Origin of the sequence: Vibrio sp. 2-Bac 85 (assembly GCF_037546705.1) — a bacterium.
Lineage (GTDB): Bacteria > Pseudomonadota > Gammaproteobacteria > Enterobacterales > Psychromonadaceae > Psychromonas.
The window spans coordinates 173015-230685 of record NZ_JALAAB010000001.1 but is presented as its reverse complement, the minus strand read 5'-3'; the positions used below and the strand labels follow the sequence as shown (position 1 = coordinate 230685).

45 protein-coding genes (2 of these 45 running past the window's edge) are annotated in these 57671 nt (G+C 36.5%); 19 read left to right on the top strand and 26 right to left on the bottom strand.

Going from position 1 to position 57671, the window contains the following annotated elements; translation table 11 throughout:
- The 3 genes from MT390_RS01025 to MT390_RS01015 form a co-directional block, all read right to left on the bottom strand.
- On the bottom strand, positions 1–847 hold the 5' portion of the coding sequence (locus tag MT390_RS01025; protein ID WP_166368338.1) for a two-component system response regulator. The gene continues 845 nt to the left of window position 1, outside the view; 847 of the gene's 1692 nt are visible here — the first part of the coding sequence; it begins with the start codon at positions 845–847; the stop codon falls past the left edge of the window.
- Between the two features lie 58 nt (positions 848–905).
- Positions 906–1328, bottom strand: coding sequence for a response regulator (locus MT390_RS01020; protein WP_499439097.1), 423 nt, complete (start codon positions 1326–1328; stop codon positions 906–908).
- 102 nt (positions 1329–1430) lie between these two features.
- Complete coding sequence (locus MT390_RS01015; protein WP_499439095.1) at positions 1431–3290, bottom strand: CHASE domain-containing protein; 1860 nt, start codon at positions 3288–3290, stop codon at positions 1431–1433.
- A 655-nt stretch (positions 3291–3945) separates the two neighbouring features.
- Between MT390_RS01015 and MT390_RS01010 the strand changes: the two genes are divergently transcribed.
- Both MT390_RS01010 and MT390_RS01005 read left to right on the top strand, forming a co-directional pair.
- Positions 3946–4374 (top strand): hypothetical protein, encoded by a 429-nt coding sequence (locus MT390_RS01010; RefSeq protein ID WP_299662787.1) that lies wholly within the window; start codon positions 3946–3948, stop codon positions 4372–4374.
- A 408-nt stretch (positions 4375–4782) separates the two neighbouring features.
- Positions 4783–7890 carry a beta-galactosidase gene (locus MT390_RS01005; RefSeq protein ID WP_499439094.1) on the top strand — a complete coding sequence of 1036 codons (3108 nt, stop codon included), beginning with the start codon at positions 4783–4785 and terminating at the stop codon, positions 7888–7890.
- Between the two features lie 73 nt (positions 7891–7963).
- On the opposite strand, the gene MT390_RS01000 is transcribed toward MT390_RS01005, so the two are convergent.
- From MT390_RS01000 to MT390_RS00980, 5 genes are all read right to left on the bottom strand, one after another.
- Positions 7964–8419, bottom strand: coding sequence for a hypothetical protein (locus MT390_RS01000; RefSeq protein WP_499439092.1), 456 nt, complete (start codon positions 8417–8419; stop codon positions 7964–7966).
- A gap of 46 nt (positions 8420–8465) precedes the next feature.
- Complete coding sequence (gene mglC / locus MT390_RS00995) at positions 8466–9476, bottom strand: galactose/methyl galactoside ABC transporter permease MglC (RefSeq protein WP_166368326.1); 1011 nt, start codon at positions 9474–9476, stop codon at positions 8466–8468.
- 12 nt (positions 9477–9488) lie between these two features.
- Positions 9489–11000 (bottom strand): galactose/methyl galactoside ABC transporter ATP-binding protein MglA, encoded by a 1512-nt coding sequence (gene mglA, locus MT390_RS00990; protein ID WP_166368324.1) that lies wholly within the window; start codon positions 10998–11000, stop codon positions 9489–9491.
- A gap of 63 nt (positions 11001–11063) precedes the next feature.
- Positions 11064–12041: a galactose/glucose ABC transporter substrate-binding protein MglB gene (gene mglB / locus MT390_RS00985; protein WP_166368322.1), complete on the bottom strand. Its 978-nt coding sequence runs from the start codon at positions 12039–12041 to the stop codon at positions 11064–11066.
- Between the two features lie 713 nt (positions 12042–12754).
- The gene (locus tag MT390_RS00980; RefSeq protein ID WP_499439089.1) at positions 12755–13759 is read right to left on the bottom strand and encodes a substrate-binding domain-containing protein; all 1005 of its coding nucleotides are present in this window, start codon (positions 13757–13759) and stop codon (positions 12755–12757) included.
- 421 nt (positions 13760–14180) lie between these two features.
- Here MT390_RS00980 and MT390_RS00975 point away from each other — a divergent pair, with 421 nt between their 5' ends.
- Positions 14181–14909 carry an SDR family oxidoreductase gene (locus tag MT390_RS00975; RefSeq protein ID WP_499439088.1) on the top strand — a complete coding sequence of 243 codons (729 nt, stop codon included), beginning with the start codon at positions 14181–14183 and terminating at the stop codon, positions 14907–14909.
- 138 nt (positions 14910–15047) lie between these two features.
- Entirely contained in the window at positions 15048–16580 is a 1533-nt protein-coding gene (locus tag MT390_RS00970) for a carbon-nitrogen hydrolase family protein (protein ID WP_499439086.1), read from the top strand.
- Between the two features lie 198 nt (positions 16581–16778).
- Here MT390_RS00970 and MT390_RS00965 read toward each other — a convergent pair whose 3' ends face one another.
- On the bottom strand, positions 16779–18227 hold the full coding sequence (locus MT390_RS00965) for a sensor domain-containing diguanylate cyclase (protein WP_499439084.1): 1449 nt from the start codon (positions 18225–18227) through the stop codon (positions 16779–16781).
- Between the two features lie 680 nt (positions 18228–18907).
- On the opposite strand from MT390_RS00965, the gene MT390_RS00960 reads away from it, so the two are divergent.
- The 3 genes from MT390_RS00960 to MT390_RS00950 all read left to right on the top strand — a co-directional run bounded on the left by MT390_RS00960 (position 18908) and on the right by MT390_RS00950 (position 22913).
- Complete coding sequence (locus MT390_RS00960) at positions 18908–19972, top strand: OmpA family protein (protein WP_499439082.1); 1065 nt, start codon at positions 18908–18910, stop codon at positions 19970–19972.
- 450 nt (positions 19973–20422) lie between these two features.
- Complete coding sequence (locus MT390_RS00955; protein ID WP_166368310.1) at positions 20423–22354, top strand: CHASE domain-containing protein; 1932 nt, start codon at positions 20423–20425, stop codon at positions 22352–22354.
- Positions 22355–22487: 133 nt separating this feature from the next.
- Complete coding sequence (locus MT390_RS00950; RefSeq protein WP_499439080.1) at positions 22488–22913, top strand: response regulator; 426 nt, start codon at positions 22488–22490, stop codon at positions 22911–22913.
- Positions 22914–22999: 86 nt separating this feature from the next.
- On the opposite strand, the gene MT390_RS00945 is transcribed toward MT390_RS00950, so the two are convergent.
- Both MT390_RS00945 and MT390_RS00940 read right to left on the bottom strand, forming a co-directional pair.
- Positions 23000–24826: a putative bifunctional diguanylate cyclase/phosphodiesterase gene (locus MT390_RS00945; RefSeq protein WP_499439078.1), complete on the bottom strand. Its 1827-nt coding sequence runs from the start codon at positions 24824–24826 to the stop codon at positions 23000–23002.
- Positions 24827–24842: 16 nt separating this feature from the next.
- A complete protein-coding gene (locus MT390_RS00940) occupies positions 24843–25958 on the bottom strand; it encodes an FIST signal transduction protein (RefSeq protein ID WP_166368304.1) in 1116 nt (371 codons plus the stop codon).
- A 521-nt stretch (positions 25959–26479) separates the two neighbouring features.
- Here MT390_RS00940 and MT390_RS00935 point away from each other — a divergent pair.
- Positions 26480–27673, top strand: a complete 1194-nt coding sequence (locus tag MT390_RS00935; RefSeq protein WP_499439076.1) for a potassium/proton antiporter — start codon at positions 26480–26482, stop codon at positions 27671–27673.
- A gap of 89 nt (positions 27674–27762) precedes the next feature.
- Here the strand turns inward: MT390_RS00935 and MT390_RS00930 are convergent, their stop codons facing one another.
- From MT390_RS00930 to MT390_RS00915, 4 genes are all read right to left on the bottom strand, one after another.
- Positions 27763–29190, bottom strand: a complete 1428-nt coding sequence (locus tag MT390_RS00930; protein ID WP_166368300.1) for a sensor histidine kinase — start codon at positions 29188–29190, stop codon at positions 27763–27765.
- Positions 29187–29864, bottom strand: a complete 678-nt coding sequence (locus MT390_RS00925; RefSeq protein ID WP_166368298.1) for a response regulator transcription factor — start codon at positions 29862–29864, stop codon at positions 29187–29189. Before MT390_RS00925 ends, MT390_RS00930 begins: the two co-directional genes overlap by 4 nt.
- Before the next feature lie 57 nt (positions 29865–29921).
- On the bottom strand, positions 29922–31565 hold the full coding sequence (locus MT390_RS00920; RefSeq protein WP_499439073.1) for a phosphoethanolamine transferase: 1644 nt from the start codon (positions 31563–31565) through the stop codon (positions 29922–29924).
- 535 nt (positions 31566–32100) lie between these two features.
- Positions 32101–32628 carry a hypothetical protein gene (locus tag MT390_RS00915; protein WP_499439070.1) on the bottom strand — a complete coding sequence of 176 codons (528 nt, stop codon included), beginning with the start codon at positions 32626–32628 and terminating at the stop codon, positions 32101–32103.
- Between the two features lie 255 nt (positions 32629–32883).
- Here MT390_RS00915 and MT390_RS00910 point away from each other — a divergent pair, with 255 nt between their 5' ends.
- The 5 genes from MT390_RS00910 to MT390_RS00890 all read left to right on the top strand — a co-directional run bounded on the left by MT390_RS00910 (position 32884) and on the right by MT390_RS00890 (position 40079).
- The gene (locus MT390_RS00910) at positions 32884–33231 is read left to right on the top strand and encodes a hypothetical protein (RefSeq protein WP_166368294.1); all 348 of its coding nucleotides are present in this window, start codon (positions 32884–32886) and stop codon (positions 33229–33231) included.
- 94 nt (positions 33232–33325) lie between these two features.
- Positions 33326–34585 carry a TolC family protein gene (locus MT390_RS00905; protein WP_499439067.1) on the top strand — a complete coding sequence of 420 codons (1260 nt, stop codon included), beginning with the start codon at positions 33326–33328 and terminating at the stop codon, positions 34583–34585.
- Between the two features lie 7 nt (positions 34586–34592).
- Positions 34593–36221 (top strand): efflux RND transporter periplasmic adaptor subunit, encoded by a 1629-nt coding sequence (locus MT390_RS00900; RefSeq protein WP_499439065.1) that lies wholly within the window; start codon positions 34593–34595, stop codon positions 36219–36221.
- Positions 36218–39355 carry an efflux RND transporter permease subunit gene (locus MT390_RS00895; protein WP_499439064.1) on the top strand — a complete coding sequence of 1046 codons (3138 nt, stop codon included), beginning with the start codon at positions 36218–36220 and terminating at the stop codon, positions 39353–39355. Before MT390_RS00900 ends, MT390_RS00895 begins: the two co-directional genes overlap by 4 nt.
- A 160-nt stretch (positions 39356–39515) precedes the next feature.
- Positions 39516–40079: a hypothetical protein gene (locus tag MT390_RS00890; protein WP_499439063.1), complete on the top strand. Its 564-nt coding sequence runs from the start codon at positions 39516–39518 to the stop codon at positions 40077–40079.
- 211 nt (positions 40080–40290) lie between these two features.
- Here the strand turns inward: MT390_RS00890 and MT390_RS00885 are convergent, their stop codons facing one another.
- The 4 genes from MT390_RS00885 to rimK form a co-directional block, all read right to left on the bottom strand.
- The gene (locus MT390_RS00885) at positions 40291–41223 is read right to left on the bottom strand and encodes a GGDEF domain-containing protein (protein ID WP_499439061.1); all 933 of its coding nucleotides are present in this window, start codon (positions 41221–41223) and stop codon (positions 40291–40293) included.
- Positions 41224–41450: 227 nt separating this feature from the next.
- On the bottom strand, positions 41451–41891 hold the full coding sequence (locus MT390_RS00880; protein WP_166368282.1) for an ATP-dependent zinc protease family protein: 441 nt from the start codon (positions 41889–41891) through the stop codon (positions 41451–41453).
- A gap of 12 nt (positions 41892–41903) precedes the next feature.
- Positions 41904–42950, bottom strand: coding sequence for a succinylglutamate desuccinylase/aspartoacylase family protein (locus tag MT390_RS00875; RefSeq protein WP_499439059.1), 1047 nt, complete (start codon positions 42948–42950; stop codon positions 41904–41906).
- Positions 42951–42953: 3 nt separating this feature from the next.
- Positions 42954–43859, bottom strand: coding sequence for a 30S ribosomal protein S6--L-glutamate ligase (gene rimK, locus MT390_RS00870; protein WP_166368278.1), 906 nt, complete (start codon positions 43857–43859; stop codon positions 42954–42956).
- 238 nt (positions 43860–44097) lie between these two features.
- On the opposite strand from rimK, the gene MT390_RS00865 reads away from it, so the two are divergent.
- Positions 44098–44946 (top strand): LysR family transcriptional regulator, encoded by an 849-nt coding sequence (locus tag MT390_RS00865; protein WP_166368276.1) that lies wholly within the window; start codon positions 44098–44100, stop codon positions 44944–44946.
- Positions 44947–45161: 215 nt separating this feature from the next.
- Here MT390_RS00865 and MT390_RS00860 read toward each other — a convergent pair whose 3' ends face one another.
- The 4 genes from MT390_RS00860 to MT390_RS00845 form a co-directional block, all read right to left on the bottom strand.
- Entirely contained in the window at positions 45162–46508 is a 1347-nt protein-coding gene (locus MT390_RS00860) for a magnesium transporter (protein WP_499439056.1), read from the bottom strand.
- 102 nt (positions 46509–46610) lie between these two features.
- Positions 46611–47471 (bottom strand): mechanosensitive ion channel family protein, encoded by an 861-nt coding sequence (locus tag MT390_RS00855; RefSeq protein ID WP_499439054.1) that lies wholly within the window; start codon positions 47469–47471, stop codon positions 46611–46613.
- A 224-nt stretch (positions 47472–47695) separates the two neighbouring features.
- Positions 47696–48574 (bottom strand): mechanosensitive ion channel family protein, encoded by an 879-nt coding sequence (locus MT390_RS00850; RefSeq protein WP_499439052.1) that lies wholly within the window; start codon positions 48572–48574, stop codon positions 47696–47698.
- Positions 48575–48712: 138 nt separating this feature from the next.
- Entirely contained in the window at positions 48713–49768 is a 1056-nt protein-coding gene (locus MT390_RS00845) for a DUF21 domain-containing protein (protein ID WP_499439050.1), read from the bottom strand.
- Positions 49769–50268: 500 nt separating this feature from the next.
- Between MT390_RS00845 and MT390_RS00840 the strand changes: the two genes are divergently transcribed.
- The 3 genes from MT390_RS00840 (at position 50269) to MT390_RS00830 (ending at position 52676) form a co-directional block, all read left to right on the top strand.
- The gene (locus MT390_RS00840) at positions 50269–51237 is read left to right on the top strand and encodes a magnesium transporter CorA family protein (protein WP_499439049.1); all 969 of its coding nucleotides are present in this window, start codon (positions 50269–50271) and stop codon (positions 51235–51237) included.
- Positions 51228–51680 (top strand): hypothetical protein, encoded by a 453-nt coding sequence (locus MT390_RS00835; protein WP_499439048.1) that lies wholly within the window; start codon positions 51228–51230, stop codon positions 51678–51680. Before MT390_RS00840 ends, MT390_RS00835 begins: the two co-directional genes overlap by 10 nt.
- Before the next feature lie 141 nt (positions 51681–51821).
- Positions 51822–52676: a universal stress protein gene (locus tag MT390_RS00830; RefSeq protein ID WP_499439046.1), complete on the top strand. Its 855-nt coding sequence runs from the start codon at positions 51822–51824 to the stop codon at positions 52674–52676.
- A 16-nt stretch (positions 52677–52692) separates the two neighbouring features.
- On the opposite strand, the gene MT390_RS00825 is transcribed toward MT390_RS00830, so the two are convergent.
- Together MT390_RS00825 and kdgR are read right to left on the bottom strand one after the other, a co-directional pair.
- A complete protein-coding gene (locus MT390_RS00825) occupies positions 52693–53025 on the bottom strand; it encodes a hypothetical protein (protein ID WP_499439044.1) in 333 nt (110 codons plus the stop codon).
- Positions 53022–53807: a DNA-binding transcriptional regulator KdgR gene (gene kdgR, locus MT390_RS00820; protein ID WP_299662861.1), complete on the bottom strand. Its 786-nt coding sequence runs from the start codon at positions 53805–53807 to the stop codon at positions 53022–53024. The genes MT390_RS00825 and kdgR overlap by 4 nt, the downstream gene beginning before the upstream one ends.
- A 252-nt stretch (positions 53808–54059) precedes the next feature.
- Here kdgR and kduD point away from each other — a divergent pair, with 252 nt between their 5' ends.
- Complete coding sequence (kduD, locus tag MT390_RS00815; protein WP_166368256.1) at positions 54060–54821, top strand: 2-dehydro-3-deoxy-D-gluconate 5-dehydrogenase KduD; 762 nt, start codon at positions 54060–54062, stop codon at positions 54819–54821.
- Between the two features lie 298 nt (positions 54822–55119).
- Here the strand turns inward: kduD and pdxR are convergent, their stop codons facing one another.
- Positions 55120–56625, bottom strand: coding sequence for a MocR-like pyridoxine biosynthesis transcription factor PdxR (pdxR, locus tag MT390_RS00810; RefSeq protein ID WP_499439043.1), 1506 nt, complete (start codon positions 56623–56625; stop codon positions 55120–55122).
- Positions 56626–56931: 306 nt separating this feature from the next.
- Here pdxR and tauA point away from each other — a divergent pair, with 306 nt between their 5' ends.
- A protein-coding gene (tauA, locus tag MT390_RS00805) for a taurine ABC transporter substrate-binding protein (protein ID WP_499439042.1) crosses the window boundary here: on the top strand, positions 56932–57671 show its 5' portion. 268 nt of this gene lie beyond the right edge of the window; only the first 740 of its 1008 coding nucleotides appear in the window; it begins with the start codon at positions 56932–56934; its stop codon lies beyond the right edge, outside the window.

Sequence of the window (57671 nt, the reverse complement as noted above, 5' to 3'; positions counted from 1 at the left end):
ATTTAAATAGCTCCTTTACCTCACCGCTGTCACCAGGGCAAAGTGCAATGCCAATACTTGCACCGGAAGTGATCACATGAGAGCCTATTTCGAAAGGCTGCTGTAATGCTTCTATAATGCGTTTTGCTACAGTACTAGCTCCATACACTGACTCTAAATTAGTTAATGTAATAGCAAACTCATCGCCACCTAAACGTGCAAATAACTCACTCCCGCGCAAGCAAGCAGTGATGCGTTTAGTTACTGAAATTAATAATTGGTCACCTACATCATGCCCATAATTATCATTAACATATTTGAAATGATCTAAATCGATTAATAAAAGCGCGAGTGTACTTTTATCTCTTTGTTGTTTTTTTATTTCATAACTTAATGATTCGTCAAAATAGTAACGATTAGCTAAGCCGGTTAGATTGTCGCGTTCTGCAAGCTCTTTTGTACGTTGATGACTTAGTAATAGCTCTTTTTCTAAGGAAGCGCGTACTTGTGCATTAGCAATGGCTCTTTGAAGCCTAAAGGCATCGATCTCTGTTTTAACTAAGAAGTCCTGTGCACCGGCATTAATGCTATTAACGGCTAAGTCATCCTCTCTGGATGTACTGGTCATGATCACTACTGCTTTTTGTTTCGCAGGCATGTCTTTTAATTCAATTAATAGCTCGATCCCCTTACGTTGTGGTAAGTTGTAATCTAATAATACGACATCAAATGCAGTGTGAGCTAATATTTCAAGGGCTTGATCGACCATTTCGACTTGGGTGATATTACATAGAATATCGCTGCGCTTTAATGCTCTTATGATCATCTCTCTATCGATCATATCGTCATCAACAATAAGTATGTTCATATCGCTATCATATCCTTAAGTCCTATCTTTGAAATAATGACCATTTTAATTTTAGATTTTATTCTTCGGTTAAATGAACAATTTCAAAATAATTTTCTAGCATGCTAACTAAGCCAGAGAATCTATCTCCGGTCTGACCTTTCACAAAGTATCCAGCAATATGCTCGCCATAACTGGATATGATGTCTGACTTTGCTTTTGAAGTGGTCAAAACAAAAACCACTAAATTCGATAACTGCGGATCAGCTCGTAATGCTTTTAAAAATTCAATGCCGCCCATTCTTGGCATTTGTAAGTCGAGAATAATCACCAATGGTGGAGCGACTTCGCCTTTTTTTAATAATGTTAACGCTTCGAGGCCATCGTAAACCCTTACTATCGGATTAGTAATATTTTGTTTTTTGAAGCTACGTTGAATGGTCATCGCGTCGATGTCGTCATCTTCAACTAGTAACAATGTTATTTCATTTGTATTTTCCAATATTATTTAACCTTTTTGATGGATATTTTTATTTCTAAGCGCTTTTATTTTGTCACAAATATTGGCAATGCTGTCAATTTTTTGTCATTGTTTGGGCTTGTTCTATGTTTCTTCATTCAACGGCCATAAAATATTTATGGTGGTACCGCGCTTTCCATCAGACACAATATTCATCCTGCCACGGTAATGTTCAACAATGCGTTTAATCATAGCAAGCCCCATGCCACTTCCTTCTACTTTATCTCGTGACTGTAAAGTTTGAAACATCTCCATGGCTTTATTATGAAACTCTTCGGGGATGCCTGGGCCATCATCGTATAACGATATTTCATGGAAATTATCTTTTTCAGTATAAGAAAGGATGATCTGACCGGTTGCTTTGTCGTGATGTTTTATCGAGTTAGAAATTAAATTTCTTAATACTATTTCAAAGGGGGCCTGTGGAATATTGATATCAATATTCGGTGCAATACAAGTAAAGTTATCGTTGGTTTCCAGCAATGATAATATGTCTTGTGCTTTTTCAGCTAAATTGACCTTATTATTGGTAATGGTAGCTAGATTTAGACGAGAATAAGTTAATAGATCATCGAGCAGTTTAAGCATACGTTTACTGCGCTGACGTAATAAAACTAAATGTTTTTTAGAGTCATCGGGCAGTAGCTCTTCACAGTCTTCTTCTATCCAGCTTGCTAATTGCTCGATGGCATTGAGAGGAGATTTAAGGTCGTGTGAGGCAACATAGGAAAACTGCTCTAAGTCACTATTAGATTTTTCTAAATCCTTATTTGATTTTTCCAAGTCTGCAATAGATTGTGCTAAATCCCCATTCGATTTTTCTAAATGTTTGGTTTGATCTTTTAACTCTGCTGTCATTTGATCCGCATATTTTAATGCTTGTCTGTTAGCCTTGGTTAAAAATAAAAATAACATCAGTAGTAAGGCATCAATGACTAAGCCGCCCACTAGAATGACTGAAGACTGATTTAAGCTTGTGTCTTGTCTAAAGCTAATATTTGACTGGATTAAAAATGTCCAAGTACGACCATATAAGGATGTATCGATTTTATTAGAAAAAAGTGGATCAGGATCTGCTTCTGCGGTGTTGCCATTAGAATGATCATCAAATAATAGGTTTTCTCCATCCCATATCTGAATACTCACATGGCGGTTTTTTTCAGCCAGTGTTCCTTTCATTAGTTTTTCCATAATAAAAGGAGCATAGGTGACACCTGCAATCAATTCTCGGCGTTGCTTTATATTGTCAGGTTTAAGCCCATTTTGGTAAAATGGCGTATAAAAAAGGAAACCTGGTGTTTGCCTATCATCTTGCACTAGAGTGATCGGTGCTGTTAGTAATGCCTTTCCAGAATCTCTTGCTTTTTTTATTGATGAGTAACGATTATCTTCAAAGGCAACATCAAGTCCAACCGCTTGTTTGTTTGTCTCAACCGGCTCAACATAGGTGATCGGCCAATATTCAGGATTATCATGAGTTGGGTGTACTTTATAGTCTGGTCTTTGCATGCGTTGTGCTTGTAAGTACTCATCGAAATGCTTAGGTTGTACATTGTAAATAATACCAAAACCATTGATGCCAGGATAATTAGTATCTATTTTCAAGCTGTTTGAATAGGCAGACCATTGTTGATGAGTGATACTTGAATGCGCCACATCACTTGGATTAATAACATTATCTGAATTCACAGCGTCGATATAAGCAACACCGCCCCATAATACATTCTCATAAAGTGTCATTCGCTCTTTTACTGAATTAACGACTTTCTCTGCTTCACGTTTAAATTGAATCTCAAGTTTTTGTGCTTGTTGAAACTGCGAATAATACCAGGCACTAAAAGTTAGTATCACCGAAAGTAATACAATCAACCAATGTACCGCATGCATTTTACCTGCGCGAAGGAGCTTTTTTCTTTTTTCGCTTTTTTCTAATGCATGGTCCATTAATCGTCTCCAGAGGGATTTTATTGATAGCGATAAATTTAAATTAAGTTGTTTAGTAGGTAATACTTATTTCATGAGATGAAATAAAATAAAATATTGTTGCTGGTTTATTGCTTAAAAAAAATTATTTAATTATTGAAATTGCGACTATTTACAATTTTATTGTAAGCATGGCACGCTGTATTTTTTATATTTAATTTAATTACTTTTATTGATAGTAGATTAAAAGCTTTAAAGTTCAGCAGCCTTTTAGTACCTAACCTTATGAGCTTGAATGTTAGTTTAATAGTGCGATTATAACCACCTATAATGAGTTATTAAACACTGTTTTTTTGATTAATAGTTGTTTAAATTTATTTTTTTGTGGTTTAGAAGTGTTTTTAATTAAAACTTGTATGTTGGGGCAAGTATATCTAAATGATATGTAAGTGGATAAATACAGTAATCTAAATACAGTAACTTAAATACATAAACCTAGGGATTGTTGATGGAATGGTTAACTTGTCGAAATGGTTGTAAGTTATGAATGTTATTACTTATTTTTTTAAAGCGTTTGCTAACAAAATTTAAAGCATCTTGTGGTATCTATACCTTAACAAGATAAGCTCACACTTTATTAATCGAGTATCAATCAGTTTATTTTAGGAAGTCAGTTTTGGAAAAAGAAAATATTCAAAAAAATGCCGTTTTTAATCATGTAATGACCCTCTGTGCATGGATAGCTTTTTTTCTTATCTTGTTGGTGCTAGTAAAAGGTGATGAAATCTTGCAATCAGTGGCGATTATTTATCCTGACTTTGCATTACCTGCCTTTTTTATTCCTTGGTTTTTATTGGTCATTACTAGCGTACAAAAGCTACGAGAAAGTCTATCAAAAGCGCCGCTGCAAAGTTGGATTTTAAAAACGACAGTCCCTATTTTTATATTTGTATTACCTTTTTTTAGTACCTGGCTAACAAGCTCGCTTGCAAGTAATCATGAGACTATTGGCTTTGAAGGGTATTGTGTTTATTTGGCTATCTTGGTTTTGTTTATGGTGCATTTTTTACCTATTTTTAATGCCAAACAGACATTGGCAAAATAGATGATAGGGTGACCCTGATGACGTACGTTGCAATTTTTGTAGTCACGTTCGTCTCCATTTACGTCCTCATTTATGCCTCCATTTTCACTATTTTTAGCATCTTATCTCTACCTTGAATTCAAGTGCTAAGTGTAACCTTCACTATATAATCATAAGCTAGATCTAATAATTGAAATTAACCCTTAGATGAAAAATTGTAATCGTTTACACTTTTATTTTGCAGTGTACAATTTAAGAATTATATTGCTGTTTAGCTGCTCCCTTTGATGTTTATTATGTATTGTTTGTGTCGATTATATTGATTATCAGCTGTACATGTTACGCAGAAAAGTAAGTGATTTTAATCAGCAAGATAGATCCAGCAATTATTATCATTGAGCAAATGAGCCTATTTGAGAGAGGAATAAAATGAGAGCATTTTCGGAAATAATCAAAGCACGTGATTGGGAAAACCAGCATGTAACAGCACAAAATGTAATGCCTGCCCATGCACCTCTTCATGCATTTCACTCTTCAGAAGCGGCTCGTCACAAACAAGATTCTGAATTTCAGCATTTATTAAACGGACAATGGGCATTTCAATTATTCTCTCAGCCAGAATTAGTGCCAAGTGATTGTATTGATGTTGCCTTTGATGATAGTCATTGGCCTGAAATTACAGTACCTAGTAATTGGCAATTACAAGGGTACGATAAACCCATTTATACCAATCTTAAATATCCCTTTGAAGATAAACCTCCTTTTGTGCCTGCAGATAATCCAACCGGAGTTTACCGTGTGAATTTTGAACTACCTAAAGCATGGGTAGGGCGCCAGCAACGTATCAATTTTGATGGTGTAAACTCGGCTTTTCATCTTTGGTGTAATGGTATTTGGGTGGGTTACTCACAGGATAGTCGTTTAGCCAGTGAGTTCGACCTTTCGGAACATTTACGTGAAGGTAATAATCAATTAACGGTAATGGTGTTGCGCTGGTCTGACGGTTCTTACTTAGAAGACCAAGATATGTGGTGGTTAAGCGGTATTTTTCGTGATGTGTGTTTGCTCAGTAAACCCGTTGTAGCAATACAAGATGTGACTATCACAACCGATTTAGATGCATGTTTTAATCATGGCACACTACATGTATCAACCCAGTTAAGCAGCTTCAAAAATACACAAACTGCAAACTGTTATGTGCAAACTCAGCTTTTTGATGCTGACTTAAATGCAGTTACTGAGCCTATTGTAGCTAACTTTGGCGAACGGATAATCGATGAAAAAGGAGGCTTTAACAACCTCGCTGAACATCATATCAATGTTCCGTGCCCGCACAAATGGAGTGCTGAATCCCCATACTTATATCGTGTGGTTGTATGTTTGCTTAGTGAGAATGGTGAAGTCCTTGACTCTGAAGCTTATCAAGTGGGCTTCAGAGTGATTGAAATCGATCAAGGGCAGCTTAAATTAAATGGTAAAGCGTTGTTAATACGTGGGGTTAATCGTCATGAGCATCACCCTGAAAAAGGCCACGCTGTTTCTTACCAAGATATGTTGCTCGATATTAAGTTATTAAAACAAAATAATTTTAATGCGGTGCGCACCGCTCATTACCCTAATCACCCTATGTGGTATGAACTCTGTGACCAGTATGGTTTATATGTAGTAGATGAGGCCAATATTGAAACGCATGGTCAGTTTCCTATGTCGCGTTTGTCTAACGATTTGAGTTGGTTGAATGCTTATATGCGTCGCATGACACGTATGGTTGAAAGAGATAAAAATCATCCCTCTATTATCATTTGGTCATTAGGTAATGAGTCTGGTATTGGTCATAACCATCATGCTATGTATCAGTGGACTAAACTGAAAGATCCAACGCGTCCTGTGCAATATGAAGGTGGTGGAGCAAATACTGCGGCTACGGATATTATTGTGCCCATGTATGCACGAGTAGATGAAGATGTATTGCTGCCTAATGCAGCACAGGTAGTGCCTAAACATAGCATTAAAAAATGGTTATCACTGCCTAATGAACAACGCCCGTTGATTCTTTGTGAATATGCCCACGCGATGGGTAATAGTTTAGGTAGCTTCGATAAATATTGGCAGGCATTTCGAGAGTATCCACGTTTACAGGGCGGATTCATCTGGGATTGGGTAGACCAAGGTTTAACCAAAACAGATCCAAATGGTGTCGACTTCTGGGCCTATGGCGGTGATTTTGGTGATCAAATTAATGATCGACAATTTTGTATTAATGGATTGATGTTTCCCGATAGAACACCTCACCCTGGTTTACTTGATGTTAAGAAAGCGCAACAGTTTTATCAATTTGAGTTAATAAATGGTGAAAAAATCAGTATTAAGGTGAACAGCGAAAACCTTTTTATTGATACTGATAATGAAACCATACACTGGACGATCACTGAAGACGGAGAAGTGATTGCTAGTGGCGATGTACCTCTTCAAGTAAGGGCTGAAAGTGAGCAAGTGCTTACTTTGCTTGATGTTTATCCGCCGCAACGAGCTGGTTGTGATTATTTTCTTAATATTGAGGTGTTGTTAAGTGATGATACCGCCTGGGCTGAAAAAGGTTTTGTGGTTGCCACTGAACAGATGCCATTAAAAGCGGCTCTAGGATTAACAGACATTGCTATCGAAAAAGGAAAAGCGCCTGAATTAGTTGAAACAGACCAAACGATTATGATTAACGGTATTGGATTTCAGGTTGAAATAGATAAACAACAAGGTTTGATTAGCAAATGGGTCGTTGATGGTGTTAATAAGCTATTACATGGGCCGACGGATAATTTTTACCGAGCACCATTAGACAATGATATCGGTACTAGCGAAGCCAACTGTGTTGATCCTAATGCTTGGACTACTCGTTGGCAGAATGCAGGTTTAACAAATTTGTCTGTGCAGTGTATAGCAATAGAAGCGGTTACATTTGTACATGAGGTTATTGTGAAGGTGCAATTTGGTTATTATTTTAATAATAACCTGTTGATCACTAGCCAGTGGCAATATGCCTTCAATAACCAAGGTCGCGCATTAATTAATGTCAATGTGCAAGCCGCTAAATCATTGCCTCCTCTGCCGCGAATCGGGATGCAATTAGTGGTTGAAGATATCAATGAAGAAGTTAAATGGTTTGGCCGAGGCCCACAGGAAAATTATCCTGATCGTATTTTATCTGCGCACATTGGTCGTTATGCAAGTTCAATTGAAGCGATGCATACAGGGTATATATTCCCGTCTGAAAATGGTTTGCGTTGCGACGTTAAAGAAGCTTCAATTGGTAATTTACTGATTGCTGGTGATTTTCACTTTAGTGTTAGTCGTCATAGCCAGGCAAATTTAGCGGCGGCTAAGCATACAAATGAACTGGTGGCTGAACAGAAACTTTATGTGTGTTTAGATGGTTTTCATATGGGCGTTGGTGGCGACGATTCTTGGAGTCCAAGTGTGCATAAGGAGTTTCTACTAGATAAAGCACATTACCATTATCAACTATCACTGTGCTTTAATTAGCATTAGTTTTTAATAGTTTAAAAATGAAACCAAACGTTATCATTTCCGCTTGGTTTCATCAGATCTAGGCTATTTATTTTACTTTAAAATGCTCAACTACTTTCACTAATTGTGTTTTGTTATTTTTAATTTCATTGCTGTTGTTGAGCGTTTCTGCATCATTTTTCGCAAGCCCTATAACCCTACTTTGAATCATAGTCATATTGTGTGATATTTCATTGCTGGTGACACTTTGTTGCTCAACTGCGGCTGCTATTTGCATATTAAGCGCGTTTATTTCCACAATTGTTGTCATTGAATCTAATGACGTCGTGCTTTCTTGTGTGGCCTTAGCGGAAGCCTGACAACCCGCTTTGGTGCTTTTTACTGCATTCACCGCCGAAGAGGTGGCTGCCTGTAATTTTACTCGTTGGCATTGGGGTAAAAGGTGAAAATGGTGAAGTTGGAGAGGATAAGAATAAAAATTAAGACTGAAAAATTTTACCTTTAAAAGATATGTAACGATTTCTTTTAAAATAGCTAAGGGCAAAGGTATTTCCTTTGCCCTTATAAGGTCAATAGACCCAAGCTAATTTTTATTTTTGGTTAGCATATTTCATTGAATCTAAGGCAACCGCAAAGATGATGATGCTACCTTTGATAATGTATTGCCAATATGGACTAACACCAATATAGGTCATACCGTAGTTGATAATGGTAAAGATAAGTACACCAGTAACCACACCAAGTACGCGACCAACACCACCTGCAAATGAAACCCCACCTACAACACAGGCGGCAATTGCATCAAGCTCATACATAAAGCCTAAGTTATTAGTTGCACTACCGATACGACCGGCTTCTAACATGCCCCCAAAAGCATAAAAGATACCTGATAATGCGTAGATTTTAAGTAATGTAACAGGCACATTTACGCCCGATACTTTAGCAGCTTCTGGATTACCACCAATGGCAAAGATATTTTTACCAAAAACAGTTTTATTCCAAATTATCCAGACAATGAAAATAGCGATAGCGGCATAGAAGGTTAAATAGGAGAGTTTAAAGTCACCTAAGCGAATGAAGCCCTGCGCAAAGTTAGAAAAACGATCGTCAAAACCTGCAATCGGTGATGCACCTACCGTATCAAAGTATAAAGAGTTAACACCATAAACGATGATCATGGTGCCTAAGGTTGCGATAAAGGGAGTTACCTTTAAATAGGCGACAATAATACCATTGATAAGTCCAATTAACGCGCCCACCGCACAAACTGCAATAATTACGGCAACAATTGGAATATCACCTAGGTCTGGAAATACTTTATTAACGTTGTCCGCAGCCTGTAATAAAGTGGCCGATAATACTGCCGCTAAACCCACTTGGCGACCCGCTGATAAATCGGTGCCCTGGGTGACGATTAAGCCTGCTACACCTAATGCAATAATAATACGTACAGAAGATTGAGTTAAAATATTACTTAAGTTTCGTAAACTTAAAAATGAGGGCTCTTGAATAACAATAATTGCTAACAAAATAAATAAAACCGCGTAGATACCACCTTCTTTGAGGTATCGCATCCCGCCGAGTTTCTTCAGTGTGTCCATGGTTAAATCCTTTTATAAATAGAGTGCTGCGAGCGCTAAAATTTCACTTTGAGTGGTTTCTTTGGTATTCACAATGCCAGCAACGCGGCCATTACTCATTACCAATATTCTGTCTGTGATACCCAATAGTTCAGGCATTTCAGATGAAATTATCATGATGCCTTTGTCTTTATTAGCGAGGCTGAGTATCAACTGGTAAATTTCAAACTTTGCGCCTACATCAATCCCACGTGTAGGTTCATCTAGCATTAAAATTTCGGGGTTAGTTAATAACCATCGGCCAATGATTACTTTCTGCTGATTACCACCAGAAAGTGAACCAATATTAGTTTCGTGCGTTGGTGTTTTAACGCTCATTGAATCAATTACCCACTGTGTATCGCTTTTCATTTTTTTGTTGCTGAGCAAACCACTTTTTGTTTTATATTGCTCGACATTCGCGACCAAAGCGTTAAATGTTATGTCTAAATTGCTATAAATTCCGGTTGCTCGGCGCTCTTCTGTTACTAGTGCAAAGCCATTATTAATTGCAGCATGCGCATCTTTATTAGCAACGGATTTACCATGTAAAATGATTTCGCCTGAGCTACGTTCGCGGATACCAAATAAGGTTTCTACTATATCGGTTCGTTTTGCACCCACTAATCCAGCAACGCCTAATATTTCACCTTTATGTAGATTAAAATTGACATGATTAATGGAAGGTTGGTTGGTGGCAGTGAGATCTTTTACTTCTAAAATAACTTCTTTAACCACGTTGGTTTTTTCTGGGAATCGATGTGTTAAGTCACGGCCAACCATTTTATTAATGATCTGATCCATATCTAGGCCCGCTAAAGGACGAGTTTCAATCCAGACACCATCTCGTAAAATGGTTATTTCATCGCATATTTCAAAGATTTCTTCCATCTTGTGTGAAATATAAACAATGCCGCATCCTCTATCTTTTAACTTATTAATTATTTTGAATAAATGTCTGACTTCTTTTTCGCTGAGCGAAGAAGTTGGCTCATCCATGATCACTATTTTAGCGTCATATGAAAAGGCTTTGGCAATTTCTAACATTTGCATTTGAGAAACAGATAATGTCGCGACTTTAACTTTTGGGTCGATATCAATATCTAATTCTTCAAAGATTTTCTTGGTGTCGGTGTACATTTTATTATGATCAACGAAGAAACCTTTTAATGGGTATCGACCTAACCAGATATTATCCATTACCGAACGTTGTAATACTTGATTTAGCTCTTGATGAACCATGGATACGCCGGATTCTAGCGCTTGTTTTGATGATTCAAAGTTAATTTCTTTTCCAAGAAAAACAATTTTTCCTTCATTCTTCTCATAAATGCCAAAGAGACATTTTAATAAAGTCGATTTACCCGCTCCATTCTCACCCATTAGTGCATGGATAGAGTGCGGACGAACTTTTAAATTCACTTTATCGAGTGCTTTCACACCGGGGAATTGTTTGCTGATCCCTGTCATTTCTAAGAGGAATTCATTTTCTATATTTGTGGTCATAATAGTGCTTCCCGTAGGATTAAATGGTGGAAAAGTTAACTTTTCCACCACAGTCAACAAAGGTTATTTCATTGTACTTTTATCTACGCCCACATAAGGTACTCGAACTACTTTATTCACTAAATTCCATTCCGTGCCTTCTGCAGCTGGTTTGCCTTCAGCTAAGTTACGTGTTAATTCGTAAGTCGCTTTTGCTTGGTTAGGTGCATCGTTTAGTACTGTACCTGCCATTTGGCCAGACTTAACCATTGCTAGTGCTTCATTTAATGCATCCACACCAAACACAGGTAAATCAGCTTTACCATTTGCTTTTAGTGACTCAACGGCTCCCATTGCCATGCCATCATTATTAGCGATAACGACTTCTATGTTATTTCCATTTGGACCAGAAACCCATGCATCCATTTTGTCTTTTGCCATTGCGGTATCCCACATAGCAGTATCAAGATGTAGTTGCTCTGTTTTGTAACCTTTATCATTTAAAGTGCTTACTACATATTCAGAACGCGCTTCTGCATCTGGGTGTCCTGGCTCACCTTTTAATAATACAAACTGGATAACGCCATCACCGTTACGATCCCATTGTGGGTGTTCAGCCCATTGTTTCGCGATTAATTCACCTTGAATGATGCCAGCATCTTTAGAAACGGTACCAACAAAGTAGGCTTTATCGTAAGAGGCTAGATCTTTAGCTGAAGGTTCTTTGTTATAAAATACAATCGGTACGTTATCTTCTTTCGCTTTTCTGATAATCACTGGTGCAGCTGCTGGGTCAACTAAGTTAACAGCAAGTGCTTTGACACCACGTGAAAGTAAAATATCAATTTGGTCGTTTTGCATAGATTGGCTATTTTGAGAATCATTCATTAATAATTCAATATCAGCATCTTTCTCTGCTTCTTTTTCAATTGCTTGGCGTACAACAGACATGAAGTTGTCATCGTATTTGTAGACAGTAAAACCTAATTTTGTATCCGCCATCGCTGCATGACCAAAAGTCATTGAAGCACATAGAGTTGCTAACATAGTTAATTTTTTCATGATAAATCCTTTCTCAATTATTAATATTAATTACCTAAGACCTAAAAATGGTAAGAGTATTTCGAACACTCTTTAACCACCGAAGCGAGTCTAGATTAATAAATGTAAAGTAAATGTGACCACCTCTGCAAAAGCATGTAAGCGTTTACATTGTTTCCTTTTTTGGGAGCTAATGAGGATTGTTACGCTTTATTACAAAGCGTTTTTGCTAAAATATTTTTATTTAGATATTTTAAAAATAGAATAGAGAGGTGAAACTAAATTGAAAAAATCAGTTTGTTTTTTTGATTTTATTTATTCTGTAAATTTTATTTTTGTTTTTAAGTTAATGATTATTAAATGTTAGTTTTTTATTTTTGATGATCTTAAATAAGGGGGAAGTTTATTTTTTATTTGAAAAAAGGCAGGTTGAGTTTGTTAGCTATAGGATTGTTTTAAGTAAAAACAAATTATAGGCCTCTATTTTTATGTATTTTACTAGTGGGCTGGATCACTTTTTAACAAAACAATAAAAAGCAAATTAAAACATTTCTAGATTCGCATAATAATATCTATTTTTATTGATTGTTAATAAATTGTTGACGGGTTATTAGTTTGTCGAATTTGATAATAAAAACATAAGAGTGAAGTTGAAAATAGTCCGTTAGGGGACTGGTTAAAATGTTTTTTAATTAAGTTGCCAGTACCTGAAAGAGTTTTTATCCTGAATTAAGCTAAGCCTTGATCTTTGTTACTGAGTTTCTGATCACGAGAGAGGGGGTAAAATGAAGGTGCTCAGGTTCAATATTGAGGCCATTGGCTAGTTTTAGTGCCAATAGTGCCGCTTTTTCTGCCATTAGTGCGATAGGGTAATGCACTGTCGTTAATGCTGGGTACAGGTAGTGAGCAAGTAAACCATCATCAAAGCCAATAATAGACAGTGCTTCCGGAATTGCGATACCTTTGTCATGAATCACTGCTAGTGCACCCGCCGCCATGTAATCGTTATAGGCAACAATGGCCGTTATATTAATGGGCAATGTTAATAAATTTTTTGTCGCAGCCATGCCGCCATCGGCATCGGGATCGTTATAAGCGATATAATCATTTGATAAGCTAATACCGTTATCTTTCAAAGCCGCTAAATAACCTTTTTTTCTGTCTTTAGCATCTTCAATAGTATGGTTCGATGCAATACAAGCAATTTGTTTATGACCCTGTTGAATCAAGTAATCGGTGGCGAGGTAAGCACCGGTATAGTTATCAAGTGAGATACATCGGTCAGCGATTGCTTCGATATAACGGTTGATCACAACTAATCCCTTTATCTCTTGTGCATAGTCGATTAACTCTTGATCTGATAACCTTTTAGAATGAATAATTAAAGCGTCACAGCGATTTTTAATTAATAACTCTATCGCATCACGCTCTTTTTCTGGGTGGTGATAGCCATTTCCAATAAGTGTATGTTTACCATGCTCATGGGCGATTTTATCGACTGTTTTGATCAGTAAACCAAAAAAGGGATCAGAAACATCGCCCACTAACACACCTATGGTATTAGTCTTTTGACTCACTAAAGCTCTTGCGGATTCATTCGGGCGGTAGCCTAGTTTCTGCATTGCTTGAGTCACGGCTTCAATGGCAGATTTACTGGTCTTAGAGGATTTGTTTACAACTCGAGATACGGTGGCAATTGATACGCCGGCTTCCTTAGCTACGTCTTTTATTGTAGACATTACTTACCTTATAAAAATAAATATTAAATGGTTTTAACCCATTCTTATGTGATTTTAGTTATGTAGTTTTAGCGATGTAATTTTAACTATATGATTTTACTTATGTAGCTTTGGCTATGTAACTTTAAACTCAGCGTGCTCTTATTCGTCAACATAACCATGATAAGTCATATATACACTGAAATTATATTTAATGTTGAAAATAATAGCGTTTTATCAGTCTATTAACCCTATATTGGCGTGTGATAGTTCACTTTTATTAACCACATCGCAAACTTATCAATTGACGACTCATAAGGTGCTAATGCTTTAAAGATTGGATGTTGAAGATGTTATTGTTTATTTCATTTAATCATTTTTAATCGAAGCTTGAATTTAAGGAATAATATGATCCTATTGATACCGCTTCAGGGAGCGTTTAATGTCAGTCACGTTAAAACATAAAAATATTTTGGTAACCGGTGCAACATCTGGTATTGGTCGTTTGCTCACTGAGCGATTATCTGAACTGGAATGTAATCTCGCTTTCTGTGGTCGCTCTAGTGAAAAGATGCAACAAGTTGTATCGAGTGTTACAAATTTGAACTGCGCGGCAAGCAAACACTATCATCAAGCTTTCGACATCAGTGATTACAGTGCTATTGAACATTTTGTTAGCAATGCAACTTCGCATTTAGGTGACATCGATATTCTGATTAATTGTGCGGGAGCAAACACTTCTAGGGACTCAGTGGCAAACATTGATATTGAAGCGTTAGAGTGGATGCTGAAGGTTAACATGCTGGCACCTTGCGTATTCATGCAACAGGTTTATAAACAGTCTATGAAAGAGCAGCAAAAGGGCATGATTATTAATGTGATGTCAACGGTGTGTTCTTTTTCAAATGAAGGGATCGCCGGTTATACCGCTGCTAAATCTGGATTTGATGCGTTAACTAAAGTATTTAGAAAAGAAGTCAGAGAAGAGGGGATTAAGGTTTGTGCTATTTACCCTGGAGGTGTCGACACACCATTTCGAGATAGCGAACGACCTGAGTATCTTGAGCCTAATAGTGTTGTTGATGCGATCATCTATATGGCCAGTCAATCAAATAATGTCTGTGTTGATGAGTTGGTGGTGCGCCCTTTGATTGAGAAAAATTATTCATAAACAATCATTTATGTCTATAAAATTAGAACGTGTTATGCAAGTACAGAAGTTGGTTATGGTTTATATCTATATTTTCTATAAACATAACAAAAACTCAAATATACTCAATACATCTATATAGTCACCTAGGGTTGTTCAATGCAAAACATAGAAAATGTAGAATTATCGATATTAAGTCTTGATGATTATCAGGAACTTAAAACGACCATGATTGAGGCTTACACCAATGTTTCTCTTGCGAGTGCTTATTGGGAAGAGCAGCATATTCAATCGTTAATTAGTAAATTCCCCGAAGGTCAGATAGTCATTAAAGTAAATAATCAGTTAGCTGGCTGTGCACTTTCTATACGCATTAATGATGCTGATTTTAATGATGCACATACCTATGATGATATTACAGGGACCGGAAAAGATACCTTTAACACTCATAATGACGACGGTGATACCTTGTATGGTATTGATGTCTTTATTAAAGCGGAGTTTAGAGGGTTACGCCTTGGTCGTCGTTTGTACGATTACCGTAAAGAGTTATGTGAAAGGTTGAATTTAAAAGGTATTACCTTTGGTGGTCGTATACCTAACTATCATAAATATTCAAATGAGTTATCTCCTAAGCAATACATTGAGAAAGTAAAACGTAAAGAGATCCATGATCCGGTTTTAAACTTTCAAATCTCCAATGACTTTCATCCTGCTCGTATTTTAAAAGGTTATCTCGAGGGAGATAAAGGCTCTAATAATTATGCGGTATTGTTGAAATGGAACAATATTTATTATGAAGAGATAAATAAAAAAGAAGTGCCGACTAAAATGTTGGTACGCCTTGGTTTAATTCAATGGCAAATGCGACCTTATAAAAATCTTGATGAGTTAATGGAGCAAGTTGAATATTTTGTTGATGCGGTCGCGGGTTATCGTTCAGACTTTGCACTGTTTCCTGAGTTTTTCAATGCCCCTTTGATGGCTGAAAACAATCACCTAAGTGAACCACAAGCAATACGCGAGTTAGCTAAGCATACGGAAACTATTGTTCAAAAATTTACTGATTTAGCGATTAGTTACAATATTAATATTATCACTGGCAGCATGCCTGAAATTATAGGCGATCGTCTCTATAACGTCGGCTATCTATGTCGTCGAGATGGCACCAAAGAGCGTTTTGAAAAGCTTCACGTGACTCCCGATGAAGTTAAAGTTTGGGGAATGGACGGGGGCTCTCAATTACAAGCCTTTGATACGGATTGTGGAAAAATAGGTGTTTTAATTTGTTATGACTCAGAATTCCCTGAATTAAGCCGAATTCTAGCCGATGAAGGAATGGATATTTTATTTGTACCTTTCTTAACTGATACTCAAAATGGTTATTCTCGGGTGAGAAACTGTTCCCATGCTCGTGCGATTGAAAACGAATGTTATGTGGCGATTGCTGGTGGAGTAGGTAATTTACCTAAAGTGCATAATATGGATATTCAATACGCGCAGTCAGCTGTATTCACGCCTTGTGACTTCGCTTTCCCTGCTAACGGTATCAAAGCAGAAGCTACGCCCAATACTGAAATGATCTTGATTGCGGATGTTGATATTTATTTATTACGCGAACTCAATCAATTTGGAAGTGTGAAAAACTTAAAAGATAGACGTACAGATCTATTTGAATTGAGAAAGCGTTAATAGCTGGTACCTTCATAGCTCGTACTTTTATAAATCGGGCCGTCATGGCCCATACTTTCATTAGTCGGGGCTCAGTAACAGTATGATGGTGAGTAAAGTTAACTCACCATCGTGCTTTTACTGAATACCGTTACTGAATACTGTTACTGAAAAATATTCAGCTTCTAATTATAGTAATTTCATTAAGTCTGTGAATAGCTATTTAGCAGAATCAGGATAAATCTCCGTTCTATTCCTGCCCTTTTCTTTAGCTAAATACAAGGCTTTATCTGCATCTTCGAACAGTGTCTCTTGGGTATCATTTGCGAGCATCGTTTTTACTCCAATGCTAATAGTCACCGAAATTGATTTACCAGCAAATGTAATGATCAAATCCTCTATACTTTTTCGAACCAACTCAGCGACTTTATAAGCTTGGTCTTTGCCACTTTCAGGTAAAAGAATTAAGAATTCTTCACCTCCCCATCGAAAAATAATATCAGATTCTCGAATATTTCTTTTTACGTCTTGTACTAAGGTTTTTAAAACTACATCCCCAGTCGGATGTCCGTAGGTATCGTTAATTTGTTTAAAATAATCAATATCTAACATCAGCGCGGATAATGAAGTTTGTGTTCTTTTTGATTGCGCGTGTGCTTGTTTAAATAGGGCGTCAAAAATTTGCCGATTAGCACAGCCTGTTAATTTATCCGTGGTAGCCATTGTTTCTAACTTCCTTTGATAGCCAGAGATAATTAAATGCACAAAGGCAACCAAAATAAGTGAAATCACAAAACTAACGCTTAAATTAAGGATTAACGTATTTTCAATTCGCTGTTCAGCTTCATTTTCTTTCTGCGCAACAATTAAGTACCAGTCAAATTCAGGTACAAAGCGACTATTAAGATAATGCTTTTGACCGTCTTCTTCGTACTCTATCGAATTTGTGGTTGTATCAAGTATCTGTGGTACAAATTCGGATAAACCTTTATTCTGATGGATATTAATATGTGTATTACTAGCACCGCCACTGAGTACTATCTCACCATTTTTATCAATAAAGTAGATTTCTCTGTTGTAACGATTTTTGTAATTTTCTATTAATTTTTGTACCGCATTAACGGCCAAGCCAACCCCAATTGCACCAATATAATTACCATCATAGTCATAAACTCGATAATTAATAAAGATAGTAAATGACGTGCGATTAGCTGTATCCACATCAACATTAATTTCATAATCTGACGTCATTTTTTGTACTCTAAAATACCAGTCGTCTTGCTTATCTAATGGGCTGACAGGTTTTAATATCCCCGTTGAATGGTAATAGTGACGAGTTTTATCCGAGACAAAGAAGCTGGTTACTGTACCGTAATGTAATTGCACTTCATTAAGGTATTTAATAATGGCTGTTTCATCCTCTTCCCCGTTTATTACCCAATCACGTACAAAGGTATCCTTAGCCATCATAGATGAAATAAAAATGGGTCTTAACAAATCTCGTTGAATTTCTGAATAAATATTATCACTGGTGAGTGGTAACGTGCTTTTGGCTATTTGTGTTCTGATCGATTCATTGGCTGTGTAGTAACTAACGAGGCTAATAAATAAAAAACCAGACATCAGTAAAGCAATTAACAATATAAACCGTAATTTTCTATTCCACATTAAAAGTCCTTTTCCTGTTACTTTATTCTTTCAGAGAGGAGCTGAAAGGTTGTATCGATATTATCCATTGTCGACTTTATTCGATCGACTATTGCGCTAACTTTACTAACCAATGATCTTTAAAAGTAAAGCATAACTTGTGCCATTAAATAATGTTTCAGCTTTTATCAACAGCTAAATTTTTTTATGCAAGTTTGATCTTATGTCCTATAGCTTTCGTAGGTATATCCGTTACAAATCAAATGCGCTAGATAGAATATTAGCGTTAGACGTAACATGATGAATTTTCGAACGATTATCTTTGTCACTCCGATAACGGAATATTAGTGATAAATGACATTTTAAAGATGATATTAAAACTCATAAAGAGACTTTAATTTGATATTTGTACCTATAAGTAGATAGTTTTTTGAAATTGTAATAATTTGAATATCATTTAAATATAAGGTGTTTTGATAGTAAACGTAATCTATTGAAGTATGGTGTTAACGTGTTGTTTTTACTTTTATTTCAATTTATTCAATGAGTTGGAAATTTGCTTTTATTTCCCAGTAATTTTAGGCTAAAAAAATAGATAAAATATCTAATTTTAGCTTTGCAAATCAATAACGACTATGATATTTTTTTACCTTAGTTTGATGGTACTTTTACCAGCTAAATTAACTATATGGAACATGGATATGATTAAACGTAAATTACCCCTTCTTGTTAGCGCATTGCTACTTGGCCAATTTCTTCCTGCTCATGCAGATCAACCTGATGCTGAAACGTTAGTCGGAAACGTTTACGGTGGTATTCACGGTGCTTACCTTAAAGCTGATAATGACCGTTTAGATGGTACTGGCGATCAATTCAATAACGCTGGCGGTGCTGGTGTTGAATTGGGTTATCGTGTTTCAGCTCCTCTAGAGCTGCGTTTATCTTACACAAACTTTACTGCTGATCTTAAGCAAGGTAGTGATCTTGATAACCTAAATAAATACTCGTTTGATGCTCTTTTCTTCCCAACAGGAAAGAACATTTACTTATTAGGTGGTGTTAGCGCATTAGATTTTGAAGCTGATGCTGAAGCAGCAGTTAATGTTGGTCTTGGTTACCGTCAATACTTCACTGACCAATTTGCTGGTTATGTTGAAGGTAAAGGTAGTTACCAATTTGACGAGAAATTTACTGATGCAATCGCTCAAGTAGGTTTAGTGTATTTCTTTGATAAAAATGATAAAGCATTACCACCAGTTAAAGCTGAACCAGTAGCTTACGTTGCACCTGTTGCAATGGATACTGATAAAGATAGTGTTGTTGACGGTACTGACCAATGTCCAGCTACACCTATGTCTAATAAAGTAGACGAAGTAGGTTGTACTATTTTTGCTGAAGAAAACCTTTCATACCGCTTAGCTGTTAACTTTGATAACAATAAAGCTGTTGTTAAACCTGAGTACTTTTCTGAGCTTGATAAAGTAGCAACATTCCTTAAAACTTACCCGCACGTAGACATTACGGTTGACGGTTACAGTTCAGTATTAGGTAAAGCAGATTACAACTTACAATTATCACAAAAACGTGCTGATGCAGTTGCTGCTATGTTGACTTCTAAATACGGTATTGATGCAAATCGCATGAAAGCTGTTGGTCACGGTGAAACAAACCTACTTGATACAAGTAATACTCGTGCAGCTCACAAAATGAATCGTCGTATCGAAATTAACATCGACGAAACTCGTAAAGTGCCAGTTACTCGTTAATATACTTGCATAATTCAACTCTCCTAACTTGTTAGGAGAGTTTTTCTTTTTCTATAACTCTATAGCATTAAGTCCACTCTATTTAACCCTATAAAAACGACCTCTTCCTTTTACCAAATCATTATAATTCATTGTTTTTGAATATTTATTAGCATGTGTTCATTGTTGCTTTCTGATCTCTCATCATTGATTTTATGAGTTTTTTTCGTGCACTATCCTCTGATGTACATATAATAGTTATCTGTATCTATACCCGTTACCATTCAAAATGAAAAAATAAGCAAACAGTGAGCTAAATAAGCTTCAGGTATGATACTGAGAGCGGACTGTTAAATTTTGTGAATAAGGTAATCATTTACATCAAATTACGTTTTGAGATAAGCGATTTTTTCTGTGCAATATTTACAACACTTATTTAATACAATTGGGTATAACAAGGATTTTTAAAAAGTGAATACATTTTCAATTAAGTCATTACTATTAGCGATTGTTATCAGTTTTCTTGGTATTTTCTCTACTTATACTATTTCATTAAAAGTAACCGAGCGGCTAAAAGCTGAAAGTTATCAAAAAATAGAAAATGTTGCGGAGCAGATTTCTATTCGCTTTCAAGATGCTATTGACAAGTCAATCAATGACTTGCAAGGTCTTCAGGCATTTTATAGTGCGAATAAGCAGCATTTATCCCTACTTGAATTTAATCAATACATGAAAGTGCTAAACATTAATGAGCGTGAATATATCCAAGCACTTAGCTGGGTTCCTCTGGTGAAATACAGCGATAAAGAACAATTTGAAACTGAAATAAAAGCACAGCAACCTGACTTTGAAATCTTAGAAAGAGGTGAGCAAGGTAAATTGGCGAGTAGTGCGATAAGACCCTATTACACCCCTGTAGTTTATGTTAGTAACTATGACGCTAATAAGAATGCTGTGGGATTTGACCTTAATAGTAATGAAATACGTAGCTACTCGCTAGAATTGGCAAGAGACAGCGGTAATATGACCACCACTGCAAAGATTCAGCTAATACAAGATAATGCAGCTTCTACTGGGGGAGCGGTTGGTGTTTTAATTATTGCACCGGTATATCAACAAGACCTTCCAACTGCAACCACCGAACAGCGTATTACTGCCTTGATTGGTTATGTCACCGGTGTATTTAAAATTGATACATTAATGGAAAATGCAAAAGCCCGCGCCGATATCGAAGATTTAGAGTTGAGTTTGGTCGATCTTAATCAAGATAGTGGTGGATTACTTTATGGGCAGGCTAAGCATCAAGAATTTTTTAGTTTTGATATCACTATTCCTCAACGTAAATGGCAGTTGAATATTTCGCTAAAGGATATGCTACTAGAAGATATTGAGTCTCCAGCTGTGATTAAATTGATTTTATTCGGTGGCATTGTGATTAGCTTATTATTAGCTTTTGCTATTTACGCATTACAAGTTGCTGTTATTAGAGCTAAAAATATTAGTCATTTAAGTGAAGCACTGCAGAATCAAAATAGTCAATTGGAGAAAAAAGTGGTTGAGAGGACTCAATCTTTAGCCGATAAAAATGCACAACTAAAAGATAATATTGATGAGCTTACCGCACAGAGAGGCCTTTTATCTAGCTTAATGAAAGAAGCTGACGCTGCTAAGGTACTTGCTGAATTAAGGGCGGTTGACCTTGCTCGTTCAAATAAAGATCTAGACGAATTTGCTTATGTTGCATCACATGATTTAAAAGCACCATTACGTGGCATTGATCAGCTTGCTACTTGGGTTGTAGAGGATCTTGAGGAAGGAAATTTAGAAGAAATACCTTCACACCTTAAGATGATGCGTAATCGAATACAACGTTTGGAAACATTGTTAAATGATTTATTAACGTACTCACGAGCCAATCGCCAAGAAAAGAGCATCTCAAAAATTGATGCAAATATTGTTATTAATGATCTATTTCATTTAGTTGCGCCGCTTGATGGCTTTAGCTTAATTATTAAAAACAACTTACCAACCTTTTTAACCTATAGAGCTCCCTTTGAACAAGTGATTAGAAACTTGTTAAGTAATGCAATTAAGCACCATGATAAAAAACAAGGGAATATAAAAATAGGTTGTACAGAAACAGAGTTATTCTATCAATTTAGTATAGAAGATGATGGGCCAGGCATTGCATCTGATTACCATCAAGATATATTCAAAATGTTTAAAACGTTAAGGCCTCGCGATGAGACTGAAGGCAGTGGTATGGGGTTAGCGCTGATTAAAAAAATAGTTGAGCATTATTCCGGTGAAGTGACTGTCGAGTCTGCATTAGGTGAAGGCTGTACCTTTTACTTCACTTGGCCGAAGGGTGAAATAGAGTTCAATAAGATGGATCAGAGGTAGTTAAGGTATAATCACAATCACCATATCAATAAAGTACTGCTCTATTTAATGAAAATAACTAGCTAGTGATTTTCTACGAAAACTAAATGTGGCGGTTCAATCAGGATAATATAGTTAAAAGGATATAGTTATAATGAGTAGTCATTATGGAGAAGTCAGCATTTTATTAGTAGAAGATGATGATATAGATGCAAAAGCAGTAGAGAGAGGCTTTGCTAAATTAAAGTTAGCTAATCCCATTATGAGAACTAAAAATGGCCTAGAGGCATTAGAGTTGTTGCGACAACCTGATGCAATACCGCGCCCATATCTGATTCTACTGGATCTTAATATGCCGATCATGGGGGGCTTAGAATTTCTAAAAATAATTCGTCAGGATGAAGAGTTAAAAAATACTATTATTTTTGTTTTAACTACATCATCGGCTGACCAAGACTTAGTCGCTGCTTATAATGAAAATATTGCCGGTTATATCGTTAAATCCGATGTAAAAGGTGGCTTTGATAAGGTTATTAAGTTGTTAGATTGTTATTGGAGAGTAGTGATGCTGCCTACATAATTGATGATAGCAGCTATCTGGGTTTACAGTAAAATCTACATTATGCCTTAAATCAAGAAGGCGTAAGTAGCATATCCTGCCATCAATTATAATTTAATGGCCATCTGTAGCTTCTCGAATGCGATAGGATGGCTAAAATAGTAACCTTGGTAATGATAACAACCTAGTTGTACTAGACAGTCTAACTCTTCTTTTTTCTCAACACCTTCTGCTATCACCGTCATGTTCAAACTTTTAGCTAACTCGATGATCATACCTGCAATCGCAGTATTACTTTTATCCTTGTGAATATCGGTCACGAAGTAACGGTCAATCTTAAGTAATGTCGCAGGCAAGCGCTTTAAATAAGCCAGTGAAGAATAACCTGTTCCAAAGTCATCAATTGCGCATTCCACTCCAAAGCGATGCAACTTTTCTAAGCTATCTATGGATAACTCTATATCGCCCATCATCATACTTTCGGTAATTTCTATTTTTAAACGAGAAGGGGAAATTTGGCTTTCTTCTACCGCTGAAATAATGGTTTGCACAAAGTTATGCTTTGCTAATTGTTTAGCACTGATGTTAATTGAAATTTGCTTAAAAGAATCAGGTAGGTCGAGCTGCTCTAACTTTTTGATATCAGCACATGCTTGCTTCAATACATAGCTCCCTATTTGTATAATCAGGTCGCTTTCTTCTGCAATAGGGATATAAATTCCCGGGGATTCGTAGCCCCGTAATGGATTATTCCAGCGCAGTAATGCCTCCGCTCCAACTATGTTTTTAAGGTGGTCATATTGCGGTTGATAATGTAATTCAAAGTTATTATTTTTGAGGGCTTGCTTTATTTCCTGTGTATAAGTGATGTGTTCATTAAGTTGTACTGACATGTTGCTGTTGTAAGCAAGCGCTTTGTTTTTACCTTTTTTAAAGGCTTCATACATGGCAATACTCGCATTCTTCAGTACATCCTGAACACCTTTACTAGTATCACCAAATATTTCATAACCGATAAAGCAAGAAACTGAGAATTGTCCTTCAGATAGCTCAAGCGGTATCTCAATGGCAAATACAATATCTGCGATAACACCATTAATAATTGATTTCATTTCAAGCGGGTTAACGGGTAAGCCTTTTAATAACACGATAAATTCATGGCCATCGAATCTTGCTACGGTAGCAAGGTTTCTCACAGTATTACGCAGTCTATTTGCCACTTGTCGTAATACTTTATCACCAACATGGTAGCCCATTACATCGTTTATATTTTTAAATTTATCTAAATTAATTAATAATATTGCACCTGTGTTTGCCTGTTGTGCGCAATTATCAATGGCTTTAGCTATGCGTTGCTGCATTTCCATTCGATTGAATAAACCGGTGAGAAAATCATGTGAGGCTTGGTAACTGATTTTTTCTTCAATCTGTTTTCTGGTTTTAATTTCTAATACTAGTGACCGGTGATTAATAGAGGCGATACTGCTTGTTGCCAGTTTTTTTAATACAGGGGTTAATGCATTTCGAATTGCTTCACCTAATTGCTGCTTTCGCTCAATAGCTAATACACCAAAATCACCAATTTTAAATAAATGATAAAGGCTCGATTCATATTCAATAACATCAATGACTAAGTTATCTGTAAAGAAAGCATTAACGATATTGGCGAGAGGTTGGTTATGACTTGCTAGCAATCCATGTTTTTTCATTGGAAAACTTAAATAATGACCTAATTTCACACTTGAATCTTTGCTCTTTTGATGGACTGGATTTTTATTTTTATCTTGTACCAGAAAAACATGGCAATTAGTTGAATTTAAACTGAGGCAACAGAGGCGTAAAAATTGATGCAACATTTTTTTAAGATCGGAGTCTTTACCTATCGCCAGTACTAGCTGGTGTTGGATAGACATAATGTGCATCGCTGTATTCATAAGTTATCCAGAATAATTAAAAAGACCCGAGAACGGTTGATTTATTAAGTAAGCGTATTGAACCACAAGGGGTATTAGCTATTTCTCCTATTGCCATTGCACCGACTAAACAGGTGTTAGGAAACGGATGTTGTATTGCTTCAAGTTCATCATTGATGCTATCGCCCATGAAAAAATCACGGCTGATACAATCAAATAATAATAGTGTATTGAGTGGGCCTTGCTGTAATAAATTTTGAGCGACTTCTTTACTTGCGTCGATCATTTTCTCTTGGCTACTTTGCAAGAGGTAGACCATTGAATTGACTGGTACATTTCCTACACACTCCAAATAGGATCCATTTGTTTGAATAGGATCTCGGACTAATATTTCGCCATCTAAAGAGATAATGCCTAAAGGATGATTTTTCGCAAATGTGTCAAAGAAATCTGCGCACAGCGGCGTAGAAGATCTACTTTGTATTATTTCCTTATAAATATCAAAGGTTGGTTTATAATTTAATGAATAAACAAAATGTCCCTCCGATGACGTGACTAAATAAGGACCATCAAGCAGCTCCCAACCATGTCCAATACTATTGTTTATTGGGCAAGGCAAAGCAATGACTTGTGTTATGCCTCTTACTAATCCTTGATTGGTAAAAATAACGGGATTGTTTGCATCATCTAAAGATCCTGCTCCCCCACCTATGGTTGTTACACCCGAACCCATAAAATCATAAAAATGATCAATAAAATTCTCACTTTTACTGCATAACGCATCGGAGATAATGATGAAGTCCTGATAGCTTTCGATCTTTTCACTTTTTGTATGAATATAATGCTTTAAGTCTGGATCTGATTTATTAATCATAGAATAATTTACTATTTCAGGTTCTATCATTAACCCTATTACAATTGCGCCCTGTGTATAGTTTTTACCTTGGTAAATTATTTTAGGAAATATTCCTCCGCACAAAGGCAATGAGCATGCTACTAACATGCCATTTATTTTTTTAGCATCGTAAGCATTATTAATACAAGTAAGCAATAAAATGCCATTAGCACCATCTTCTATTACACTCTTTATGGCCTTACTTAATTCATCTAAAGAAGGGCTATTTGTAAATTTTATGATGGAAGCCGGGGACATGTCGTCAATTCCTAAGTTCAGAATATCAATTTTAGGGTATTAAAGTGATGACCTAATAAATTGATAAAATACATATATATACTCTATCTAATTTCTCTATAAAATCCTATAAAGTTTTGATTTGCATTCATTTGTTTGTGACTCATAACTCCCTTGAGAATAATTATCATTAACTTATTTCAATAATCTATTTAAATATTTCTTTTGCTGCATATTTATTGCTTTTTTATCTCCTTAACCTTCGCATAAGCATTCTTATTATTGCGGTAGCAATTGCTATTGAAGCAATTTATAAAGCGCTTTATAAATAAGGCTAGCCTAGGTATTATGTATAAAAAAATAGATCTTAATCACTGAAAAAATATTATAACTCCCACTTATTTACTGCTTTATTAATTATTTTATGAAGCAGATATACAACATTGGCTTTGTATCAACTTACTCATTTATGAAGTGATTGACCCTTTTCCTAACATTAACAATCCATATTCAACACTTATTAACAGGAAGATAAACAAAAAATGTCATACCAACTTGTATTGATCTGTATTGCGGCTTTAATTGGCATTGGTATTCTTTTACACCACCCATCACGGACTTTTGGTATCCCTTCGTTGCTTATTTTTATGGGGGTAGGCTTGTTATTTGGTAATGGTGAGTTTAATTTTGTTTATGATAATTTTGCTTTAACCTCTTTGGTAGGAAGTATTGCTCTGAACATTATTGTTTTTGTTGGGGGGCTAAATACATCTAAGGAAAGTGTCCGGATTGCTTATCGAGAAGGTGGGGTATTGTCAACGTTAGGGGTGTTACTGACGACCTTCTTTTTTGCCATTCTGCTTTCTTATTTTTTAGATTTTTCTTTTATTATCTGCTTGTTATTTGCGGCCATTGTTTCTTCAACAGATGCAGCGGCTGTCTTCTCCATATTACACTCTAAAAAAATTCAATTAAAAGAGCAAACTGATACGGTACTGGAGTTTGAATCAGCAACCAATGACCCTATTGCACTGATCTTGGTTGTTTTATTAACTGAGCTAGCGCTTGCCCCTGATAGTGGTGTTTCTGCAAGTAGTATTAGTATTGAATTAGTTACACAAATTTTTAGTGCATTATTTATCGCTTTTATTGTGGGTAAATTATGTGTGTGGTTACTTAACCATATTAAACTAGAAGAATATGGTCTAATTTCGGTTTTTGTTCTGGTCAGTTTTGTCTTAGCGACTTATGGTAGTGAGCTGGTTGGCGGTAATATTTTATTAGCGTCTTATGTGGCTGGTGTTGTGATTGGTAATGGCATTAAACGGGGCAAAGAAATTACTAAGCACTTTTTTAATAGTTTATCTTGGTTAGCGCAAGCATTAATGTTTATTGCGCTTGGTTTGCAAATGTTTCCGCATCATCTTTTCGATGTGCTTTATGCCTCTTTATTACCCGCGCTATTATTAATTTTTGTAGCGAGACCGTTGGCGGTTCAAATTTGCTATCTGTTTTTCCCTAAAGCCAGTTGGCGGAAACGGCTATTTATTTCATCTATAGGCCTTAAAGGAGCGACGCCAATTGTTTTTGCATTGATCCCTGCCGCTGCGGGTATTGAATCATCATTAACCATAGTCAATATGGTATTTTTTATTGTTTTAATCTCAGTGTTTTTTCAAGGGGCAGCGATTAAACCTCTGGCTAAAAAATTGCAACTTAATATCGAACCAGAATAAAAATAGTTTGAGCTTTTATCGCCGTTTTTTGTAGCAACTTACTCCTGTTTTATACAAAGCAGTTAAGTGAAAATGGCCATAAAATAAATTTAGATTTTATTAAGTCCAAGTGTGAACTGGATTGTTTCTTGGTCTGGTTGCGTGACTTCGATGGTGTAATTGTTCAGTAAACACAATTTTTTCACAATCGCTAATCCCAAACCATAATGTTGATTTTCAGTGCGCGCAGAATCTATTTGATAGAGAGGCTTAAACAGCTGCTGTAATTGCTCTGGAGAAATCGGCTGTATTAATTTGTTTTGTATAATTATATATATTCTATGGTCATCTTGTTTAGTTATAGTTAAATCAACCGTTGATTGAGATGGGCTGTAAAATAGCGCATTGTTTATTAAGTTTGAGGTAATAATATTAAAGCTAATCACATCTAAATTAACTGATGATTTATTTAATAAATTAGTGAGCTTGATCCTATCTAAAGCACCTTGATTGGTACTTTCAATGGTCGTAATAATTTCATTGATCTGCTGGAATAACACAATATCTTCGTTCTGCTGTTTGAGTAAATATTGATCGCTTTGGTTTAACATCATCAAGTTATTAACGATATGCTTCATGCGTTGTGCGATGGACAACATATCCTGTGAGTAACTGTCTGAAATTCGATGATCATCAGGGTATTGTATATGTAGTTCGCTGAGGCTAATAATCTCCGCAATAGGCGTTTTAAGTTCATGCGCAATATCCGCAGATAAACGTTTCTCTTCCTGCAATGTTTGTTGTGAAAACTCAATAAAACGTAATAATTCTGCTCGAATAGGTGCTATTTCAATATGTTCATTAGGGATTTTAGACAACGACGATGTTGCTTTATCTATTTTTAAGTGAGCTATTTCATCATTTAGTGAAATCAGAGGTTTTAACCCTTTATCTATCTGCGCAATGACCAAATAACGAATACCGATGATTAACGTAAAGAACAATAACCAAAAGAGAATATCAAGTACAAGTAAAGCCTGAGAAAAGTCTTCATCGGAGACAGTGACTGTAAAAAAAGCAGTGTGTTGAAAAGGCGCAACGGTATTCCGTAAACGTTTAGGAACCTGTGGGTGAAAGTAGCTCATTATGGCGCGACCTGAACGACCATCGGGTAATTCAACATCAATCATTTTTGAGCTATTAATCGGCAGAGCTTGTTTGACTAATTGCTCTTCCGGAAAGGCGCGTAAAGAGCGCGATCTTTCAAAGGGTTTCTCATCAACCCATAATTGAAAATATTGAGATTTTTTTGGGTTTGAAAATTCCGGCATAAACTCATCGGAAAAGTCAAACTCGACACCATTTTTATTTACTTCTACCAATGTTTTTAGGTAGTTAGATTTAGTGGTTAAACTCTCATCAAATTTATCTTTTACCCAATCATCTAAGACAATATCGATAGCAATAAAAATGCTAAATAATATGATCGCTGGAATGATAGTGATCGCGCGAACAATATCTTTTTTTATTGATTTCATTCTGTTTGCTCTAATAAGTAACCAAAGCCACGTTTATTTTTGATCGGGAGTACACCACCAAGCAACTTAGTTTTTCGCCTTACCGATGATAAGTGCGCCTCGATACTATTTTTAGATAACTCATCAAAATGCCCAACGACTGCTTCACTTATTTTACTGGTGCTAACTATATTGCCTTTAGCACTAAAAATAGCTTCAATAATTTTAAACTCATTTTTAGTCAGGTCAATTGGACTATTTTGGTAAGCAAAACTTTTTTGTTGAGTATCGAGAACAAAATCATCTTGTCTAATAACATTGTTAAAGTGCGAGATTTCGCCTCTTTTTTGAATACTCATGATACGTGCATGCAGTTCATCAAATGAGAAAGGTTTAACTAAGTAATCATCGGCGCCTGCCAATAAACCATTAACGCGGTCATCCACGGTGACTCGTGCAGACAGAATAATTACCTTGCTGTGTATATTTTCTTGGCGCAGGGTTTTAAGTATGGTCATGCCGTCGATATTTGGCAGCATGAGGTCTAAAATAATAAGATCATAGGGATTATAAAGAGCGAGGTTTAAACCTTCACTACCGTCGCCTGTAGCTTCAACAGTGAAGCCTAAATTGCTCAAACCAACAATTAAGCTTCTGCGTAAATGTTGAGAATCTTCTATTACTAAAATTTTCATTTCAAATCTCTATACTAATTATTGCTGTTAGTTACTATTTATAGCGATGGACAATGACTAAGTGCTTACTTTACAGGTGTTAGTAATATCTAATGCACTTTGCCTTTGCTTGGTACTAACACCATAAAAACCTAATAAGGTATGAAATAGGTTGTCATGTGATACGGCATCATTGTGTGCTCGTTTTTCAAGACAGTTTTTATTGATGCCTTGATTGGTAAAGTAATCATCCGTTGCCCACATAAACCAAGGTACATGAGTTTGCTCATCGGGCGCGACAACATAAGGCGTTCCATGCAAATATAAACCATTTTTACCTAACGATTCCCCATGGTCCGAAAGGTAAAAAAGTGCAACATTGTAAGTGTCTTGATACTGCTTTAGCATGGTAATGGTTTCAGCCAATATAAAATCGGTATAGGCAATAGTATTATCATAAACATTTACAATCTCTTGGTCACTGCAATTCTCAATATCACTACGCTCACAAGTTGGTTTAAATAAAGCTTTATCCTGCGGGTAGCGTTGATAATAAGTAGGGCCGTGGCTACCGATTAAATGTAATGCAAATAGCTTATTCTGCTGTGGCTCTTGCTCTATTAGCCCTGGAAGCTGGCGTAATAAGACTTGGTCGTAACAGCTATGTTTATTACACAAATCGCTATTGTCTGCTTTATTAACCTCTAATTTTACTAAATTTTGTGCAACTTGTTTATCACCTCCATCATTATCTAACCACTTTACCTGTACACCGGCATAAGTTAATACATCTAATACATTATCTTGGTTTATCGCTCGTTCTTTTTTATATTCTGAACGACTCATATTTGAAAATAAACAGGGTAATGACACTGCAGTAGCAGTACCACAAGTGGTGACATGTTGAAATGAAATAATGCCCATCTTCTGCGTATAAGGGTTGGTATTGCGCGTATAACCATTGTAAGCAATATTTTGCGCTCGGGCTGTTTCTCCGACAACAAAAACCATTAAGGTAGGCTTGTTATTAGTAGCTGGAACAAGCTTTGCGTCTTGTCCTAATTTTGAGTAGGCAATGGGTTTATTTAAGTAATTTTTCTTAACATACTTAAATGTATTATAAACATGAGCTGGATTAATCATCTTGTTCAAATAACTGTTATTACGACCTATTGATGCATAATCTTTATAATAAAAAACAGCAATTAACGCAATAATACTAACCATTCCAATCAATAAAGCGGCTTTTAAGAATAAAGTTTTAAGCACGCTGTTGTTATAAGTTAATTTTACTTTTAACAGTAAAAAAGCAGGGATCACTCCAAGTAAAATAAAAAATAAAACGGCACTTAAATTTAAATATGAAAATGCTTCTCCGCTATTTGTTTCAAAAATATTTTCCATCATGGTGTAATCAAACATGATGTTATATGTCGCACTCGCATAAAAAGCCAATGCAGAGGTTAATATTAATGGGATCACTATTATTTTAAATAAATATGGCCAAGCTAACAGTGTAAAAATAATCACAAAAGCACAGATTAATAAAAGGTGACTTATTAAATATAGTGGCAAATCATATGCAGATAATTGATAAACCTTTTGAATAATAGGGTGGTTTAGTACGATTGCAAAATAGCTTGCGAGTAAGATAACGACAAGGTTTACATTTAAAGAAAATTGAGTCGATAACCCAAGCTTTTTAAGTACATCATTTTTCATTTTTAAATCCATATTCTAGGAGAATATGGATATGTTATGTGCCAAAACTTAAGGGAGTCTGAAGACAAACTGAAAGTCTACTGATCTTATACCCATCACCATTCAAAGTGCAAAAATCAACAAGCTGTGAAATGGACAAATACCAGTTATAAAGGTAAAGATTTAACGGATTAAATCGAGACTTTATGCCCATTTTATAACAGAAGCTAAAATGGTTGTCTCACGGCTTGCCCTGCGATTCAACTACTCGAACACCAATACTGCGTTGTAATATTCGATAAGGACTGCCATTGTCATCATGTTCGGCCTTGTCTTGCTGCCCTAGTTAGCGGCTGAATAATACATCTTGATTGGTAACGGGTATGGTTAAAGTATTCATTAAGCTTTTCGAATTTATACCTGACCACAATTAAAAAATCATTGAATACTGCTAATACTTAATAGCCGCATTCAATGATAATGTTCTCTTATTCCAGGCCTGTTTTTTGATGCTTAGATCTATATTGTGTCACTCTTAATTAGCGTTTTATTTAGCTTAAAAAGAAAAACCAACCATAAACTCTAATTGTGGATCTTCATCAAAATAGACAGGGTTGTTGGAAATGTATTTTTCTTGCTTGATACCTGCGCTTAATATCATTGGTGATTTAATATAAGAAACACCAAGTCGGTAACCGTAAGCATCAATATCAGATCTATCTTCAACAAAATAATGGCTATATAACACACCTAAATAAGGTTTAATGTGTTGGTCTAATGAAAAATAATAGGTGGAATGTAAAGATGCTTTTGAAATAGTGGGCGACCCAGAGAACCAATACTCATAACCACCGCCTATGGCTAGGTTATCCAATGCAAAGTATTGTAACGAGGCACCGGCAACCGTATAGTTTTGATTACCGCTAGAAGCCGTACCTAACTTTATTGATACTGACTTACTGCCTGCAAATAATGACGCTGAATGTACGCTGTTATTAAAGAAAAAAGAAATGCACGAGGCAATTAAGAGTACCTGTAATGGTGAGTAGAGTAGGGATGGCGTTATACGTATTAATTTCATCATTAACCCTTTATCAAATGAAGTGGAGCTTTAAGTTTATACTAATCTAAGTGCTTTTTGATTATTAAATGAGCAGGTTATTTCTGAATTAAAATTTTTTTACAATGTGTGTTACCTTTTATTTGACCTTTCCCTAGGGGGAGACTTTATTCTTAGTTTATTAATTATTAATCTCTAGTTATTAATCTCTAGTTATTAGTCTCTAATTAATCGATTACTATGTTTATCCATTTATTCATCAATATTAATGTTTAGTTAATGAAAAAACTCATCACAATACTTTTAATGATTACTATTCAAGTCACTTTTATGCAAAAAGTGATGGCCTCTGTGTCGTTGGTAGAAGATGAGATACAAACAACAATGCATTGCAAAGTCATGATGATGAGTCATTTAGATTGCTCAAATATGAATATGGCTACTAATATGAGCATGCAAGACTGCAATGATAATTGCGAGATGATGAATGTTGTTTCTATTACGCATTTTATCGAAAATACGCCACTGCTCTCTTTTACTTATAATCGACTTAATTACCCTGCGTTAAAGCTGTCTATTCTGTCCTCTCTTCCTAAAAGTCTCTATCGACCTCCTTTATTTAGTTAATCTTTTGAGCCGCGATCTCTCTATTTTTTGAGATGGCGCAATTCAGTATTTAAAAATTAATTAGTTATCCATTCATTGGATAAAAGGAAAACAGATGAAAATCCTTAATCTATCTGTGCTGCTATGCACAGTTGTTACATTGCATGTTTCTGCGTTGTCGTTACAAGATGCACAACGGGTCGCATTACAAGATGATCCTGGACAACAAGTTTATCAAGCTCAACAAGCTTCATTAATTGCAAAGGGAAATAGCAGTGCAACATTAGCTGACCCGACAATAAAGCTCGGTGTGGCCAACTTACCAACGGATAGTTTTTCACTCGATAATGAAGCCATGACCCAATTAACCGTGGGGATTGCTCAGCAATTTAGTCGAGGTGATTCATTAGCGATCTCTAAAAAAGGCTTTCATTTACAGTCTGAAACAGTTGTTTTTCAAGGGTTAGACCGACGTTTGTTAGTGAAAAAAACAGTACGTGACTTATGGTTTAACATCCTCTTTATTGAAAAATCAGTTCAATTAGTTAGCCAAAATAAACAGCTATTTAGCAGCCTTTATCAAGATTTGGAGTCTCAGTACTCATTAGGCCTTATCGAAAATGAAGACCTTATTAATGCGGATATTGAACTTGGTTTATTAGATGAAAAACTCGCTAAATTGTCGCAGCAATCACTTACTTATCGTAGTTTATTAAGTGAATGGATAGGACAATTAGCTTATCAAAAATTATCAACGACTGCTCCTGCTTGGACTGATACCTTAACTTATATCAAAGCCAGTGAAACACGCAATATAGACCATTATCAGTTATTAACTAAACACCCTAAGGTTTTGGCTTTAAAGCAAAATATTTTAGTTGCAGGCAGCGGTGTTGATTTAGCAAAGCAGAATTATAAACCCAGCTTTAAAGTTGAATTAGGTTATGGACACCGTTTGTCTGAGTTTGATAATGGCAGCGCTCGACCTGATTTACTGAGTGGTTTTGTTTCTATGGATCTGCCGATCTTTACCGATCAACGCCAAGATCAGCAAATGATTGCTGCAATACACAACAAAGGTCAAAAACAAGCTGAACATCGCCTTTTAATACGCCAACTTAATGCGCAGCTTAAAGCTGAAATTGTTAATTATCAGCAGCTTGCTTCACGTCAATTACGCTATAAAAATAGCTTATTAAAGCAGGCCAAGTCACGTGCTCAGGCTTTAGTGCAAAGTTATCAATCAAATACTCGCCCCTTTACTGACGTCATTCAGGCTTATATGGATGAATTGAATCTCTCTATTGAATATCAACAACTCTATTTTGATGGCCTGAAAAGCCTTTCTAACATTCGCTATTTTCAGGCACTTTAAGGAATAAATGATGCGCACTATATTATTACTGATCGCCGTATTATCAGCAGGGTTTGGCATTGGTTTTTTTGCCAACCAAAGTGGAATATTACATTTAGGAATGAGCGATAAAAAATCAAATGATCAGCTTGATATTCTATATTGGGTTGCACCTATGGATGCGAATTACCGTCGTGATAAACCAGGTCAATCGCCAATGGGCATGGATTTAGTACCTGTTTATGCTGAAAAAAAGAAAGCAGAACCTAAAGTTAAATACTGGGTTGCTCCGATGGATGAAAATTACCGTCGTGATAAACCGGGGCAATCACCAATGGGCATGGATTTAGTGCCTGTTTATGAAGAGCAGCAAAAAGCAGAACCTAAAATTAAATACTGGGTTGCACCGATGGATGCAAATTACCGTCGTGATAAACCGGGGCAATCACCAATGGGCATGGATTTAGTACCTGTGTATGAAGACACTAATGGTAATAGCGAAGAGGGGACTGTGACTATTTCTCCTGCTGTTGAAAACAATCTCGGCGTACGTACTGCCACGGTAAAAAAAGGTAAGTTTGATTTAAATATTAACAGCTTAGGCAGCGTACAAGCTAATCAAGATGCGTTATGGCAAATCAATAGCCGCGTGTCAGGTTGGATAGAGAAACTATACGTTAAGTCGGTTGGCATTGAAGTAAAAGAAGGGCAAAAACTGTATTCACTTTATTCGCCTGAATTAGTGAAAGCACAAGAGTCTTTATTGAATGCCGTTAAGTTGAATCGCAGTGCATTAATTGGTTCATCAAAAGCGCGTTTAAAGGTATTAGGCATTAGCACTTGGCAAATTAATCAATTGATAAAATCTAGAAAAGTAGCGCAACGTATTGATATTTATGCCCCTAAGAAAGGCACTATTACCGACTTAAACGTCAATGAAGGTGCGTTTATTTCGCCTTCTACCACGGTGATTACTGCCGTTAATTTAGATACCGTTTGGGTCGATGTTGAAGTATTTGCTGCGCAAGTCTCTTTGATCAAATTAGGCGATATGGCGAGCATGACATTAGATTATTTCCCAGGTAAAAAGTGGGTGGGGAAAGTTGGATTTATCTATCCTGAAATGAGTGAAAGTAACCGTACACTTCGTGTCAGATTACAGTTTGATAACCCTAACCAAATGCTTAAACCCAATATGTTTTCATCGGTTGTTATCACGCCCAAAATGGATGAAGAGCGTTTATACATACCACGTGAAGCAGTGATTTATGCAGGTAATATGAATCGTGTTGTATTAGCGATGGGCGACGGTAAATTTAGGTCTGTATTGGTTAAAGTCGGTATTGAGAACCAACAGACAATCGAAATATTATCTGGTCTTGAAGTTGGGCAAAAAATAGTGACGTCGGCACAGTTTTTATTGGATAGTGAATCGAGTATCAATGCTGATTTTGATCGTATGTTAAAAGAGCAACAAGCAGATGAGGAAGCGAACTCGAGTCAAAAAAGTTCAAGTAAAGATAGCTCAAGTAAAAATAATCTGGACTGGTTAGATGTCAGTGCTTTAGATGTTAATAACTTATATATCAATGATTCATATATCAAGGATTTAGCTTTTAGTGTTTTAAGCATGAAATCTCAAGTGGTGACACTATGATTGCTCACGTTATTAATTGGTCGATAAAAAACCGTATTTTGGTACTGTTGATGACCGCTGTGATTGTCGCCTATGGTGTATTTTCATTACAAAAAACACCGATTGATGCCTTGCCAGATCTCTCAGATGTGCAGGTGATCATTAAAACAACTTATCCAGGCCAAGTACCACAAGTGGTTGAAGATCAAGTCACTTACCCATTAACCACTGCCATGTTAAGTGTGCCTGGCGCGGTTACTGTACGTGGTTATTCATTCTTTGGTGATTCCTATGTTTATATCATTTTTGATGACGATACTGATATCTATTGGGCTCGTTCACGCGTACTTGAATATTTGTCACAAGTTGCACCGAATCTACCACCTCAAGCAAGGTCAGCGCTAGGGCCTGATGCGACCGGAGTTGGTTGGATCTTTAGCTATGCGTTAGTTGATAAAACCGGACAACATGACTTAAGTGAACTACGTAGTTTACAAGATTGGTTCTTAAAATTTGAATTACAAACTGTTGCTGGTGTATCTGAGGTTGCTACCGTCGGCGGCATGGTGAAACAGTATCAAGTTCGTGTTGATCCTAATAAGTTACGTGCTTACAACCTGTCGCTAACCACTATTAGCAATGCGATAAAAAGTGCCAATCAAGAATCTGGTGCGAGTGTGATAGAGATGGCTGAAGCCGAATACATGGTACGTACTTCTGGTTATATTTCCTCTATTGATGACCTTAAAGTTATCCCTTTACGGGTGAATGATAACGGCACACCTTTATTATTGGGTGATGTTGCTGAAATTCGTTTAGGGCCACAAATGCGCCGTGGTATTACTGAGCTTAATGGCGAAGGCGAAGTGGTCAGTGGTGTAGTGGTGATGCGCTTTGGTGAAAATGCCCAAGGGGTGATTGAAGCCGTTAAAGATAAATTAAATGAATTACAAAATGGTTTACCTGAAGGTGTTGAGATCATTCCAACTTATGATCGCTCTGAACTGATAAATTCAGCGGTAGAAAACCTTTACGATAAACTGCTTGAAGAGTTTATCGTGGTGGTTTTAGTCTGTGCTGCTTTCCTATTTCACTTTCGCTCGTCACTAGTGGTGTTACTCAGTTTACCGGTGGGTATTTTTATCGCGTTCATTATTATGTCGTGGCAAGGCATTAACGCGAATATCATGTCATTAGGCGGTATCGCCATTGCGATTGGTGCGATGGTAGATGGTGCGATAGTGATGATTGAAAATGTGCATAAACACATGGAGAAAACTGAGCTGATCGATGACAATCGTTGGCAGGTTATTGCTAAAGCGGCAACGGAAGTCGGGCCTGCTTTATTCTTTTCATTATTAATTATTACGTTTAGTTTCTTACCGGTTTTTGCCTTAGAAGGGCAATCAGGCAAGATGTTTTCACCGTTAGCCTTTACTAAAACCTATGCGATGGCGGCATCGGCGGGTTTAGCGATTACTTTGATTCCTGTCTTAATGGGCTATTTCATTCGCGGTAAAGTACTCCCTGAACATAAAAACCCTTTAAATCGATTAGTGGTAGCAATCTATAAACCCTTTTTAGCCTTTAGTTTACGCTTTCCTAAGTTATTGATTATTTTTGCTTTGTGTTTATTAGCGGTAGGTTTTTACCCTGTGCATAAAATAGGTAGTGAATTTATACCGCCGTTAGATGAAGGCGATTTAATGTATATGCCAACCACTTATCCCGGTGTTTCAGTGGGTAAAGCGCGTCAAATACTTCAGCAAACTAATAAACTCATTAAAACCGTACCGGAAGTTAAAACAGTATGGGGAAAAATTGGCCGAGCAGAAACAGCCACCGATCCTGCTCCGTTAACCATGATTGAAACGACGATTCAATTTAAGCCTAAAAATGAATGGCGAGCTGGTATGACGAAAGATAAGTTAAAACAGGAGCTCGATAGTTTGATTCAGTTCCCCGGTTTAACCAATGCTTGGGTGATGCCGATTAAAACACGCATCGATATGTTAGCAACGGGTATTAAAACACCGATTGGTATCAAAATCGCTGGTGGAGATTTAGCTGAGATTGAAAAAATAGGCAAACAAGTCGAACAGATTTTAAAAGATGTGCCTGGTACTGCTTCGGTGTATGCCGAGCGAGTTAGTGGCGGACGTTATGTGAAAGTGGATATTGACCGTGAAAAAGCAGGGCGTTATGGACTTAATATTGCTGAAATTCAACAGTTGGTGGCCGTTGCGATTGGTGGGCAAAATATTACTGAAACTATTGAAGGGTTAGAGCGTTACCCTGTTAATTTACGTTACCCAAATGATTATCGTGATTCCGTTTCTGCGCTTAAATCATTGCCTATTATTACTCCATCAAAAATGACCATTAGCTTAAACGATGTTGCTAGGGTTTATATTGAATCGGGTGCACCGATGATAAAAACAGAAAATGCGCGTTTAAATGGTTGGATCTTTGTTGATATTGAAGATCGTGATTTAGGATCTTATGTTAATGAAGCGCGTGATATTGTGAACGACCAAGTTAATTTACCAGCGGGTTATTCATTACTTTGGTCTGGTCAATATGAGTACATGGAAAAAGCCAATGCACGGTTAGCTAAGGTGATTCCTATTACTATTTTGATTATTGTTATTTTGCTTTATTTAGCCTTTAGACGTGTAGGTGAAGTGTTACTGATTTTATCTACCTTACCTTTTGCGTTAATGGGCGGTATTTGGTTGATGTTTATACTTGGATTTAACTTCTCGATTGCGGTTGGTGTTGGTTTTATTGCTTTGGCTGGCGTATCGATTGAGATAGGTGTGATCATGTTGTTGTATTTAAATCAATCGCTAGCGGCTAAAAAGTCTCAGCGTCTCGAACAGTTTTCGCTTGATGATTTAAAAGAGGCTGTTATGGAAGGGGCTGGATTGCGTGTACGCCCTGTGATGATGACTGTCGCAACAGTAGTTATTGGATTAGTGCCGATTATGATTAGCGACGGCACAGGATCAGAGGTGATGCAACGTATTGCGACCCCAATGATTGGTGGAATGGTCAGTGCAATTATTTTAACGCTATTGATTTTACCTGCTGTATATTTCCAATGGAAAAAAGTAAGTATGCGTAAACAATTACACTTACCATCACAACAATAAACTATCATGACATCAAAAAAGTCATGAAATAAAAAATGACTCTATTGTGAGTCTTTTGTTTGCCTGTTTATTTTATTGCTTTAATTGAGAATAAGGTAAACCAAAACATTTGGCTTGCATGGAGTTACCTCCTTTATAAATAACAACGATGGCTATAAAAATGATAATTAAAAAAACAATAATAAAAAAAACAATAATCAAAAAAACAAAACTAACATTCGTATTGGCTGGTGCATTATTATTCTCATTACCAATGAGCCAAGCCTTTGCACATGCCGAACATTGTGAAAGCAAAGATACTGAGCTTGGCGAAACAATGAAATACATGAAAAGTGAACTGAGGGCTTATGTGAAAGGGTTTAAAACTGATGACGCTAAAAAAATGCAAAAGCACTTGAATGAGCTATTAATGTTAAGTGACAAAGCTAGCCAATATATGCCAGTTATGATCACTAAAATACAGCATGCTGATTCAGACAAAACTAAAATGAAAGAGATGGATCATGCCAAGATGGGCATGTCTGTTATGTCGAATATGCAAGGCATGAATGTTGAACAACATAATCAAAAGCAAAAGTACGTAACAGAGATAAAGCAGTTAAATAGCTTATTTAAAGCATTAAATGCAACAAAAGACGAAACTGAAATCAAAGCGATTTTAAATAAAATTCAAACACAAACTAAAAAAGGTCATAAGCAATTTCGTCAAAATTGTAAAAAATAGTCAGCTTCATAAACGAACATGAGGTGACTTTATATCAATGACATTAGCGTTCACATTCATTTTGACAGTAAGCGTATTATTTGTGTTTTGATTAGAAAAAGAGCCTACATACGTCAATTAAAGGCGTAAATGGTTACTTTTTTAGCAAATTGGTCATGCAAAGATGCAGGTGAAAGCGACTGAAATAAACCCATATTGATTAAAATTGCTGTTAAATGACTTTTAACACTGAATGTGTTTCTGTTGATTTTTTTGCTTCATAAACACATTTATCTGCAATTTTTATTATTTCCTGTGGGCTTAGCATGCTTTCACTTTGATCTTTTATGGTGACTCCTCCAATCGCTGATTTTATTGGTAATTTAATATTAAAATCTAAAAAAGGCGTTGCAAAAGAGTCGATGATTCGAGTAATAAATTGCGCTAGATTTTGTTCGTCGGTATTAGGTAATAGCATACAGAACTCATCACCGCCTAACCTTGCTAATGTATCTGTTTCTCTTTTTACTTGATTGAGACGTTGTACAAAATGTTTAAGAAATAAGTCCCCGACTTCATGCCCGTAGGTGTCATTGACCTTTTTAAAACTATTTAAATCGAAATATAATAAGGAAAAAGATTCTTTATAGCGTTTAGATTTTTTGATCGTTTCATTCATGCGGTCATCAAATAAATAGCGATTAGCTGCACCTGTCAATGCATCATAATGAGCAAGTCTCTGTAATCGCTTGGTTAATTTGTAGTCTTTTAATAAAGAGCGAGTGGCGTGCCGTAACGAGTAAATAGATAAGTTTTCTTTGACAATAGTATCAATAATTGTAAAAGCATCCTTGCTATCGCTGTTATTTACATAGCTATCTGCATAACTTTCAGCATAACTATCTGTCACCAACAATAATGGGAATTCATGTCCCATCGAAGCGTAATTACTACTGATTTTTTTGACGTTTTGTAAATAAAGTGCCTCTTGTATAATGAGTAACTGGTCGCAACTGGGTAATAGACGTATTTCGGATAGCTTATCTATACTCACTCGTTTTATTGCGTCGACCATCATATCTGAGACTTTAATTGTTGATGCAATCCAGTTAAAAAAACACTCATCTTCGCAGATAATAATTATATGTAAGCGTTGCTCTATCATAAATATCCCTTTAACTATATTTAAAATAACCAATCAAACTGCGGGATGAGCTGAAAGTTTAACTATTGGTTGAAATGGAGGTGATGTTTCTATTATCCCGAGGTTAAAGATTAGCTGTAATCAAACTCGTTTGATAGGAGCAGTTTTGCATTTTCAGTGAAAGGCTAGGGAGGAAGCAGGCTTTGCATCAAATATTGATACAAAACCTACTTAATTTAATATTGAGATTAGCTTTTTGGTGTTGCTAAAAATACCTTAGAAGGGTCAACCAATAAACGTTTACCAATTGCTTCACGCCCAAAAAGCATTAGGTAGTTCATATCAGTACGATCAGTTAAGGTAATTTCTATTGGCCAAGTTTCTTTACCTAATGTCATTGGTGTTTCAATAACATAACGTTGTTCTGCAGTGCCATTCGATGATTTTATTTTACGAATATCACTGATCACTGCTTTACATGAAATTAATTTCTCTACGTTATGAATATCTGGGTGAATATCAAATTTCACCCAAGGTTTACCATTTTGCATATATTTAACAATATTATCTACATGCAGTGACGATGTTTTAGCGCCAGTATCGACCCTTACCTGCATATCATCAATACCTAAGTCAGGTAATGCAATTGACTCTAAGCGACCAATAATTGTTTTCTCTTTTGATACCATGTTATTGACCTCTTATTCCGCTCTTAATGCACTATGAGTATTCATATCATCTTCAGGACGCAGAAAATCTTGTACTGACTCAATGTGTTCCTGCACCGCTTCATCATCTTCTTTAAAATACGCAATGTGGAACATTGCTTCACCTTCTTGTACCAAAGGTATATTTTGTTGGCCAATCAAAATACCAGAGCGAGTGGCTTTAACAACACCTAAAATTTCACCGTAAGGGCTACCAATCTCTGCTAGTTTGTCACCTGCAGTTACGCGATCGCCTAGTTCTACTAAATGCTTCACAACTCCGCTGGCGTTAGCACGTAACCAACCACTGCTATTAGCAATATAGGGTTCATTTAATTTACGCTTAGAGGTGGTTTTACGCATCATCTTAAGGTGGCGTAATACATTTTCTATTCCTTTGATGCCCGCATGAATAGAGAAATCATCAAAGCGTAATGCTTCACCTGCTTCATATAATAGTACTTTGGTGCCATTTTCGACGGCAGACTCACGTAAAGAGCCATCTAGCACATTAGAGTGTAAAATAACCGGTACAGCAAAAACTTGTGCCAATTCTTTGGTTTCTGGGTCGGTCATATCACCACGGATTTGCGGTAAGTTGGAGCGATGAATCGCTCCCGTATGCAAATCGATGCCATAGTCACAGTGTTTTACAATTTGTGTTAAAAAGATATGTGCAACACGCGCCGCTAAGGATCCCTTTGGGGATCCTGGGAAGCAACGATTTAAATCACGTCTATCGGGCATATAGCGACTTTGATTTACTACGCCATAAACATTAACCATAGGTACCGCGATCACGGTACCGCGAATAATTTTAAAATTAGGTTTGTTAATTAAACGCCTAATGATTTCAATACCATTTAACTCATCGCCATGTACAGCTGCACTAATAAAAATAGTTGGGCCATCTTTTGCGCCACGAATAATTTGTACGGGTAATGAAACATCGGCATCGGTATACAACTTTGCTACCGGCAGTTCAATTTTACACTGTGTACCAAGTAAAATATCAAAGTCGCCTATGCGTAATTTTTTCATACTCTATCCTTTACCACGAGTTTTATTGGTCACAGCTTTCGGTTTCTTTTCAATAAAGTCAAAGACCATACCAGCAATGTTTTTCCCAGTCGCTTTCTCGATACCTTCTAAACCTGGTGATGAGTTTACTTCCATTACCATTGGGCCACTTTCTGCGCGTAATAAGTCAACACCACAGAAATTTAACCCCATAATTTTTGCCGCATTAATCGCTGTCTCACGTTCTTCTTTGGTTAGTTTAACTACCACAGCAGAGCCACCTCGGTGTAAGTTAGAGCGGAACTCGCCCTCTGCACCTTGACGTTTCATTGCCGCAACAACTTTTCCGCCAATCACTAAACAACGAATATCAGCACCACCAGCTTCTTTGATGAACTCTTGTACTAAAATATTCGCTTGAAGGCCCATGAATGCTTCGATGATACTTTCAGCTGCTTTAGCTGTATCAGCCAATACCACACCGATCCCCTGTGTACCTTCAAGTAGCTTAATTACTACAGGTGCACCACCAACATTCTTGATTAAATCTTTAATGTTATCTGGTTTATTAGCAAACCCAGTACGTGGCATACCGATGCCTTTTCTAGACAATAATTGCATTGAACGCAATTTGTCACGTGAGCGGCTTATTGCTACAGATTCATTGACATTATAAGTGCCCATCATTTCAAATTGGCGTGCAACAGCAGTACCGTAAAATGTAACAGATGCACCAATACGCGGAATAATCGCATCGTAATGTGGTAGTTCTTTACCGTGATAACGAACAGTAGGGCGGCTACTGGTGATATCCATATAACAATGTAATGTATCGATAATATCCACTTCATGGCCTTGCGCTTCGCCAGCTTCTTTTAAGCGACGAGTAGAATATAATTTTGGGTTTCTAGATAAAATTGCAATTTTCATAAGTGTTATTCCTGTATTTAATACCATTAATACGTTAGATGGTTAGCATGTTGATACTGAGTCTTAGCATTGTTTAAATAAGGTTGGGTTACACATGCAAACCAACAAACTTACTGTTAAAAAGTGGCTTTAAATTCGAACTCAGATTAAGTTCGTAGAGTGTATAAACAAAACGCTATATAATAAAATTAATTGTTTTCGGGTCTTTGATTAAAATTTTTGATTAGTGGGTAAGTGTATGAAAATAGAGTTATTAAAAACATTTCTAGAAGTGAGTCGCTCTTTACATTTTCGTATTGCATCAGAAAACTTGTTTATTACTCAATCTGCAGTGAGTGCGCGCATTAAGTTATTGGAAGATGACTTGGGTGTTTTACTCTTTGACCGCAGTAAAAAGCATTTAAAATTAACACCGGAGGGGCATCGTTTAATCAAACATGCCAACGAGCTAATTTTTATGTGGCAAAAGACCAAGCAAGATGTAGGGATCACCGCACAACACTCAATGCAGTTAGTGGTCGGCGCAAAAAGTACAATATGGGATATAGTTTTGCAAAATTGGCTGCAAAAAATCCATCTTAATATTGAAGATGTTAGCTTGTTAACCAGCACCTATAGCGCACCGGAATTACGCAAAAGTTTATTAAATCGTATTATCGATATCGGTTTCCTGTTTGAGCCTACTTTTGTAGGTGAAATTATCTCCGAAAAAGTGGCGACTGTCCCCTTACATTTAGTAACGACAGACCCTGAGCATGCGCGTAATGCAACGCCATTGAATGATTTTATTATGGTGGATTATGGTGAGTCTATTACGGCCCAATACTTACGTGAGTTTCAAGACGCTCCAGAAGCAAAGCACTTTATGAGCCAACCTAAGATCGCATTGAATTTTATTTTAGAAGTTGGTGGAGCTGCTTACTTACCGCGTCAAATAACGTTTAAGTATTTATCTGATAACCAACTCTTTTTAGTAGAAAACGCACCTGTATTCAGCCGTGATATTTATGCTAATTATTTAGCTAATAATCAAAAAAGAGAAACAATTGAACAAGCCTTAAAATTATTCCCTAATATTAGACAGTAAGCCTGTACGTTAAGATTACTTATTGTGCTGATGTGTTGCGAGTATCGAGAGAAAGTTTCCGCAACAGTGGCTAGTTATAAATAGTTTGATGGGTAATAAATAATCCAGTAATAAAGAGTTTGGTTAAGGTTTTGATGAAGAGGTAGGTAAAGAACCCGAGGCATTAACGGCTGTCATTAATTAATGCCTCTGGAAGAGATATGTTTAGTCTTCAACTATAGTAGCAACAAACTACCAAGTCCTAGGAACACAATAAATCCAAAAATATCGGTCACAGTGGTTAATACCACGGAGCCTGATAAAGCGGGATCAATATTAAATTTACTTAATATCCAAGGTACCCAAACGCCCGATAAAGAGGCGATTAAAATATTACCTAAGATAGAAATAAAGATAGTCAATGAAAGCAGTGGGTTATCAAACCAAACAAAGGTGATAGCGCCAATCACAATCGCCCATAACACTCCGTTAATAGCTCCCACTTTAAGTTCTTTAGTGATGATATCTTTTTTATTGGCATCGTTAATTTGTCCAAGCGCTAAACCTCGTATGATTAAGGTAATCGTTTGGCTACCTGATATCCCACCCATTGAGGCAACCACTGGCATTAATACCGCCAAAGCAACTACTTGTTGAATGGTGGCTTCAAATAAACCAATAAACCAAGAGGCTAAGAAAGCCGTTACTAAGTTAATACCTAACCATACCGCGCGGTTTTTTGAGCTTTGCCAAACATTACCGAATAAATCTTCCTCTTCCACTAAACCGGCAGATTGAATTAATTGTGCTTCGATAATTTGTTCTTTATAACGATACGCAGTAGGTAAATCTAAACGTCCAGTTAAGCAACGGTTCTCATCAATAACCGGTAATGCAGACTTATCTGAGTCAATCAACATTTCAGATGCATCAGCAATGTCATCATTACTGCTAACAAACTCCACATCGGTATTAATTAAAGCGTGAAACTCTTCATCAGTATTCGCTTTAAAGACCGCATTTAATGCAATCTCACCAACTAATGCTGCGTTCTCATCGACGATATAAATAACATCAGTAAAAGAAGGTAAGTTCTTACTACATACTTTTTTTACCGTTGATAGCTTCAACTGTTGTGGTATTTGAACTTCAGTAAAGTTTTGCCAATGACCTACTTCATCAAGTGAATAATCACAGGATTTTTTATATAAACTACGTTGCTTTGCCGTCATGTTAGTGACAGCATAATCAACAAAACGATCATTTAGACTTTCAGATAACTCTAAAAGATCTACCGCGTCCAATTTAGTTAAAAGAGGAAAGCAGTCTTCATCTTCCAGAGTACCAAGTAGTAACTCCCTAGATTCATGCTTCATCACGATAAACACATTTTGCTGTGTTTCTTCAGCTAATGTTTTCCATAAGCTGATCCTGAGTTTAACGGGAAATGACTCTAATAAAATTGCAATTTGTTCATCGGATAACTGTTGCTCAATTTCTGCAACTAATGCGCTAATATCCTGCTCTGATTCAAAGCTATTATTAATTTTTTCAATGTAATCGGGTAATAGTTCTACTACCATAAACCCTCCTTTTTTTATTTGTGCTATGAATTTTATGCCGCTAGAAAAACGGGGTTATTTAGCTTTTTATTCAATCGTTTATTTGATTTTAACTTTGCCTAGTTATTTATTATTTTGCATTAATTGTTGTTGCTCAAACCACAATTTCATAAAGTCTGCGGTCAAGCTCTGTTCAATTTCTAGCGCACGGTCAGTGGGGCAGAAAATAGTAAATAATAATTGTGTATCTCCAATATCTGAAGTGGCCACTTGAATATGTGGCTCAGGGCCAGCGATGTGAACATCTAAACGATTTTCAATTAGTTGGTTGTAACGTATTGCTACATCGTTAAAATCTGCGCAGTAACTATGTGCTTTGTCATATAGTTCTTCTAAAAAAACAAAGGGATTAACACTGCCATCGCGTGTGATTGTAAAATGGTGCATGGCATATCGTTTTAGAAAGTTTAAGTTTTTAATGGATGAGGTAATTAATTTGCTATTAGGTACATACAAGGTTTTCCCTGTGTACTCATAGGCATCAATGTTGACCTCTAATAAGGTTAATTTAGCCCAGTCAATGGAATGCACTTCACCATAACTATCGCCTACTTGTATCCAGTCTCCGATACGAAAAGGTCGGCTTGATACAATATATAAAAAGCCAATAAAGCATTGAATAAACTCCCTCGTCGCAATCACAATAGCAACCACAAAGGCGGCAATTGAAATAGCAAATTCATGAAATTCGGCGGCCCAAATGTTAAAGATGCCAATAAAAATAAGTATCGTAATTGCATTATTTACAATATTCATTTTTAAGCGCTTATTAGATTTTCCTTTTTGCTGCAGCAATTTCAATATATAAACTTTACTGCCCATTAATACTAAAATGAGCAGGATAGTTAATACACTATTGCTGTTGATTAGTGCTTGAAAAAAAGCGTTACTTGTTAAATCAATTGAAAGGAATTGTTCAAACATAATTACGGGTGCTCGCTTAAATCTGGTGTATTTTTTTATTTAATGAAGTTTAACAACAACCTATTTTATTACTACCACTACTTACTCGTTAGTGGTGGTTAAACGTTTAATGCATCGCTATTTGTCATCGCTATTTGGGTGGTATTTATTGCTGGGTGTCGTCCATTAATCACAATGATGCGATTAATGGCCCGAACATGATTAAAAAATGTAAACAGTACCTATTATTTTTTAATGGAAACTCTCTCTCTATTAAGAGTTAATGAGCCGTCGATATGCAGGTCTCTTTGTGGATAAGCAACAACGATATTATGTTCTTCAAAGAGCTCTTCTAAACGAAATCGAATATTACTGCGCATCACCCTTAAACCGCCTTCTGTTGTTGAATCTAACCAAAAGGTAGCTTCAAACATGAGTGCGTTATCACCGAAGTCTTCAAAGGTAACAACAGGTGCTGGTGACATCACGATTTTTTGTTGTTCCTTAGTGGCTTGCATGATCAGATCCGCTACTTTTCTCGCTGGTGACCCATAAGCGACGCCTACTGTAACGGATGTTCTAACCAAGGTGTCAATTAAGGTCCAGTTAACAACGGTATTTTCCAATAATTTACTATTTGGAATAAGCAGGTGTACACCATCTACTCGACGTATTCGTGTAGAGCGAGTGTTGATTTCTTCAACGACTCCTTTCGCATCTTCAACTTCTAAAAAATCACCAATACGTATCGGGCGTTCCCACATTAATATCCAGCCACTAATGAAGTTATTAATAATGTTTTGTGCACCAAAACCAAAGCCAATTGCAATGGCACCGGATAAAAAAGCAAATGCGGTGATTGGCACGTTAATTAAATCTAGTGTTGTTATTAGTAAGATTGCCATTGCAATCACGTAGAACATACGTAGCAGCAAATGGATAATATTAGGATCCGTTTTCTTTGAGACTAAACGTTTAGTGATCAATTTTGCTATCCAGCGTGTTAATATTATCCCCATAATTAATACAGAAGGTATCAACAAAATACTGCCTAGGGTAATAGCGTGATCGGCTACGGTTAGGATCTTATACGATAAGATGTCGTTGATTTGTGTTAAGTTCATAAAAGTTCCTTTAGTCGCCTTTAAACGCCGGTGTAGTTTCAAACGCGGGTATAGTTTCGTAAGCTTTATCGTTTTTCAGCCGGCAAATGATTGTTATCGGTAGAGTCGCATTAATACGAACTTGGCTTTAGTGTTAATTTAACTTTTGACCGAAGTCGATGTTTTAATTTGCAGTTCTGGTGGTTGTATGCCTTTTAACAACAAGCCAAATATATCTGCGCCAGTAATAATGCGCTTGTTCTCTCCCCAAATAAGTAATACATCTCGTTCGATTGCGCCATCAAAAGACTTATCCACGGGCTCAATCATTTTCATTTTAATAATGGCATCGTTTAACATGGTTGATTCATCGTTAATGATGGTTGGACGATGACAATGTTTATACGGGTCAAAATTTTCTGTTTCAAAAAATACATCACGTAAGAAGCTATCTGAATCGACCACCACAAGAGGATCTCCCTGTGGGTTAGTTAATACTACCCAACGATGGCCTGATTTATTCATTAATCTTAAAAATTCATTATTCGGTGCGGACGTAATCTCTGGAATAATCGGTAAATCTAACTTGGTTGGCAAGGCAATAATAGAGTCAGGATCGATTACTTCTCCTTCTTCGATGACTGAAATCTTATCCAATTTAAAAAAGTTTAATGCACCGATACCTTCTACATGGTTAATATCTGTTTCTTCTGCTTCAATATGTTTACGGATAATGCTACTTAACTCACTCTCAGCTAAATAGGTGATACCTTCTTTACCCAACCAAGCGTCTAAAATTAACGCAGTAGGTTTAGCGACGGGGTAAAATAAAATCTGATAAAACTTGATCACCGGCGCTAATAAAGCGCCCATTTTCAGAGCATTTCTTGAGAAATAAGCTTGTGGCGTGATCTCACCAATGATGGTAATAGCGATCGTTGAAAATAGAAAAGCACTTATTCCTGCTAAGGCAGAATCAGATAATAAGGTTAATAATACATTGATTCCAACATTACCCCACAGGATCGTGGTTAATAAAAAGTTCGAGTCATTACGTAACCCTAATACTTTTTTAGCTTCTTTATTGCCTTTTGTTGATTCAACTTCGAGCTGTAATCGGCTTAATGAAAATAAGGCAATATTCAACCCTGAAAAAATAGCTGATTGCGAGATGCATAATGCAATGGCAACCCAGGTGATAATTTCTAAGGACATACTCCACCGAATAAATTTATAAAAGTTAAAATAAAGTTTATAACCTTTACCTAAACAAAGGAATTTATTATTGATAAACAATAAAAAGATGACACGAAGCGCAACCTAGCTCACTATACATATACCCATGCTACCTCAAGATGCAAAGTCAGCAAGGCAAATTGTACCGAGATGCTAGGCATAAAATTGAAGTATAGTTATTCTACATAGAGATTTTATAACAACGCAGATGGGTACAAGTTGCCTTGCCCTACGGGGCGCAACCTCTTACATCAGCCCTGCGTTGCAACAATCAAAAAGGGAATAACCATTGAAGGTGCTAAATGCTTGCATTTACACCTGCCGATAGAGGATTAACGAAGTTAATCTCTCGAAAGGCCTCATGTTGCGCCTTGCTCTGCTATCCGAGGTTTCGCCTGACAAAGCATCTTGAGGTGGCATGGGTATAGATAGTTATAAACAAGATTAAAAATCGTTTAAGTCATAAAAAGAGAATAATTATGATCAGATGTATGTTGTTAAAAGAAGATAAGTCATTCATTTATGGCGATGAGTCCTTAGTTGAGATTTGGAAGCAGAATCAAAATGATTCTTTATGGATAGATTTTGATTCCCATGATCAAGAGAAAGAGCGCTTATTCATGAAACAATTAGGGTGCCATTCTTTAGCGATTAAAGACGTACAACGTGATCGCCATCCGCCAAAAATTGAATTGTTTGATGAATATATATTTATGCTTTATCGCGGTATTTTTCATCCCGGTGATGATTTAGTCTTTGAGCACTTACAAATTGGTATGTTTGTAGGCACTAATATTGTGATCACTTCGCATGCTAAAAAATCTATCTCTATTGATAAACTATTCAGTGTTGAAGGGGAAAAGTATCTATCAAAAAGCCCGATCACTTTAGCGCTCAGGATCTTTCATTATAGTTGTGGTATCTACCTTCAAAAACTATTTGAATTTGAAGAAAAACTAGAGTCCTTAGAAGATAAGTTTCAGATGGGAGGCGATGATAAAATGATGCAGGAAATTACTCTGTATCGTTCTCGTTTGACTAAGCTTAAACGCACGTTTAATTATCATAGCAATATCGGTAGTGAGCTGAAAATATTAGTGACGGATGAAACGCCTATCATCAACCAAGCTGAACTACATACGGTAACCGATGTTCACGAGCGTATTGAGCGCTTATTGAGTTTGTCGCAAATGCATTATGATATTTGTAGCGATCTGATCAATGGTTATTTATCCGTTACATCTCACCAGCTAAATGCCACCATGCGAGTATTAACGGTGATCACCGCTATCTTTATTCCGTTAGGTTTTTTAGCGGGATTATATGGTATGAATTTTGAATATATTCCTGAGTTAAAAGTAACCCACGGTTATTATTATTTGCTCAGCTTTATGGGCTTTATTTCATTAAGTTTAGTTATTTTATTTAAGAAAAAACGGTGGCTCTAGGTTTGTTGACGACATTACCCATTTCAATACGTCATCACGTTGTTTTATTTGTTCTAACTGCACTCATACTGGGTTTAGGGTATTACTTTTCCTTGATCCAGTTACTTGATACTGAGTGGTTTTCTCGGTCAGGTAGTGTGGTAGTGGTATTAGGTATTATTTCTGGTTTTTCTGGCATTATCGAAGAAAGGGTCTTAATGAGCCGGCTATCAATACGAAAACGCCTCGAAATATTACAAAAAAAACGTAAATTAAGATTATTAAAGGCAACGCCAGACTATGTGCAAGAAGAGCTAGATGATATAGAAGAAAAATATCTCATACTAATCAAAGAGTCGATGCATTCAATTAAATTTAATGCGGGGATAAGTGAAGGTATTTTACTTATTTTAGGCACATTGACCTGGGGCTTTGGCGATATTGTTTTAACCTTTATTGTATAGTTTTGTATTCTATTAATGTGCAATGGTAATACTCAAGTCATCTTGATTTAGAACCTGTTTAACTCACGACTTGTTGGCTTTTGCATCTTGATTGATAACAGGTATATACTCGATCAACTCTCTATTAATGTGAATTTATATATGATTACAGAACAATTTATTTGGTTTATTGATAGTCGCTTTTATTACCAAACGACTTCATTAGATAAACTGGTTCATCTTATTCCGCCGCATCAAACAACGCTGAAAATAATCATCGATGCAAGTACACAATTAAAGGGGCGTGGTTATTGGCATCTATTCACTGAAAAAGATACTTTACTCGATGAATTAATGGCAAAAATAGAGTTAAAAAAAGCAAAATTAATTAAATTTTTTGACATGAATGCGATTAAGGTAGAGATAGTGATTAATCAATCTGCCGATTATCTTAAAGTCCTTAATACTGACATTAAACAGAATGCAAATAGCCTCGTTGTGATTGAAGATAATGTGGTTGAGAAACGACATTCAATCTTTCAAAAGTTAACGGATATCGATTGTCCTGTGCTATTGCTCAACCATAAAGCCTGGAATGATCCTATTAAATTGGTGGCTGCTGTTGATCCATTACATGAGCATGCTAGGTCAGGTACTATCGACGAAAATATTATTGCATTAACTGAAAGTTGGTCGCGCCTATTAAAAGCAGGCTGGGTTGTTGCGCATTGTTATTATGTGACCTCAGTATTAGTGAAATACAAGCATAAAATATTAGCGATGCATCGAGATGGGTTAGCAGACTTTGCTAAGAAATATCGCGTCTCTTCTGGTAAATGCATTTTATTGGAGGGCGTGCCAGAGGTCGCACTAAGTGCATATATCACCAAAAATAATAGTAATATCTTAGTAATGGGGATGGTGACCAGAAATAAACTAGAGCAACTCTGGATCGGCAGCACCACAACCGCGCTATTAACCAAGTTGCCTTGCGATATTTTATTGGTTAAGAAGTAGCTAATCGTCTTAATGGCTACTTCTTTGAAGATACTCTATATAGATCCACTATACCGATAATCCAAAAAGCGAGTAGCGCATAAGAGTACATATTAAGAGTTTGCATACTTGCACCGGAGCTCATTAAAATAGCATCGCTGATCGCGTCGATAGTTAAGGGGATCTCTCCTCGTTGAATGTTTATTATTACTTGCTCTGTTTTAGTAAACATTTCTTTAATCAATAACCATAACGGTACAGAAAACCCCGCCATAATAATTGCACCCGTTATGTAGTACTTAAACAAAAAATGCCCTAATCCTGGATAGATGAAGGCTGACGTCAATACCGCTTTTAATCGTTTTTTCATAGGCTTGGGTAATCTTTAAAACCTAATTGAGATGACACATTTTTACCTGCTTGATGTAATAAGCCAACATAATAGCTGAGGCGATCTTCATCAAAACGTATTGTAGGTAGTGAAATTGAAATACCAGCTATCACTGTGCCAAATCGGTCATATATTGGTGTGGCAATACATCTTAATCCTGGTTCTTGCTCTTGGTTATCTTGTGCATAGTGTTGTTCTTTAACCAAGGTTAATTCTGCAATGAGTTGATCCGTGTTCTCTAATGTTTTCTCTGTGTGCTTAACAAATGTAACGCGAGATAATGTATCACGAATAAAATCCTGTTCACGTTCAGCTAATAACACTTTCCCAATAGCGGTACTATAAAGAGGGTTACGGCGACCGATCCTTGATTGCATTCTTAAGCTGTAATTAGAATCAATTTTATGAATATAAATAATTGAATCATCATCTAATGCACCTAAGTGTAATGCTTCATTAGTTTGCTCTGAAATGAATCGCATCTCTTTATCAGCTAAGCCAATTAAATCTACGTACTCTAGCGACTTCGCGCCTAATTCAAACAGTTTTAGGGTTAAAGCGTATCGATCCGCTTCCTCTTCTTGCGTTACATAACCGAGTGTTTTCATAGTTTGCAAAAATCGGTAAGTTGTTGCTTTAGACATCATTAAGCGTTGTGATAGCTCGGATACACCGATATTTTTTTGTTCACCCAGGGCTTGTAAAATACTAAATACCTTTAATACGGATGAGACTGATTCAGGCTGAGTTGGTTTATCCATTGTTTATCCTTATTAAGCACTATTTTATACATTATATAGTGTGGGATAGCGTAGTGCAGTATTTTTAAAAGTCCTTTTTAAAAATTTAAAAACAGTAATATTTTCTATCAGAAAGTAAGACACTTATTATTTTATGTTAATTATAAAACATCGTTTCAATAATATTTGTTGGTTGTGGTTTTTTTGTGTATATTGAAGCATGCTGTTTAGGGTTATTTCTTTGTTCAGGTGAAAGTAATTAAGGAAGATATTATGATTTTGGAATCATTTAGTTTACAAAATAAAGTGGCAATTGTGACTGGTTGTAATACTGGCTTAGGGCAGGCTATTGCACTAGGGTTGGCAGAAGCTGGTTGTAAAGTGGTTGGCGTGAATCGTTCTGCTCCAGTGCAGACTATGGAAAAAATGGAAGCTGCCGGTTATGAGTTTCTTGACCTGCGTGCTGACCTAATTAAACAAGATGGTATTGCGGATATCATTAAAGAAACACTACAGCGTTTCAATAAAATTGATATTTTAGTGAATAACGCCGGTATTATTCGCCGTGAAGATGCGCTCGATTTCTCAGAAGAAAACTGGGATGACGTAATGAATGTTAATACTAAGACTGCTTTTTTTATGTCTCAAGCCGTTGCCAAGCAGTTTATTGCACAGAAGCAGGGAGGGAAAATCATTAATATTGCTTCGATGCTTTCTTTCCAAGGTGGTATACGTGTCCCTTCTTATACTGCATCAAAGAGTGCATTAATGGGTATCACTAAAGCCATGGCGAATGAGTGGGCCAAATTTTCAATTAATGTTAATGCTATCGCGCCTGGATATATGGCAACAAATAATACGACGGCATTGAGAGCCGATGAAGCACGGAATACTGCGATCCTTGAGCGTATTCCTGCTGAGCGTTGGGGCACACCTGAAGATATTGCAGGGCCTTGCGTGTTTTTAGCTTCCGAGGCCGCAAACTATATCCATGGTTATACAATTGCCGTAGATGGTGGTTGGTTAGCACGATAAGTAAAGTATACAAGAGGGCGCTATTTAAGATCTGTTACAATTATTGAGGCTCGTTTAAGCTTTTCTATCAGTGACTATGAGCGATTTAAACTTTGCCTCAGTTTTAAGCATTTGCTTTCATAGCTATTTTCATAGCTATTTTCATAGCTATTTTCATAGCTATTTTCATAGCTATTTTCATAGTTACTTTCATAGCTACTTTCATCAGTTGCTTTCAATAAGTTGTTATCTTAAATTCAAAAAATAATTGCAACGGCTATAATAACTATTAGCGTTTATTGTTATTAGGGAGAACGACTCAAGCGGTTTTATCGTTAAGTGCCTTTCGTTCTAATTGTGCGATCAGGCCGCCTAGTATGGCTAATCCCTGTAAAATTTTATCAATATTGATGGCAGAAAAACCTAACCTTATATAGTTTTTTGGGGCGTCTTGTTGCATAAATAAAGTATCGCCTGATTCAATTAAAATACCTTGTTGTGCAGCTACTTCACGTAATTTATGGCTAGTGATGGTTTTAGGCAATCCTATCCAGAAACAGAAGCTACCTGGTGTAGAGTGGATTTCACAATTCAATAAATACTGTTCAATACCTTGTTGCATCTGTAACCATTTTTTTTCATAGGTACGGCGCATACGGCGTACATGGCTGTCGTAATAACCTTGGCTAATAAATAGAGCAGTAATACGTTGGTTGTTAGACGGTGGGTGGCGATAATGCAAAGTGCGTAATGTACGTAACTCGGTGATCAATGATCTATCCGCCACCATATAACCAATACGTATACCTGGTGTTAGCGACTTGGATAAACTGCCGGTGTAAATAACTCGACCATCTTGGTCATAGCTTTTTAAAGCGGGAAGCGGTTTTTCAATAAAGTTAACTTCACTTTCATAATCATCTTCAATAACAATAAAGTCATCCTTTGAAGCTTGCTCAAGCAAAGCTTTACGACGCTCTATACTCATGGTGACAGTCGATGGGTATTGGTGACTCGGTGTCACACAGACATAATCACAATCATTAAGTTGTTCACCTACTTTTAATCCCTGATGGTCAACTTCCAACGCCTTCATTGGGCTATCACATAGTGAAATGACATGTCGTAAATTTGCATAACCGGGATTTTCTACGCCGAAAGTCACTGACTTGTCTGCTAATAAGCTAGTTAATAAAAACAGAGAATTTTGTGTGCCAAGAGTAATTAGTATTTCATCGGAATCTGCGCTAATACCCCGTTTTGATAGAATTTGTTGGCGAATTTGCGATACCAACTGTGGATCATCCATATCGATATAACCTTCAACCCATTCATGTAATTTGCCTTTGCTTTCTGCTATTCGTGAACATTCTCGCCATTGATAAAGCGGAAACTCACTGACGTCAATATGGCCATAAATAAAAGGGTAGGGATACTTGCTCCAGTTTTCATCTTTATTGAGGGTCGATAACTGGCTAGGGTGTTTTTGCAAGCGTTTAGACCAATTCGGTTGATTGAGGTTTAGTGTCTCTGCTAAATGGTCTTTTTGCACCGAATTGGGGAGGCGTTGCACCATAAGTAAGTCTGGGTGTACAAAAAATCCACTACGTTTACGCGCAATTAGAAAACCTTCATCGACTAAACTTTCATACACAAGTACGACCGTATTTCTGGATACTTTCAATAGTTGTGCCATCTTCCTACCTGAGGGTAAGGCCTTGTCACCAAAGGCATCTTGCTCGATTAGCTCGACTAATTTTTCACGGATCTGTTGTTGATAAGTGCTGTTTTGATGCAGCTCAATATTCATTAAAAAATCAACCATAGGGTACCTGCGTTAAAAGTTGGAGCGAATTTTGTTTATAAGTTTTCATGTGCTTAACAATCTTTGTGTTTGTTAATGCATTGTTAAGGCAATTTTTGAGCCAATCTGTGTTTTAACCTTGCTCCTACTGTGGTTAATTACAGATTGTTAAAGTGGTTGTTATGAAAATGGGCTTATAAAATTACATGATTAATCGTGGACCATGAATTTAAAAAACTGGCTCTGTATCTTATTTTTTTCACCGCGTAGTTTAAATAACGAAAGTTACGTCACATCCAGAGCATCAGATAAATAAGGAATTTTAAGATGAAAAAATCTAAACCAACCAAGTTAATGACAGCCATGGCAGCGCTATTATTTGCATCTACGGTAAGTGCAAAGGATGTCACTATCGGGTATATGGGCATGAATAATCCTTGGAAGCACGCGATTAACGAAAAGTTAATAGAAAAAGAAACGGGTTATGAGGTGAAATGGAAACGTTTTGACTCTGGTGCAAAAGTAATCACTGCGATGGCATCAGGTTCAATTGACCTTGCTTCTGCAGGTTCTAGCCCAATTGCTGCCGCGGTGAGTCGTGGTATCGAAGTTGAATTAGTTTGGATTTTAGAAAATATCGCCGATGCGGAGGCGTTAGTGGTACGTAAGGGAAGTGGTATTACTGCACCATCAGATCTTAAAGGTAAGCGTATTGCGGTTCCTTTTGTATCAACAACCCATTTCCATGCTCTGTTTGCATTGGAGCAATTTGGTTTATCGGATAAAGACGTTAAATTAACGAATATGCAACCGAATACTATCAACGCAGCATGGCAACGAGGTGATATTGACGGTGCATTTATCTGGGATCCTGTATTAGGCAATATCAAAAAAGATGGTGATGTATTAATTACCTCTAAAGCCTTAAGTTCATGGGGGAAACCTACTTTTGATGGCTTGATCGTTGATAAAGAATTCGGCAAAGAAAATGCGGATTTTATGGCTAAGATATTGAAAATAGCCGGTGACCTTGACCAGGAATATCGCAGCAACAAAGACACATTTGA

What these genes read in the sequence shown, in the direction of transcription:
- MT390_RS01015 (WP_499439095.1), bottom strand. Translation starts at nt 3,290, where the DNA reads ATGGACCATGCATTAGAAAAAAGCGAAAAAAGAAAAAAGCTCCTTCGC.
- MT390_RS01005 (WP_499439094.1), top strand. Translation starts at nt 4,783, where the DNA reads ATGAGAGCATTTTCGGAAATAATCAAAGCACGTGATTGGGAAAACCAG.
- mglC (WP_166368326.1), bottom strand. Translation starts at nt 9,476, where the DNA reads ATGGACACACTGAAGAAACTCGGCGGGATGCGATACCTCAAAGAAGGT.
- mglA (WP_166368324.1), bottom strand. Translation starts at nt 11,000, where the DNA reads ATGACCACAAATATAGAAAATGAATTCCTCTTAGAAATGACAGGGATC.
- mglB (WP_166368322.1), bottom strand. Translation starts at nt 12,041, where the DNA reads ATGAAAAAATTAACTATGTTAGCAACTCTATGTGCTTCAATGACTTTT.
- MT390_RS00980 (WP_499439089.1), bottom strand. Translation starts at nt 13,759, where the DNA reads ATGTCTACAATAAAAGACGTAGCTAAGGAAGCCGGCGTATCAATTGCC.
- MT390_RS00975 (WP_499439088.1), top strand. Translation starts at nt 14,181, where the DNA reads ATGTCAGTCACGTTAAAACATAAAAATATTTTGGTAACCGGTGCAACA.
- MT390_RS00970 (WP_499439086.1), top strand. Translation starts at nt 15,048, where the DNA reads ATGCAAAACATAGAAAATGTAGAATTATCGATATTAAGTCTTGATGAT.
- MT390_RS00965 (WP_499439084.1), bottom strand. Translation starts at nt 18,227, where the DNA reads ATGTGGAATAGAAAATTACGGTTTATATTGTTAATTGCTTTACTGATG.
- MT390_RS00960 (WP_499439082.1), top strand. Translation starts at nt 18,908, where the DNA reads ATGATTAAACGTAAATTACCCCTTCTTGTTAGCGCATTGCTACTTGGC.
- MT390_RS00950 (WP_499439080.1), top strand. Translation starts at nt 22,488, where the DNA reads ATGAGTAGTCATTATGGAGAAGTCAGCATTTTATTAGTAGAAGATGAT.
- MT390_RS00945 (WP_499439078.1), bottom strand. Translation starts at nt 24,826, where the DNA reads ATGAATACAGCGATGCACATTATGTCTATCCAACACCAGCTAGTACTG.
- MT390_RS00940 (WP_166368304.1), bottom strand. Translation starts at nt 25,958, where the DNA reads ATGTCCCCGGCTTCCATCATAAAATTTACAAATAGCCCTTCTTTAGAT.
- MT390_RS00935 (WP_499439076.1), top strand. Translation starts at nt 26,480, where the DNA reads ATGTCATACCAACTTGTATTGATCTGTATTGCGGCTTTAATTGGCATT.
- MT390_RS00930 (WP_166368300.1), bottom strand. Translation starts at nt 29,190, where the DNA reads ATGAAATCAATAAAAAAAGATATTGTTCGCGCGATCACTATCATTCCA.
- MT390_RS00925 (WP_166368298.1), bottom strand. Translation starts at nt 29,864, where the DNA reads ATGAAAATTTTAGTAATAGAAGATTCTCAACATTTACGCAGAAGCTTA.
- MT390_RS00920 (WP_499439073.1), bottom strand. Translation starts at nt 31,565, where the DNA reads ATGAAAAATGATGTACTTAAAAAGCTTGGGTTATCGACTCAATTTTCT.
- MT390_RS00915 (WP_499439070.1), bottom strand. Translation starts at nt 32,628, where the DNA reads ATGATGAAATTAATACGTATAACGCCATCCCTACTCTACTCACCATTA.
- MT390_RS00910 (WP_166368294.1), top strand. Translation starts at nt 32,884, where the DNA reads ATGAAAAAACTCATCACAATACTTTTAATGATTACTATTCAAGTCACT.
- MT390_RS00905 (WP_499439067.1), top strand. Translation starts at nt 33,326, where the DNA reads ATGAAAATCCTTAATCTATCTGTGCTGCTATGCACAGTTGTTACATTG.
- MT390_RS00900 (WP_499439065.1), top strand. Translation starts at nt 34,593, where the DNA reads ATGATGCGCACTATATTATTACTGATCGCCGTATTATCAGCAGGGTTT.
- MT390_RS00895 (WP_499439064.1), top strand. Translation starts at nt 36,218, where the DNA reads ATGATTGCTCACGTTATTAATTGGTCGATAAAAAACCGTATTTTGGTA.
- MT390_RS00890 (WP_499439063.1), top strand. Translation starts at nt 39,516, where the DNA reads ATGATAATTAAAAAAACAATAATAAAAAAAACAATAATCAAAAAAACA.
- MT390_RS00885 (WP_499439061.1), bottom strand. Translation starts at nt 41,223, where the DNA reads ATGATAGAGCAACGCTTACATATAATTATTATCTGCGAAGATGAGTGT.
- MT390_RS00880 (WP_166368282.1), bottom strand. Translation starts at nt 41,891, where the DNA reads ATGGTATCAAAAGAGAAAACAATTATTGGTCGCTTAGAGTCAATTGCA.
- MT390_RS00875 (WP_499439059.1), bottom strand. Translation starts at nt 42,950, where the DNA reads ATGAAAAAATTACGCATAGGCGACTTTGATATTTTACTTGGTACACAG.
- rimK (WP_166368278.1), bottom strand. Translation starts at nt 43,859, where the DNA reads ATGAAAATTGCAATTTTATCTAGAAACCCAAAATTATATTCTACTCGT.
- MT390_RS00865 (WP_166368276.1), top strand. Translation starts at nt 44,098, where the DNA reads ATGAAAATAGAGTTATTAAAAACATTTCTAGAAGTGAGTCGCTCTTTA.
- MT390_RS00860 (WP_499439056.1), bottom strand. Translation starts at nt 46,508, where the DNA reads ATGGTAGTAGAACTATTACCCGATTACATTGAAAAAATTAATAATAGC.
- MT390_RS00855 (WP_499439054.1), bottom strand. Translation starts at nt 47,471, where the DNA reads ATGTTTGAACAATTCCTTTCAATTGATTTAACAAGTAACGCTTTTTTT.
- MT390_RS00850 (WP_499439052.1), bottom strand. Translation starts at nt 48,574, where the DNA reads ATGAACTTAACACAAATCAACGACATCTTATCGTATAAGATCCTAACC.
- MT390_RS00845 (WP_499439050.1), bottom strand. Translation starts at nt 49,768, where the DNA reads ATGTCCTTAGAAATTATCACCTGGGTTGCCATTGCATTATGCATCTCG.
- MT390_RS00840 (WP_499439049.1), top strand. Translation starts at nt 50,269, where the DNA reads ATGATCAGATGTATGTTGTTAAAAGAAGATAAGTCATTCATTTATGGC.
- MT390_RS00830 (WP_499439046.1), top strand. Translation starts at nt 51,822, where the DNA reads ATGATTACAGAACAATTTATTTGGTTTATTGATAGTCGCTTTTATTAC.
- MT390_RS00825 (WP_499439044.1), bottom strand. Translation starts at nt 53,025, where the DNA reads ATGAAAAAACGATTAAAAGCGGTATTGACGTCAGCCTTCATCTATCCA.
- kdgR (WP_299662861.1), bottom strand. Translation starts at nt 53,807, where the DNA reads ATGGATAAACCAACTCAGCCTGAATCAGTCTCATCCGTATTAAAGGTA.
- kduD (WP_166368256.1), top strand. Translation starts at nt 54,060, where the DNA reads ATGATTTTGGAATCATTTAGTTTACAAAATAAAGTGGCAATTGTGACT.
- pdxR (WP_499439043.1), bottom strand. Translation starts at nt 56,625, where the DNA reads ATGGTTGATTTTTTAATGAATATTGAGCTGCATCAAAACAGCACTTAT.